Below are 56,841 nucleotides of genomic sequence, written 5' to 3'. Positions count from 1 at the left end.
TCGGCGTCACCCTCGTCGCCGCTCTCCTCACCCCCACGGCGGCACACGGCGCGCCGCCGCCCACACCGCCGCCGACGAGACCCGCTCCGAGCGGCAACGCGGACCGCACACCCGTCACGGTCACCCTGATCACCGGCGACCGGGTGACGGTGACCCCGGGCGTCCAGGGGGCGACACCCTCGGTGGACGTCAAGCGCGCGCCGGGCGCCACCGGCTCCGTGCGCATCTCCACCGAGGGCCGGGACACCTATGTGTACCCGGACGAGGCGGTGCCCTACCTCGCGACCGGTCGACTCGACAAGCAGCTGTTCGACGTCACCCAGCTCATCGCTGAGGGTTACGACGACACGCGGACCGCCGAACTCCCCCTGATCGTCACCCGCACGACGGGTTCGGCGAAGCTCAGGACCGGCACCACCCTGCCGGGCGCTCGGACCACGATGGAGCTCCCCTCGGTACGTGGTGAGGCGATCCGTACCCGCCGATCGCAGGCCGCGGACTTCTGGTCGGCCCTCACCGACCGACAGTCGCCGACCGGCCGCAGCGCTGCCGCCCCGGCACCCTCCTTCACGGCGGGCGTCGACAAGGTGTGGCTCGACGGCAGGGCGAAGGCCACCCTGGCCGACACCACCGCCCAGATCGGGGCGCCCGCGGCGTGGGCCGCGGGTGGCACCGGCGACGGTGTCCGGGTCGCCGTCCTGGACAGCGGGGTGGACACCACCCACCCGGATCTCGCCGACCGGGTGGTGGCCTCCCGGAGCTTCATCCCCGGCCAGGACGTGATCGACCGGAACGGGCACGGCACCCACACCGCCTCCACCGTCGCCGGGACGGGCGCCGCCTCCGGCGGTAGGGAACGGGGCGTGGCCCCTGACGCCGACCTGGTGATCGGCAAGGTCCTCGACGAGTACGGCAGCGGGTCGATCTCCGGGATCATCGCGGGCATGGAGTGGGCGGCGCGGGCCGAGCATGCCAAAGTGATCAACATGAGCCTCGGCGTGAGCGCGTGGCACACCCAGGACGACCCGCTGAGCCAGGCCGTCAACCAACTGACCGCCGAGACGGGTGCGCTCTTCGTCGTCGCCGCCGGCAACAGCGGGCCAGATCCGTACACCCTTGGTGCGCCGGGCACCGCGGACGCCGCGCTGACCATCGGCGCGGTGGATGCCTCCGACCACCTGGCGGACTTCTCCAGCGTCGGACCCCGAATGAACGACGAGGCCCTCAAGCCCGACATGACCGCTCCCGGTGTGGACGTGCTGGCGGCACGCTCGCAGCACATCTCCTGGGGCGAGGGCTACTACTACGTCGACAGTGGCACCTCGATGGCGGCGCCGCACGTCGCCGGGGCTGCCGCACTGCTGGCGCAGAAACACCAGACCTGGAGTGCGCGGCAGATCAAGGACGCGCTGATGGGCACCAGCGTCCGCACGCCCGACTACAACGCCTACCAGGCCGGTAGCGGTCGGTTGAACGTCGCCGCCGCCTACCACCAGGACCAGATCGTCGCATCCGGGTCGGTGGACGCCGGACTCGTCGGCTGGGGCACCGCACCACAGCCGATCAAGCGGACGATCACCTACACCAACACCACGGACAGCCCGATCGCGTTGGCGCTCTCCGTCGACCACGGCAGCTCCCCCGCGCAGACGTTCACCGCAACCGCAGACCGCGTCACGGTGCCCGCTCACGGGAGCGCGACAGTCGATGTCGTGGTGGCCCCGGCCGGCCTTCCCGCCGGCAGGTACTCCGCCCAGGTCACGGCCCGCTTCGCCGCCGGCGAGGTGCACACGGCCGTCGGGGTCGCCGTCGAGTCCAAGAAGTACGACCTCACCATCCACCTGAAGGACCGCGACGGCCGGCCCATGAGCGGCGAGGTCGAGGTCGTCAACGCCGAGACCGGCTCCGCCTTCATGTGGGTGCCGGACGGCAAGCTCACCGCCCGCCTGGCGCCCGGCTCCTACACGGTCGTCGCGGCGGCCGACGTGGAGGGTCTGCACGGGCCCCGCTCCCTCGGGCTCGCGATGCTGACCGCTCCCGAGGTCGATCTCACGGCCAACCGGGTCGTGGAACTCGACGCCGCGCGGGCCCGCCAGGTGAAGGTGGCGACACCCCAGCCGACCGCCGTCGTCAACAGCAGAATCGACGTCTACCGCTCCTTCACCTCGAGCGAGCCGACACCGACCGACTGGAGCGCCCTCCGCGAGACGTTCTGGCCGGGCGCCGCCTACGACAGCCTGTGGGCCCTGCCGACCGGGGACAAGGTGAAGAAGGGCAGCTTCGTCTTCACCACCCGGATTCGCGCCGAGCAGACGCCGCTGGCGATCAGCTACCACGGCCGGCACCTCAGCGACCCGCTCGCGCAGCCCGGCTCCCCGCCGCTGCCCGACGGCACCTCGCGCCTGGACGCCGTCTTCGCGGGCGTCGGCGGCACCGCCGACTACGCCGGCCTCTCCGCCCGCGGCAAGGCAGTGGTCGTCCGCGGCGACGACTCGGTGACCCCCACGGATCAGGCCGCGGCGGCGCACACCGCCGGTGCGGCGATGCTCGTCGTGGTCAACGACCGGCCGGGCCGCAAGAGCGACTGGTACGGCAACCCCGACGCCGTGACGACCGGGCCGATCCCGGTGGCCTCGGTGACCATGGACGAGGGCGAGGCGCTGATCCAGAAGATCACCGCCGCGGGCCGCAACACGGTACGACTGGTCGTCGTCGCCCACCCCACGGCGAAGTACCTGTACGACCTGGTGGACTACCACCGCGGCGGGGTGCCGAAGGACCCGTCCGCCAAGACCGACCCCCGCAACCTCGCCCGGATCGATCTCACCTTCTCCCCGCCCCCGGGGAAGCAGTCGAGCGAGACGCGGATGGACTTCCCGCCGTACGAGTACTTTGCGGCACGCCCGTTCCCGTTCGAGCCGGTCGCGCCGGGCCCGCGTACCGACTGGGTCTCCGCAGGCGGTGGCATCAAGTGGATGCAGTACGCCGACGTCGCCGACTGGGCGCGGTCCAACACGGAGGCCATCGCCTACCGGCCGGGCAGCGTCCAGAAGGACCGCTGGTTCGGGCCCATCACCCGACCACGGCTGCTCAGCACCGAAATCCCGTTCCGCGGTGAGACCGCCATGAGCGCGTACATCCAGGGGTTCGGCGACGCGGGCGCCGCACACAGCGGCGGGGCCAGCATGTCGCAGATCGCCACGTTCTATCAGGGCGACAAGCAGCTGACCCAGTTCGACGGCTGGCCGGAGGTCGGCGCCGGTGACCTGTCACCGGAGAAGCTGCCGTACCGACTGGTCGTCGAGACCACTGGCAAGCCCGAGTTCAGCCCGTACTCAACCGCCACGCACACCGAGTGGAGCTTCGTCTCCGGCGGCAGCGCGGAGGTGCAGGCCATCCCGCTGGTCCAACTGGACTACGGAACGGACGTGGACCTCGCGGGTCGGACGAAGCGCCGAACCGATTTCGCGATCACGCCCGTGGTGGTGGGCAGCACCGCGGCTCGGGACGCCGTGTCGTCGCTCCAGCTGGAGATCTCCTACGACGACGGGGCGACCTGGCAGCGGCAAGGCCTGAAGGAGAAGAAGGGCACCTGGCAGGCGTCTTTGACCGCGCCGCACCGGGCCGACTTCGTGTCGATCCGGGTCACCGCCAAGCAGCGCAACGGTGGCGGCGTCACCCAGACCGTCACCCGGGCCTTCGGCCTGCGGTAGAACCCGCCCGGGGGCCGGCGCCTGTGTGGTGCCGGCCCCTTTGCGGGCCCGCATGCACCAAACGAAGCCGGCCCCCACAGTGTGGGGGCCGGCTTCGTTTCACTTTCAGTGGTAGCGGGGACAGGATTTGAACCTGCGACCTCTGGGTTATGAGCCCAGCGAGCTACCGAGCTGCTCCACCCCGCGTCGACTGGTTAAGACTAACTCACCCGTTCCGGGCGATGATCAGTGGGGTCGCCATCCGCTGTGCCGACACCCCGGAATGTCGAAAGCCCGCCTCCGGTGAACCGGAAACGGGCTTTCGATGTTTCTCGTAGCGGGGACAGGATTTGAACCTGCGACCTCTGGGTTATGAGCCCAGCGAGCTACCGAGCTGCTCCACCCCGCGTCGGCTCGATAACCGTAGCGCACCGACCCGGGACACCGCAAAGCGACGCCGATACCGCTTCCACCGACACCCCTGACCTGGGCCTCCGTCAGTCGAGCCAGTTCTCGATCGCCGCCACCGCCCGCCGACTGTCGGCGTCGACCTGGGTCCGCTCGGCGGCCGTGTACTCCCAACCCTGCTCCCAGAGCACCGTGACCACGTCGTCGATCCGGACCGCCCGGACCAGCCGGACCTCGTCCGAACCGGGCTCGCCCATCCCGTCCGGCATCGGGGCCCGCATCTCGAACAACACCGACTCGTCCCCGTACACCCCGGAGGGCAGCAGTCGCTGCCGCCACGTCCTGCCGTCGTCGGGCAACTTCTGGTCGGGGCAGCCGCGCACGGCCTGCCGCAACTCCCGCAACGCGTCGTCGGCGCGGCCCGTCCGGTAGATGGTGATGGTGTGCCGGTAGCTGCCGTCCGGCACGTTTCCCGTCGGCGTCTCCGGCAACTTGTAGGCCAGATACCGACCACGGCGCTCAACCATCGCCGAGTCGCTGGGCAGCCGCCGCCCGCAGAGCGTCGGCAGAGCCGGCCCCTCCCCCCGCGACTCCACACCGGTCCGGTTCGGGGCCGCCAGCACGAAAAAGGCGCGGTCCGGGATCGACGTGGGCGGCTGCGGTGCTACCGGACCGCTGGGCGGGCGCGACGGCGTGCCGCTCGGGGCGGTGGACGACGGCGTCCGGGACGGCGCTGTCAACGCCGGCGTCGTCGGTGACGGCAGCACACTCGCCCCGGTCGGCACGGGACCAGGCAGGTCGGCGGGCGGCGGCAGCGTCGCGCCGCCGTCCGCCGGGTACGCCAGTCGGCCGCCGACGGCCACCCCGCCGACGAGCAGAGCCACCGCACACGCCGAGCCCGCGACCCGGACTCGGGCCCGCCGGTCGGCTAACCGCCGCACCGACTCGGGATGCGTCAGCTCGTGGCCGTCCGCGACGGTGCCGAGCGACCGGTACAGGTCAGACAGTTCACCTGACATCGTTCGCCTCCAACTCCACGGCGCTGAGGTCGGGCAACAGCGCGGCCAGCCGGGACCGGCCTCGGAACAGCCAGGACTTCACGGTGCCGACCGGGACGTCGGTCTCCCGGGCGATCTCCTCGACGGACATGTCGAAGAGGTAGTGCAGGGCCAGCGCCTGCCGGTGCGTGGCGGGCAACTGTCGGAGCGCTCCGACCAGGAGCACCCCGTCCTCGCTCGGCGGGGGTGCGACCGCCGGTGGCCCCGAACGGCTCAACACCACCCGCCAACGGTGCAGACGTCGCCACCGGTCGGTCGCCAGCCGGGCCACCACGAGCCGCAGCCACGCCTCCGGCGCCGGATGCGACGACAGTCGCCCCCACTGCCGCCAGGCCCGGGTGTACGCCTCCTGCACCAGATCCTGTGCCTCACCGTGGTCGCCAGCGACCGCGTAGCCGTACCGCACCATCCGCCGAGCGGTGCTGCGGTAGAAGTCATCGAAGCTCTGCGCGTCCCGCACGGCTGACCCCCTCGTTCCCACCCCGTCGCAATGAGGACGGCGGACCGGCGTCGCAGGTTGCGGGGCTGGACGGTGCTGTCGGTGACGTGACAGATACCCATAGACAGGACACGGCAGAGCCCCCGCCGTTCGGACCTGGAGTGGTCCGAACGGCGGGGGCTCGGCGAAGAGCTCCGTGCGGTGGCGGGTCAGCCGCCAGCGCTCGGGGTGGCACCCGGCGCACCAGCGGCCTGCTGCGCCTGCTGGAACGCGGTGAGCGCCTCGTCGAGGGCCTTCAGCGCACGCCCGTACCGCTCGAAGTCGCCGGACGTCTGCGCGGCCCGGACCTCGGTGATCGCGGTCTGCACCCGGTCCGCTGCGGCAGCCAGATCACCGGCCGGCGGTGGGGTGCCGGGGCTCGGGGTCCCCGTCGGCGTTGGCGTCGGTGCCGCCGATCCCGAAGGCGTCGGCGTCGGGTTCGTCGGGTTGCCTCCGGTCGTCGGAGGCGGCGACGTGCCCTGCCCGGCCTTCTTGCCCTGCTCGACCAACTGCTTGATGCCGTCGTTGATGTTGTCGGCGAGCACCACGAAGGAGCCACCGTCACCGTACGAGACCAGCACCTTCTGCAACAGCGGGTACGCGTCCTGCTGGTTGCTCTTCACGTAGACCGGCTCGACGTAGAGCATCCCGTCGGCGAAGGGCAACGAGAGCAGGTTGCCGTACTGCACCTGCGCCTGGTTGCTGGAGAGCAGGTTGAGCTGCTGACGGATGTTCGCGTTGTTGGTCATCTGCTGGTGCACCTGCACCGGGCCGGAGATCCGGGTCTGATCCGGCAACTCCAGCACCTCCAGCCGCGGCTGCCCGTCGACGTACGACCCGGAGATCAGCGCGGCGAGGTTCTGCCGGCCGTTCGGGGTGACCGCCGAGGTGAGCTGGAACCGAGGGCTCTCCTGCCCGGGGAACTGGGTGAACAGGTAGTACGGAGGCTGCTTCTGACCGCTGTCCGGAGCGTCCGGCACGTTGGGCACCTGCCAGAAGTCCTGCGCCGAGTAGAAGTCCCCCGGGTTCGTCACGTGGAACTTGGTCAGCAGGTTGCGCTGCACCTTGAACATGTCCGCCGGGTAGCGCAGGTGCTCGGTCAGCTCGACCGGGATCTCCGCCTTCGGCAGCACCAGGTCACCGCCGAACGCCTTGTTCCACGCCTTGAGCACCGGGTCGGTGTCGTCGTACTCGTACAGCTTCACAGTGCCGTCGTACGCGTCGACGGTGGCTTTCACCGAGTTGCGCATGTAGTTGACGTCCTCGCGGGCCAGCTGGAAGGTGCCCCGGTTCGTCAACTCGTCGGTGGTCTCGGTCTGCAGGTTGACCTTCTCGGCGTACGGGTACGAGGCCGCCGTGGTGTAGCCGTCCACGATCCACTGCACCCGACCGTCGACCACCGCCGGGTACGGGTCGCCGTCCAGGGTGAGGAACGGCGCGACCTTCTCCACCCGGTCGCGCGGGTTGCGCACGTACAGCAGCTTGGAGTCCTTGTTGACCGCCTCGGAGAGCAGGAAGTTCGACTCCTGCTCCTTGATGGCGTACAGGAGTCGCCGGGTGAAGGAGCCGATCTCCACACCGCCCTCACCGGTGTAGGTGTAGGACTCGCCGCCACCCTCACCGACCGGCCTGTCGAACTCGGCCTTCTTGTTCGGGTCGGCCTGCCCGACGATGGCGTAGTCGTCGGCCGCCATCCGCTCGCCGTAGTAGATGCGCGGCTGCTTGGCCGGGATCTGCTCGGTCTGCGAGGAACACGCCTCCTGGGTCTTCTCGCCGAGGAAGCCCGAGACGAAGAACGGCTGCCCGCCACAGACCACCTGGTTGGCCGGCGCGGCCACCAGCCCGTACCCGTGGGTGTAGACGGTGTGCCTGTTGATCCAGGTGTTCTGCTGGTCGGTCAACTCGCCGTAGTTGATCTCGCGGACGCCGACCACGTAGTCGGAGACCTTGCCGTTCACCCCGTACCTGTCGATGTCCAGCTTCGGACCGAAGTCGTAGAAGCCACGCACCTGCTGGAGCTGGGTGTACGTCTCGCTGACCAACTGCGGGTCCAGCAGCCGCACGTTCGACACCACCGACGTGTCGGTGGCCAGGTTCCCCGGTGGAGTGAGGTTGTTCGCCGCGTACGGGGTCGTTTCGGTGGCCCCCAACCCGAACGCCGCACGCGTCGCGTCGATGCTGCGCTGGATGTACGGCGCTTCCTTGTCCTTGGCGCTCGGCTTGACCTCGAAGGTCTGCACCGCCCAGGGGTAGATGCCACCGATGGCCACCGCGGACACGCCGAGCAGCGCCAGCGAGATCCCCGGCCAGACCAGGTTCCGCATCCAGGCGTTGGAGAACACGAGGATCGCTATCGCCACCACGATCGAGATGTAGGCGAGGATCTCCTTCGCCGGCAGCAACGCGTTCACGTCGGCGTAGCCGGCGCCGTACAACTTGGCGCCCTCGTTGTACTCCAGCAGCATCGCCCGCCGGTCCAACACGTACGCGATCGCCTTCAACAGCACGAAGACCGCGACCAGGGTGCTCAGGTGCGCGCGGGCCCCGTTGCTCATCCGATCGCCGACGCCCTGGAGGCGGACCCCACCGAAGAGGTAGTGCACCGCAAGCGCGCCGATCACGGCCAGCACCACAGCGGTGAAGGCGACCCCGAGCAGGTAACGCCAGAACGGCAGTTGGAAGACGTAGAAGCCGATGTCGACCCCGAACTCCGGGTCCTTGACGCCGAAGTCACCGCCGTTGCGGAAGAGCAGCCACTGGTTCCACCGGTTCTGCGCGGAGAGGCCGGCGAAGAGCCCGACCACCGCGGCGGCCAGCGAGATCCAGGTGCCGAGACGCGGGCTGAGCACCATCCGGTAGCGCTCCAGCGTCGCCTGCTCCACCGAGTGCGGGCGCAGTCGCGGCCGCAACCGGTAGGCCAGCCACAGGTTGCCACCGACGATCACCGCCATGCCGAGGCCGATGGCGAGGAAGAGCACCAGCCGGGTGAGCAGGACGCCGGTGAAGACCTCGGTGTAACGGACCTCGTCGAACCAGAGCCAGTCGGTCCACGCCTGGACACCCCAGCCGAGCAGGGTGAAGAGCACGAACACCCCGACCAGGACGGCGATGGTGACGCGCCCGCGCCGGCTCATCCTCGGGAGGGGGCTGCTGCTACGCATGACCACTGTTGGCTCCGCACGCTCGATATGATCGGCTCCGACCAGGCACCCAGAGTACGGGGTGTTCCTGAGCGTGTCGGGGCACGGTCACACCGGTCAGCAACGCGTCGGCTGTCCGCCCGCACGCAACGTCTCCAGAGCGGTCATCGCCTCGTCCAACGAGCCCACCCGCAACAGCGGTAGATCGGGCTGCGGATTGCGGACCGCCTCGGCGCAGTTGTCCGCCGGCACGAGGAAGACCTTGGCCCCGGCGCGCTTGGCGCCGACCAGCTTCTGGGCGATCCCGCCGATCGGGCCGACGGTGCCCTCGTCGTCGATGGTGCCGGTGCCGGCGATGACCTGGCCGCCGGTGAGGTCGGCCGGCGTCAACTTGTCGACGATCCCCAGGGCGAACATCAGACCGGCGCTCGGCCCGCCAATGTCCCCCAGGTCGATGCCGAGCGTGAACGGGTGCGGCTGCTGCTGATCGATCTCGACACCGATCCGCGGTCGGCCGTCCTGCTCCTGACTGGTCACCGTCGCGGTGGCCGGCACGCCGTCACGGGTGTAGCCGACGGACAACGCCGTCCCCGCCGGCTTGGCGCGGACCAGCTCGGTGACCTTCGAGGCCACCGGCACCGGCTGGCCGTCGACCGAGGTGATCAGATCACCGGCCTTCAGCGCCCCGGCCGCCGGGCCGTCCCCGGCCACCGTCTTGATCACCACCTGCACCGGAAAGCCCAACTCCCGCAGTGCGGCGGTCTCCGCGCTGGTCTGCGACGCCTTGAAATCCTCGGCGTTGCGCTGCTCGACCTGCTCCGTCGACTCCCCCGGTGGGTAGACCAGCTCGCGCGGCACCACCGCCTCGTCGTCGGAGAACCAACCCGCGATCGCCCCCCGCAACCGCACAGTGGGCTGCACCCCCACCGTGGTCAGCCGCAACTGGCCGGCCGAGGTCGAGGTCTCCCGACCGGAGACCTGGATGACCTCCTTACCGTCGGTCGTGCCGAGGGTGTTGACCGTCGGACCCGGGCCCAGCACCACGTACGGGATCGGCACCCGGAGCACCCCGATGCTCAGCAGGGCGGTGAACAGGGCACCGAGCAGGACCGTCAGGCCACGACGTCTCATGCCGCAGAGCGTACCGACCGGTCGCGGTCCACCGGCCGGATGCGCCACGCGACTTCGCCCTCAGCGCAACGCCAGCGGCGGCTACCTGGGGCGCGGTCCGCGTACCGTAGATGTCGTGCCTGATATTCCGTTCGGTTTCGCGCTCCCGGGTGGGCAACCACCAGACCCCAACGATCCCGCGCAGATGCAGCAGTTCATGTCGCAGTTGCAGCACCTGCTCTCCGCGCCGGGCAGCGGGCCGGTCAACTGGGACCTGGCCCGGCAGGTAGCAGCCAGCCAGCTCTCGGCCGCCGGCGACCCGGCCGTGTCGATGTACGAGCGCAACGCGGTCGAGGAGGCGCTGCGCCTGGCCGACCTGTGGTTGGAGCCCGCCTCGGCGTGGCCCTCCGGCATCCAGAACCCGGTTGCGTGGAACCGCAACGAGTGGATCTTCAAGACGCTGGACGTGTGGCGCAAGCTGTGCGACCCGGTCGCCAGCCGGATGGTCGGCGCGATGGGCGACCTGGTGCCACCGGAGGCGCGCGCCCAGCTCGGCCCGATGCAGTCGATGGTGGCCTCCCTCGGTGGCGCGCTCTTCGGCGGTCAGCTCGGCCAGGCCCTCGGTTCGCTCGCCGCGGAGGTGCTCTCCGCCGGCGACATCGGGCTGCCGCTCGGCCCGGCCGGCACGGCCGCGCTGATCCCGGCCAACATCCGGGCGTACGGCGAGGGCCTGGAACTGCCCGAGGACGAGGTACGCCTCTACGTGGCGCTGCGCGAAGCCGCCCACCAGCGGCTGTTCCAGCACGTCCCGTGGCTGCGTGGGCACGTGCTCAGCGCCGTCGAGATGTACGCCTCGGGCATCCGGGTCAACCGGGAGGCAATCGAGGAGGCGATGGGCCGGGTCGACCCGACCGACCCCGAGTCGATGCAGGCGATCGCCCTGGAAGGCATCTTCACCCCGGAGGACACCCCGGCGCAGAAGGCCTCACTGGCCCGCCTGGAAACCGCACTCGCCCTGGTCGAAGGCTGGGTGTGCCACGTCGTGGACAACGCCGCCAGCGACCGGCTGCCCAACGTCGTCCGGTTGGGCGAGGCGTTCCGCCGTCGCCGGGCCGCCGGCGGTCCCGCCGAGCAGACCTTCGCCGCACTGGTCGGTCTGGAACTGCGCCCCCGCCGCCTGCGCGAGGCTGCGGCACTCTGGGCCGCGCTCACCCAGCACCGTGGCATCGAAGGCCGCGACGCCGTCTGGGGCCACCCGGACCTGCTCCCGTCGGACGACGACTTCGCCGACCCGGTCGCCTTCGCGATGAACGACATGGACCTCAGCGAGCTGGACAGCTTCGACTTCACCGCCCCCAGCGGGGTGGAGGAGAAGGCCCCGGGTCAGGCCGGCCCGTCGGGTGAGTCGGGTCAGTCCGGTCCGTCGGGTCAGTCCGGTCCGTCGGACGAGACCGATGGCGAGGGCGACGCCAAGTCCTGACGTCCGCGCGTCGAAACCGCGCCCGGGTGCCCGCATGATCGACAGCGGGCACCCGGGCGCGTTCGGCAGGGTTGGCCGGTCAGCAGGTCGGACGGGCAGCGCGGGGCCGGTCGGGCGGCCCGGGGCCAGCGGCCAGCGCGGGCCGGGCAGGCGGCCAGCGCGGGGTAGCCGTGCCGGCGAGCAGTGACTCTGGTCCTGTCGGCCGGCTGACGGTTCAGGCGGGGCGGCCCGACCCAGAGAGAAGGGCGCGGGTCGCTTCCCAACCCTCGAAGGCCGGGTCCAGCGTGGCCAGGTCAGCCGGGCCGCGCAGTCGTCGCCAGCCTGCGGTGACTGCCACGTCGCCCGGGCGCGGGGCATTGGCGCGCGCATCAGCCGGCGTTGCCGTGTCCAGCTCCAGGGTCGGTAGCCAGTCCGGCGCGGGCAGTCGTACCGCGACCCCGAGCAGGCCAGGGCCGCCGCCCTCGACCGGAGCCACCGCGACCGGTCGGGTGGTGAGCGGGCGGAGCAGCTTGCCGACGGTCAGGGCGGGCAGGTCGGGCACGTCACTTACCAGCACGGCCGCCTGCTCGTACCCCTCCAGCGCGGCGAACACGCCGTTCGGCGTCGGCTCGGCCACCTCGTACACCGCCGTGCCGGGCCACACCAGCGCATCGGCCAGGGCCCGGTCGGCCGGGGTCACCGCGACCGCGACCTCCACCTCGTTGAGGGTGGCGAGCAGGTCGATGACGTCTTCAGCGAGTGCCGCTCGCCACTCCGCCAGGTCGACACCCGGCGGCGACCAGTGCGCCGGCCCGAGCAACGCCACCACCACTCGTCGCGCCATCCCCCGACCCTAGCGCCCCGCCCGGCACAGCGAACCCACCCGCCCGGCACAGCCATCCCACCCTGCCGGAGGCACCTGCCTGAGCCTATTCCGCCCAAAGCATCCGAACCCGGACCATTCGGACCCGACCCGGAGCACCCTGACGCGGGCCCGCTGACAGGATCGACTCGGCTTCAAGGAAGTCGCGGGGTCCCAGGGCCATCGACAGCACGGTTTTCAGGAAACCGAGTCGATCTAGGCCGATCGCGCTTCAGACGGCGTCCGGCGCGGGATCCAGGGGCTCGGCGCACGCGGGACCCAGGCGGGTCAGGAGGGGGTGTCGATCAGGTGGGGAGGGGTGCGCATGAGGCGGCGGCGACCCCTTCGAGGTAGCCGCGGGCGCGTTCAGCCTTGGGATAGCGACCGACCAACGCCCAGAACCGGGCGTTGTGGCTGGGCACGATGAGGTGCGCCAGCTCGTGCAGCAACACGTAGTCGATCACCCATTCGGGCATCTCCTGGACGCGGTGCGAGATTCGGATGCTGCGGTCGGCCGGCGTGCAGGAGCCCCATCGGCCGTTCTGGTTGGTGACCCATCGGACGCTGGCCGGCACCGCTTTCGTGGCGTACCCGGGGAGGTAGAGGTCGATGAGCCGGTTGGCGCGGGCCACCAGCTCGGCGTCCGAGCGGGCGAGGCGGCCCTCCCGGGCGGCGAGGCGGGCGAGCATCCGGTCGACCCATTCGCTCTCCTCGGCGCGGGAGAACTGGTCGGGGATGAGGACGACCACTCGCTCACCGTCACGGTACGCGGACACCGTGCGTCGTCGACGCTGGCTGCGCCGCACCTCGACGACCGGCTTGCGCGTCCCCGCCATCACTGGCCCGCGCAGCCTCGACTACGTGTCACGAAGGAAAGCTAATGCCCACTGACCAGGGGTCCGCAAGAGTCAACCGCACGACACGCGCCCAGAAAATGGTGATTGGTCGCCAGGCGTCCCGAAAATTTCTTGACCGCAGCGCCATCGCGCCATCTCGTCACCCTTGGTGAACGCCGATAGCGCCGGTACGCGACACGTCCCCACCGTAGGTGATCAGCGTCCCGAATGCCTCCGCAGGGGCACTCGCACGGGTGGCTGTCAGGGTTTGGTCGGCGTGTCCCCGCCAAACTGACTTATCCGACCTATTTCGCCATGCACACTCTCGACGTCGACTTGCTCACAGTGTCGATGCACAGCTGACATGGAACTGCCCAGACCTGGGTAGGGTCCGCGGACCAGCGGTCACGAAGGTGGCCGCGGAGTGAGACCCAGCGCCGGCGCCCCGTGTGGCCCGCCGCCGGGCACCCCGCCGGAACGGCATTGACCGGCGGACGAGACGAGGAGGGCACCGTGGCCGACCAGGCCCAGACGACCTACAACGGTTACTGCGTGAAGTGCAAGGAGAAGCGGGACTTCGAGGGGCACGTCGAGGTCTCGAAGACCGGAATGAACATGGCCAAGGGCAAGTGTCCGGTATGCGGAACAACAGTGAACCGCATCCTGGGCAAGGCCAAGGTCTGACCCGAACGGGTGAACGGGGGTGGGGCGGCCGGTGGCCATCCCACCCCCGTTGCCGATCGGGAGTGCGGTGCCACCGGCATCGGTAGCCCTGTCGGGTGACCGACAACGGCGATGGCAGGCTGTGGAAAACCCGCGAAAACCTGTGGATAGCGCTGGACAGCGGCCTGGCGACCTGTGGACAACGATCGACTGAACGCGAAGATGCGGTCACGATTCGTGACCATGAGCCGCACCGTACTACCGCGTCCCACCCTGCTGCCCGGCCTCAACCGGCTCTGGCGGGACCGGCACACCCTCCAGCTGGGCGTCGGCCATGCGCCGGCCGCTCTGCTGGAGTTGGCGAACCCACGCGCCGCCCACCTGCTCGACCTGCTCGACGGCACCCGCAGCGAGCGCGCCGTGCTGGCCCAGGCGGCGAGCGCCCAGGTCGACGCCGACGACGTGCGTACCCTGCTCGACACCCTGCGGGCCGCCGGCCTGTTGGTGCCCGCGCACAGCCTGCTTCCCCGCGACCTGACCGGCCCGGTCCGTGCCCGGCTCGCGGCGGAGGCCGGCGCGCTGGCCCTCACCGCAGCCCGACTGCCCGGCACGCCCGCGCAGGTCCTGCGTCGGCGGCGGGCGGCCCGCGTCCTGCTCACCGGCGGCGGGGCGCTCGGCGGGCCGCTGACGGTGGCATTGGCCCAGTCCGGTGTGGGGCAGGTGATTCCCCAGCTCACCGGCCTGGTACGCGCCGTCGACCTGATCGGCACGGGCATCCCCGCCGCCGAACTGGGTAGCCCACTGGCACCGGCGGTGCGGGCCGCTCTCAACCGCGTCGCACCGGGCACCGGCACCCATCCGAGCCGCGCCGGACGGATCGACCTGGTGATTCAGCTCGGCACCGACCGGCCTCCCGCGCTGCTCGCCGCCGGTCTCGCCCAGCGCCGGCAGCCGCACCTGCTGGTCACGCTGCGCGAGGGCGTACCGGTGATCGGGCCGTTGGTCCGCCCACCCGCCGGGCCCTGCCTGCACTGCGTCGAGCTGCACCGCGCCGACCGCGACCCGGACTGGCCGCGGCTCGCCGCACAGCTCGCCGCCGCCGACCCGCCGGCCGCCGGAACGACCGGCACGCTGCTCGTCGCCTGCGGGTACGCGCTGACCGAAGTGCTGACGCAGCTGGACGGAGGTCAGCCGGAGACGCTGGGCGGCGCCATGGAGATCACCGGTGCCGGCCGTTTCCGTCGTCGGGGTTGGCCGCCACACCCGGCGTGCGGGTGCTCGCAGGGCCGAGTGTCCGCACCAGCCCGGCCGCAGAGCAGCAGCGGGGCCCTCCGGTCGGTAACAATGACCGGGTGACCGACATCCCGCGCCGCGCCGTGTCCCGCACCGCCAAGCTCGCCGCCCTGCCGCTCGGCTTCGCCGGCCGGACCGTTCTCGGCATGGGAAAGCGCGTCACCGGGCTCGCCTCCGACGTGATCTCCGCGGAGATCCAGCAGCGCACCGCCGAGCAGCTGTTCAGCGTGCTGGGCCAGCTCAAGGGCGGGGCGATGAAGTTCGGCCAGGCGCTGTCGGTCTTCGAGGCGGCTTTGCCGGAGGAGATCGCCGCGCCCTACCGGCAGGCGCTGACGAAGTTGCAGGAGGCGGCGCCACCGCTGCCGGTCGCCAGCGTGCACAAGGTGCTGTCAGAGCAACTCGGCCCCGACTGGCGGGACCTGTTCGTCGAGTTCAACGACGTCCCGGCCGCCGCCGCGAGCATCGGCCAGGTGCACCGGGCTCGCTGGCGCGAGCCCGGGTTCGACGAGTCGGGCGCTCCGAACAGCCGCGACGTAGCGGTCAAGATCCAGTATCCGGGGGCCGGCGACGCCCTGCTCGCCGACCTCAAGCAGCTCTCCCGACTGGGCGGGATGTTCCGGGCCATCCAGCCCGGCCTGGACGTCAAGCCGCTCCTGGCCGAGCTGCGCGAACGGATCACCGAGGAGTTGGACTACGAGTTGGAGGCCGAGTCGCAGCGCACCTTCGCGGCCGCGTACGCCGACGACCCGGAGATCTTCATCCCGGAGGTGGTCAACGCCTCGCCCCGGGTGCTGGTCACCGAGTGGGTGACGGGCACCCCGCTGGCCGACATCATCCGCGAGGGCACCGAGGAGGATCGCGACGAGGCGGGCCGGCTGATGGCCACCCTGCACCTCTCCGCGCCACAGCGGGCTGGGCTGCTGCACGCCGACCCGCACCCGGGAAACTTCCGGCTGCTGCCCGACGGTCGGCTCGGGGTGATCGACTTCGGTGCGGTGGCCCGGATGCCGGAGGGCACTCCGGAGCCGATCGGTCGTATCGCGGCGATGGCCCTGCGCGGCGACGCCGACGAGGTCGTGGCGGGGCTGCGGTCGGAGGGGTTCATCGGCTCGGCCGAGGAGATCGACGCCGAGGGGGTGCTCGACTTCATCCGCCCCATGCTGGAACCCATCGCGGCGGACGGCTTCCGCTTCACCCGGGCCTGGTTGCGGGGCGAGGCGGGTCGACTGGCCAGCCCCCGCTCCCCCACGTACCAGCTGAGCAGGCAGCTCAACCTGCCACCGTCGTACCTGCTGATCCACCGGGTGACGCTCGGGTCGATCGGGGTGCTCTGCCAGTTGGAGGCGAAAGCCCCCTACCGGAGCATCCTGGAGCGCTGGCTGCCCGGCTTCGCCCCGGTCGCCTGAGGGCGTCAAGAGACGACATGGGGAAGGGCGGGTGCCGGTCGGCACCCGCCCTTCCGTGTGGGGTGGTACTAGAGAATGCCCAGGTCGCGAGCCGCCTGGTTGCGGCCGGTCATGGCGACGGTACGGGCGGATCGGGTTGCCTCAGTGCTCGTGGTGGTACGACCGGCCTGAGGCCGGCGCATTCGAGCCCGGGACAACGCTTCGTGGAGTAGTTGCATCTCGAAGGCTCCACTCGGAACGTTCAACATCGTTTTCTCACTCACTGCCGGTGTGGCACCGGCGTAGTTGGTACGGGTCGGGAACATGTCAGGCTGCCAGCCGGACCGCGCCACGCACCTCGGACAGCCCACTGGCTGCCAGGCGCGCCTCGGCCTCGACGCGAAGCTCGGCGTCACGGGCGACGTCCTCCTTACGCGGACGGCCACGGGGCCGCTTACGCGGGACAACCGCGCCACGCTCGAAGATCTCGCCGCCCCAGACGCCCCACGGCTCCGCTCGCTCAACGGCTCCGGCCAGGCATTCGACGCGCAGCGGGCAGTCCCCGCAGAGCGACTTGGCCAGCTCGAGCTCGGTGGGCGAGTCGGAGAACCACAGGTCGGGGTCGAACTTCCGGCAGGGCAGGTTCGCCTCCATCTCGACACTCATGTCGAGGGGGGCCAACGCCAGACTCATCTCCCGGTCACCTCTCTCTCACTTCGATCTCGTGGATCGCATTCCGACGTACTTACGGCGGGCAAAAAACTGAGGCCGCGGATCCCGGTAAGCGGGTTCCGCGGCCTCGAGGTGAGCCGGAGTCTGTTGGTCAGACCGGTCTACCTCGAGGTGGAACGCCGCGGACATCCATGCGCTTCTTGGCGACCTGGATGCCATTGCCCGTGAAGCCACTGGTCCCCTCGACTCCAGCGGGCGCGACGGTCAGGATCAGCTCGGCCTGAACCTGGTGCACCTGTGGAACCGACGGTCGTGCGGCCGTAAGGGCCACCCGGACAGCCGACAGCGGGGCGTGGACAGACGGCATCGCCGTCAGACGCTCATAGGTGAAGATCTTCACGGGTGCCACCTCCCTCACGTTCCTCGAATCGACTGGACCGGCCCCGTGAGCAGCCGGAATGGCGCCGCTCGCGTGGTGTGTCCTGAGGCTATTCCTCGCGCCGGGGCGAGGGCAAACGAATTTACGACGAGATTTCGAAAGTTTTCTCCGGGCAGACATCGTCCACCCCGGCACCGGCCACGAGGGCCAGCACCGACTCGCCGTAGAGGCCCAGCTTGCGAGGGCCGATACCGGCGATGGCGATCAACTCCTCCGACCGGCCGGGTCGCCGCTCGGCCAACGCGACAAGTGTCGCGTCGGTGAAGACCACGTACGCCGGGACCTTCTGCGCACCGGCCACCCGCTGCCGCCACTCGCGCAGCCGTTCGTGCAGCTCATCGTCGATGTCGGACGGGCAGGTCGGGCAGCGGCCGAGCTTGCGGTCGGGGCCGGCGAGCAGGGTGGCGCCGCAGATCCGGCAGGAGACGATCTGGGTTCGCCGCCGCTCGGGACGGCTGGCCGGACCGGCGCCGCCGGTGGCTCGTTCGGTGCCGCCGGAGCGGTCCAGCTGGGGAAGGAACCGCGACGGCCGCCGGGCTCGTCCGCCCGGCGAGCGTGCGGCGGCGTACGACAGCCAGAGCCACTCCCGGGCGCGGGTGATCCCGACGTAGAGCAGCCGCCGCTCCTCCTCGACCTGCTCAACGGTCTTGGCGTACGTGGTGGGCAGGGTGCCCTCGGCGAGGCCGACCAGGAAGACCGCGTCCCACTCCAAGCCCTTCGCCGAGTGCAGGGACGCCAGCGTCACGCCGTCCACCGTCGGCACGTGCTGCTGGGCGGCCCGGCGCGCCAACTCCTCGGTGAAGTCGGAGAGGGTGACCGGGCGCTCCACCGAGGCGGCCTCGCCGATCGGCACGACCTCGGGGGTGGCCGCGTACTCCTCGGAGAGCTGGACCAGCGCGGACAGCGCCTCCCAGCGCTCGCGGGCGGCCCCGCCGGCCGGAGGCGCGTCCGGGGCCCAGCCGACCGCGGTGAGCGCCTCGACGACGGCGGCCGGCAGCGGTGTCTCCCCCGGGATCGAGCGGGTGGCGGCGCGCAGCGCGACCATCGCCTGGCGCACCTCGGTCCGTTCGAAGAACCGCTCCGCGCCCTGCACGACGTACGGCACCGCGGCCTCGGTGAGCGCCTTCTCGTACGCCTCGGACTGCGCGTTGACGCGGAACAGCACAGCGATCTCCTTCGCCGGCGTGCCCGCGTCGATCAGCGACCGGCAGCGCGCGGCCACGGCGTTCGCCTCGGCCGGCTCGTCGGTGAAGATCCGCAGGTCCGGTTCGGGGCCGGGAGGGCGTTGCCCGCTCAACTCCAGCCGCAGCCGCGCCTCGGTGCCCCGGGCCTGGGCGATCACCGCGTTGGCCAGCCCGACCACCTGCGGGGTGGAGCGGTAGTCGCGGACCAGCCGAACCACTGTGGCGCCCCGGTGCCGGCGGGGGAAGTCGACCAGGTACGCCGAGGTGGCCCCGGTGAACGAGTAGATCGTCTGGCTGGCGTCCCCGACCACTGTCAGGTCGTTGCGGCCAGCCAGCCAGGCGTCGAGCAAGCGCTGCTGGAGGGGGTTGACGTCCTGGTACTCGTCGACCACGAAGTGCCGGTACTGGGTGCGGACCTGCTCGCCGACGTCCGAGTGCTCCTCGATCCCCCACACCGCGGCCCGCAGCATGTCCTCGAAGTCGATCACCCCGTTCGCGCGTTTGAGTTGCTCGTACGCGGTGAACACGTCGGCGACCTTCGTCGGCTCGTGCGGTGTGTCGCGCAGCGCCCGGGCCGCGGACACCACGTAGTCCGTCGGCTCGACAAGCGACGACTTGGCCCACTCGATCTCACCGGCCAGGTCCCGTGCGGCGGCCCGGTCGGTCCGTAGGCCGACCCGGGCGGCGGCGAGGGTGACCAGCCGTACCTTGCTGTCCAGCAGCTCGGGCATGGCGCGGCCGGACAGCAGCCGGGGCGCGAAGTACCGCACCTGCCGCAGCGCAGCGGCATGGAAGGTCCGCGCCTGGACACCGCCCACCCCGAGGACGGTGAGCCGGCTCCGCATCTCGGCGGCGGCGCGGGCGGTGAAGGTGACCGCGAGCACGTGCCGGGGGGAGATCTCGCCGGAAAGCACCCGGTGGGCGATCCGGGAGGTGATCGCCCGGGTCTTACCGGTGCCGGCGCCGGCCAGGATGCAGACCGGGCCGGCGGGCGCGGTCACCGCGGAGCGTTGCTCCGGGTCCAGCCCGGCGAGCACCTGTTCCGACGCTGAGTGAACCACCACAACCAGGAATCATCTCAGCTCCCCCTAACGTTGCAGCGAACAGCCTCGGCTTGATCCGCAAGCCGCGGCCGGAGCAGTTGGAGGATCCGACCATGCTGACGATGTATTCCACCCCCTGGTGCGGCTACTGCCACCGGCTGAAGTCGCAGCTCGACCGGGAGGGCATCGGGTACGAGGTGGTCGACATCGAGCAGGACCCGAAGGCCGCGGAGTTCGTGATGAGCGTCAACGGCGGTAACCAGACGGTGCCGACGCTGCGCTTCGCCGACGGAAGTGCCCTGACGAATCCCTCGATCACCCAGGTCAAGCAGCACCTGGAGACGCTCAACGCCTGATCTGCCGGTTCATTCTCGGTGCGCGGCCGCCCCAACCGGGGCGGCCGTTCGTCGTGTTCGGGTACGGGCCACGGTGGCGACGGTCGGTGGGTGCCGGGAGCCCGGGAAGGTCGGTGTCGTCGGCCGGCCGGCGGGGCGCCGGGAGCGTCGGGCGGGTGGGTGGTGTCGGCGGGCGGGCCCCGGTCGGCGCGCTCAGGTGCCGGCCCCGCCACAGGTAGGCCCCGGCGGCCAGGGTGGCGATCCCGACCAGCGCGAACAACAGCCGGTAGTCCAGGAACCCGACCAGCAGGGCACCCGCCCCGATGGAGAACGCCTGCGGCCCGCTGACCACCGCCTGGGTGGCGGCGGCTACCCGGCCGACCAGCGCGGGCGGGGTACGACGCTGGATGAGCGTGTGCAACCCCACCATCGTCAGCGGGAGCGAGACCCCGGCCAGCAGCACCGCCGCGAACCCGAGCCGCAGATCGGGGTACGCGAGCGCGAGCGCGGCCGGAGAGAAGAAGGCCACCCCGGCGGCGAGCGTGCCGACCTCTCCGAGCCGGCGGACCAGCGTCGGTGAGCAGAGCCCGCCGAGCAACCCACCCACGCCCTGCACGGTGACCAGCACGCCCACGAACGCGGCGTCCCGGTTCAGCCCCTGGTCGACGTAGGCGAAGATGAGCGACTCGCTGAAGCCCATCACCAGTGACCCGAGGCCGTAGCCGAGCAGGGCCCGCCGCAGCGCCGGCTCGCCGGCCAGGTGCCGCAGGCCGGCGCCCAGTTCGGCCGGCCACCGCAGCCGTACGGCCGGCGGCACCTGTTGCGGGGTGGGCAGCGCGGTCACCACCACCGCCGCGGTCAGAAATCCGACCATGCCGATGCCGGCCAGCGCCCATCCGCCGAGCGCCGCGTAAAGCGCCGCGCCCGCCAACGGGCCGACCAGTCGTATCCCCTGGCGTACGGTCTGGAGCACGCCGTTCGCCTCGGCCAGCAGCTCGACCGGCACCAGCTCGCGGATGAGCCCGCTGAGCGCCGCGCCGAGCGTGATGGACGAGAGTCCGTACAGGGCGGCCACCAGATAGACGACCCAGACGTCGCCCGCGTCGCGGACTGTGAACAGCGGGGCGAGCAGGGCCGCGGTCATCACGTTCGCGGCCAGGAAGAACGGCCGGCGCGGGTAGCGGTCGACGACCCAGCCGACCAGCGGCGCCAGCGTCATCGGCGCGATGACCGCGAAGATCGTGGCACCGGCCAATCCGTTCGAGCCGGTCAGATCCTTGACCCAGATGGCGAGTGCGAGCAGCAGGATCGACTCGGCGGTCATGCTGGCCAGCAGGCCGCCGAAGAGCAGGCGGAAGTCGGGTCGGCGCAGGATCGTGCGCATGGGGTCCCTCCGGCGGAATGGCCTGCCCAGATGGGCGAGGTCGACGGACCGCGACCGCGGGTCCGTCGTCGTCCGGCATTCCCGTGGTGCGATTTTCGCAAGACACGCCCTCGCCGGAACCTCCGACACCGGTCGCGCCGTCCATACTGACCGTGGGGGGCGAATTTCATACAGTTACCGTCGCGTCTGCGGCGGTCGACGGGAAAGAGGACACTGTGCCTCCTGCCGCACCCAGCCCGATCCTGCGTCGTCGCCGGTTGGGCATCGAGCTGCGCCGCCTGCGTGAGGCCGCGGGCCTCACTGGCGATCAGGTCATCGAGCGTATCGGTTGGGCCTCCGCGTCCAAACTGTCCCGCTTGGAGAACGGCCGCAGCCGACCGGACCCGCAGGACGTCGGCGACCTGCTCGACCTCTACGGCGCCGACCAGGCGCTGCACGACGACCTATTGGGCATCACCAACGAGGCCGGCGACATGCGCGGCTGGTTGAAGAACTTCCCGGTGATGACGCAGCAACAGCGCGGCTGGGCCGAGTTGGAGGCGGGCTGCGCGGAGATCTCCGAGTACAACCCGGTGCTGGTGCCGGGCCTGTTGCAGACCCCCGGGTACGCCCAGCTCCGGATCGTGTCGGCCGGACAGGTCAACGCGGGCGCGGGCGAGCCGGAGCCCGGCGACGAGCCGGAGATCGAGGTGCAGGCGCGGCTGGCCCGCCAGTCGCTGCTGACCCGCGAGCCGCACGCTCCGCAGTACACCGCAGTGTTGGAGGAGGCCGCTCTCGGCCGCCGGGCCGGGCCGCCGGAGGTGCTGCACGAGCAGCTGCTCCAACTCTGCGAGTTGGCTCTGCTGCCCAACGTGGCCCTGCACGTGCTGCCCAGGGACACCCAGATCGGCGATTGGTACCTTCCGCCGACCGCTTTCTCGGTCTATCGGTTCGCCGATCCCCTCGATCCGGAGACATTAACCATCGAAGGTGGCTTCACCGACGTCATGTCGACCGAGGCAATCACGCTAAATCGCTATAAAGTGGTGTTCGAGTGGCTATGCACGGCGGCACTTAACGCTTCGGACACCCTCTCCTGGCTGATCGAGGCGACGGGACGGCTGACCGAGGCGACGCCCCCATCCACAGTGGCGTTCGGGCCGGCAACGGCGCCGACCCAACGCCGCCGGGACTCGGGGCGACTGACGGACCGGTGATCCACGGGGGACCCTCCGTCGGGACGTGCGGCACCACTCGTCCCATCGGATCGCTGCACATCAGGAGCAGAGCCATGAACGACATCCGCAACACGCCGTCCGTCTCCGCCCACTCGTTGGCGGACGCCCCGTGGCGTACCAGCACACGCAGCCAGACCTCCAACTGCGTGGAGGTCGCACCGCTCGCCACCGGCCCGTCGGCGGTCGCCCTGCGCGACAGCAAGGACCGGGGCGGCCCGGTGCTGCTGTTCAACCGCACGGGGTGGCTCGGTTTCATCACCGGAGCGAAGAAGGGCCAGTTCGATCTGAACTGATTCGGTGACCGGGTACGGGGCCGTCGGCGCACAGCCGGCGGCCCCGTCGTGTCACACCCCCGCCGGCCCCGTCGCTCTGCGAGCCGGCGACCCTGCTGAGCAGCCATCCGCCGATCGGACGAGGCTCGAAACCGATAGGCGCGTTTCAGTTGCTGGGACGAACACGGGGCGTAACATGGCCTTCGAGAACGTGGAACTTCCACACTGGCTCATCCGTCGCGGTTCATCCGGAGACCCTCATGCGGTTCCTGATCGTTCGCACCGACATCCGCGCCGTCGCCGACGGGGACATCGCCGCCGCCTGGGCGGACGGCCACCGACTTCGCGACGAGACGACCGCGCCCGAGCCCCGACGGCAGATCGTGCACGCCGAGGACCGGGACGCCGCACTGCTGCTCGCCCGCGCCCTGGCCACTGTCGGCGCGGTCCGCGCCGGGAAGCAGCGGGTCAAGGTCCTCCCGCTGATCGAGCCTCGGCTCGCCTTCCGACACAGACCGGGCCGCATCGGCACCTGATTCCACAGGTCGTCCGTCGTGGTCGGACCGGCTCCCCCGCCGCGTTACTCGCACCCGCCGACCACGACGGCCCGTGTTCCCGGCCCGTGACCGCCGCGGCAACGGCGGCCACGGGTCGGGACCGTGCTCAGCGGTCGGCGTCCACCCAGCCGTCCAGCCAACGGTGAATGAGGAACAGCGCGATCGACGACGGCGGCGGCAGGATCAGCCGGGCCCCATCGCCCACATCCACCGTCTCCCCCGCCAACGCGGCCCCGACCTCCCGGCGGGAAAACCACCTGGCGTACGCGATCTCCGACGGGTCGACCCGCACCGGCTCGGTCGGGTTCGCGGTGGCCAGGAAGCCCAGCATCAGCGAGCCGGGAAACGGCCATGCCTGGCTGCCCACGTACCCGATGCGCTCGACCCCGATGCCCACCTCCTCGCGGACCTCACGCAGCACGGCCGCCTCCGCCGACTCGCCCGGCTCCACGTAGCCGGCCAGGCAGGAGTAGCGACGGCCACCCGGGGTGCCCAGCCAGCTGGCGTTGTTGCCGAGCAGGCAGCGGCCGTCCACGCCGTCCACACCATCGTGGACGAGCACGATCATCGCCGGGTCGGTACGCGGCCAGATCCGCCCACCATTGCGGTCCACCCGGGACCAACCGGCCTCGTCCATCGCGGTCGGCGCCCCGGTGCTCGTCGAGTAACCGTGTCGGGTGTGCCAGTTGACCAGTGCAAGCGCGGTGGTGAAGATGCCAGCCTCCCGGTCGGCGAGCAGATGACCCACCTCCCGGAGGTGAACCGGCCGGGTGCCCGGGATCGCCGGCAGCGGCGCGTCGACTGCGAAGACCGGCACCCCGTCCGGCTCGACACCCAGGAACATCGCCGTCGACTCGGACCCCGCGGGCACGTCGCCAGCCCCGAACAGCACCAACGTCGGAGGCGACGTCTCCGTGCGGGCCAGCGTCCGACCCTCGTCGGTCGAGTCGAGCAGCAGCACCCGGGCGCGCAACCACGCCTCGGTCAGCCACTGCGAATCACCCCGCCGGTGCGCCGCCCGATCCAACGTGGACCGCGCCAACGGCGGCGCCGCCTCCCCGCTCACGCCGGCGCTCCACTGCTGAACCCCATGGCTCGCTCGCTCCGCTCGCTCACGCCTCTTGCTCGGTCTGCACCGTGGTCAGCGCGGCCAGCCCCGGGGTGACCCGCTCCGCGTCGCCGAGCACCACGATCGCCGCCCGAGCCGGTGCCAGGTACCGGGCCGCGGCCCGCGCGACGTCGTCGACGCTCGCCTTCGCCAACCTCACCGCGTACTCGGCGAGGAAGTCCAGGCGCAGACCGTTGCCCACGTACGCGCTGGTCAACGCCGCCAACCCGGCCTGGGTGGACATGCCGAGCTGGAGGGTGCCCAGGGCGTACTGCCGGGCCTGCTCCAACTCCTCGGGCTTCGGTGGGAGCGACGCCAACCGACCCAGCTCGTACGTGGTCTCCAGCAGTGCCGGACCGGTGACCTCGGTGGCCACGTCGGCGGCGGCGACCAGCACCGACCCGGCGACGGAATGCTCGATCACCGAGTGCGGGCCGTACGTGTAGCCCTTGTCCTCGCGGATGTTCTCCACCCACCGGGAGGAGAAGTAGCCGCCGAAGATCAGATTGGCCAGTTGCAGCGGGGCATGGTCCGGGTCGGTGCGCGACACCGCCGGGAGCGCGATCCGCAGCGAGGACTGCACCGAGCCCGGCCGGTCGATCAGCAACAGCGGCCCCGGCTCCAGCGGCGGGGTCGCGGGCAGTTCGGCCGTACGCCCGGCACCCGACCAGCCACCGAGCGCCCGCTCGGCGGCGTCCAGGGCCTTCTCCGGCTGCACGTCACCGACCAGCACCAACTGCGCGCCGGCCGGATGGACCCGCTCCGAGTGCACCGCGCGCAGCGCGGCCGGTCGGACGGCACGGATCTGGCCGGGCTCCGGCGTCTGCGTCGCGTACGGGTGTCGGCCGTAGATTCGCTTCAGCAGCGCCTCCCGGGCCAGGTGCGCCGGTTGACTCTGCGCCACCTGGATCCGGTCGACCAGCCGGTCCCGTTCGGTGGCCACCTCGTCGCTGGGGTAGCTGGCGCCGGTCAGCACCTCGGCCAGCAACTCCAGCATCCGGTCCAGACCGGTGACCAGGCCGGCGCCGGAGAGCATCAGCCGGTCCGGGTCGACGCCCGCGGCGAGGCCGCCGCCCACCTTCTGCAACTCGGCGGCGATCTGCGCGCTGGTCATCGACTCGGTGCCGGAGAGCATGGTCTGCGACAGCATCGCGCCGCGGGCCAGGTGAACCCGGCCGAACGGCACCCAGAGCCGCAGTTCGACAAGGGGTACGGCGGGCCGGCGTACGGCGATCACGGTGAGACCGTTGCGCAAGGTGCGCTCGGCCTGCTTGGGCACCTTGAGCTTGCGGGTCGGACCGAGCGGCGGCAGCGTACGCGGCCCGACCGGAGCGGTGGTGGTAGTCGTCGTCATCATCATCGGGCGCCTCCGGCAATGACCTCGATGGCGGCCCGACGCTCCGGGCGCAGGGTGGCCGCGGCGGCCCGGACCTGCTCCTCGGTGACCTCGCCGACCAGCCGGGGCAACTCGTTGAGCAGGCCCGGCTCGCCGCGTTGCTGCTCCAGCACTGCCATCCGGAGCGCCCGACCGAGCACCGCGTCGGTGTCCCGCAGCAGGTGGGTCGCCATCCGGGCCTGGGTGCGGGCCAGCTCACCGTCGGTCAGCCCGTCGGCGGCCAGCCGGTCCAGTTCCTCGTCGATGGTGCGCAGCACCTTGTCCACGTCTCCCCCCGGCGGCAGGTGCGCCTGCAACAGCAGCGCTGTGGGATCACGGACGTCGAACGGGTCGCCCATGAAACCGAGGTATCCGCCGAGGCTGGTCACCGTGCGGTCGCGCTGCACCAGCCGCTCGACCAGCCGCGACGCGTCGCCGTCGGTGAGCACCTCGGCCAGCACCACGTACGGCAGGTAGCCGGCGAAGTCGGTGACCGGGTCGGGCACGCGCCAGGCGCCGGCCACCGCGGGCAGCGGCGCCAGGGCATCGGTGTACGAGGTGCGCCGCTCGGCGGTCAGGTCGGGCTCGGTGAAGTCGGGCCGTTGCAGTGCCGGTCGAGCCGGCACGTCGCCGAAGTGCCGGGTGACCAGCTCGGTCGCCTCGGCCACGTCGATGTCGCCGCTGACGGCCAGCACGGCGTTGCCGCTGGCGTAGTAGCGACGGAAGAAGTCCGCGGCGTCGGCGACGGTCGCCGACTCCAGGTCGTCGAAGGAGCCGTAGCCGTCGTGGGCGTTCGGGAAGGTGTCGAACATGACCGGCGGCAGGGTCAGCCAGGGGAAGCCGCCGTACGGCCGGTTGAGGACGTTGACCCGGATCTCCTCCTTGACCACGTCGACCTGGTTGCGCAGGTTCTCCTCGGTCAGCCGAGGGCCACGCATCCGGTCCGCCTCCAGGAACAGCGCGCGTTCCAGCGCGTTGCTCGGCAGCGTCTCGAAGTAGTCGGTGTAGTCCAGGTGGGTGGAGCCGTTGAAGGTGCCACCCGCCCCCTGCACGTGCCGGAAGTGGGCCAGCTTCTCCAGGTTCTCCGAGCCCTGGAACATCAGGTGCTCGAAGAGGTGGGCGAAGCCGGTGCGCCCCTCCGGCTCCGAGCGGATGCCGACGTCGTAGACCACCGCCACCCCGATCACCGGGGCACTGCGATCGGGGGTGAGCACCACCCGCAGGCCGTTGTCGAGGGTGAACCGCTCGACCGGATACTTCGTCGCTGGAATTCTGGATCTCCGCGCCGCCACGGAGTCGACCCTAGCGCGTCGACACCTCCGCCACCCGCGACCTTCCCGGAGCCGCCGCGACCGGGGCCGTCACCAGGGGCAGCACCTCTGCCAGGTAGGCCACCGTCGCGGCCCGGTCGTGCCTCGCGGCCCCCGCGGTGACGGTGGCGGCACCGACCTGGTCGCCGTCGCCGGAGGTGGGCAGGAACCAGTGGAAGGTCATCGCGAAGTCGCCTCTCTGCCGGTGACCGAATGCCGGTTACCCTAGCAAGCTGGTAGGAAATACCGACATAACTGAGACGCGCCATCCCGCCATGTGGATGGGTCTTGACGCTGACCGCAGCCTGACCCACTCTTCCTACCAACTAAGTAGGAATACTGCGGATTGGATGGACGATGAGACGGTTCCCCCTGCGCCGGTTGGTCACCCTGGCCACCCTCGCCGCCCTCGGCGCGGCGACCCTGGGCAGCACCGCCGCGTGCGGCGACGACAGCGAGGGCACGGGCGGCAGCTCCGGCCCGGTGACGCTGCGCCTCGGCTACTTCCCCAACATCACCCACGCGCCGGCGGTCGTCGGCGTGGAGAAGGGCATCTTCGCGGAGAAGCTCGGCACCGACGTCAAGCTGGACCCGAAAACCTTCAACGCCGGCCCGGCCGCCATCGAGGCTGTCTTCTCCGGTGCGCTGGACGCCACCTACATCGGCCCGAACCCGACAGTGAACGCCTTCTCGAAGTCCAAGGGTGCGGCCGTCCGGGTCATCTCCGGCGCGGCCTCCGGCGGCGTGGCGCTGGTGGTCAAGCCCGGCATCACCGGCGTGCAGGACCTGAAGGGCAAGAAGATCTCCACCCCGCAGCTGGGCAACACCCAGGACGTGGCGATCCGTTACTGGCTCAAGCAGCAGGGCCTCACCACCACCAAGGAGGGCGGTGGTGACGTCAAGATCGTGCCGCAGGAGAACGCCCAGACCGTCGAGACTTTCAACAGCGGCGCGATCGACGGCGCGTGGGTGCCCGAGCCGTTCGTCTCCCGCCTGGTCAACACCGGCGGCAAGGTGCTTGTCGACGAGCGCGATCTGTGGCCGGACAAGAAGTTCGTCATCACCAACCTGCTGGTGAGCACGAAGTTCCTCAAGGCACACCCGGACGTGGTGCAGAAGCTTGTCGACGGCCAGGTGGCCGCCAACGAGTTCGTCAACAGCAAGCCCGACGAGGCGCAGCAGGCGATCTCCGACGCGATCGGCAAGATCACCGGCAAACCACTGGACCTGAAGCTGATCAAGCAGGCGTGGCCGACGTTGGAGTTCACGAACGACCCGATCTCGTCCTCCCTCAAGGCCGGGCTCGACCACGCCGTCGACGTGGGACTGACCGAGCCGGTGGACCTCAAGGGCCTGTACGACCTGAAGTACCTCAACAACGCGCTCCAGGCGCAGGGCGAGCCCGAGGTCGTCCAGCCATGACGTCGACCACGACGACGCCGCAGAGCGCGACCACCGCGGTCGCGCTCTCCGGCGTGACCAAGGTGTACGGGCGCGGGGCGAACGCCGTCCTGGCCCTGGACGGCGTGTCGCTGGACGTCGCGCCCGGCGAGTTCGTCTGTCTGGTCGGCGCGTCCGGCTGCGGCAAGAGCACCCTGCTCAACCTTGTGGCCGGGCTGGACCGGGTCAGTGGTGGGCAGATCACCCTGGCCGGTGACGCCAACCCGGGCCTGATGTTCCAGGAGCCGGCGCTCTTTCCGTGGCTGACCGTCGACGCCAACGTGGAGGTGCCCCTCAAGCTGCGCCGGCTCCCCCGGGCCCAACGCCGCGAGCGGGTGGCCGAGCTGCTGCGGACGGTGCACCTGGCCGACTTCGGCCGCAAGCGCCCACACGAGCTCTCCGGCGGGATGCGGCAGCGCGTCGCGCTCGCCCGCACGCTGGCCCTGGACACTCCGGTGCTGCTGATGGACGAGCCGTTCGGCGCGCTGGACGCGATGACCCGGGACATCCTGCACGACGAGCTGGAACGGATCTGGTCCGAGCGCAAGCTCTCGGTGCTCTTCGTGACGCACAACGTCCGCGAGGCGGCCCGGCTGGCCGACCGGATCATCCTGCTCTCCAGCCGACCCGGTCGGATCATCTACTCCACCGAGGTGAACATCCCGCGCCCTCGCCGGATCGACTCCCCCGAGGTCGCCGCCATCGCCGCCGAGGTCACCGAGCGGCTCCGTACGGAGGTGGGCCGCCATGGCCAGTGACACCCTCACCAGTTCGGCGCGTACCGACGCGGAGATCACCGGCCTCGACGCGCTGGAGATCGCCGGTCGGGACAAGGAGGCATCCCGGGGCGCTCGGCTCTGGGCGGCCACCTGGCCCAAGCTCGCCGCCCTGGCCATCGCCATCGCCGCCTGGCAACTCGTGGTCCTCTCGGGTTGGAAGCCGCCGTACTCGCTGCCCGGTCCGCTGGAGGTCGGCCGCGAGCTGATGACCCAGGCCCAGGGCCCCCAGCTCTGGGAGGGCCTGGTCACCACGCTCCGCCGGGCCGCCCTCGGGTACGTCTTCTCGGTCGCCGTCGGCCTGCTGCTCGGCCTGGCGGTGGCCCGATCCACGGTGCTGCGCGCCGCCATCGGCTCGATGATCACCGCGTTGCAGACCATGCCGTCGATCGCCTGGTTCCCGCTGGCCATCCTGCTCTTCGAGCTGAGCGAGAAGGCGATCTTCTTCGTGGTGGTGCTCGGTGCGGCGCCGTCCATCGCCAACGGGGTGATCTCCGGAGTGGACTACGTGCCGCCACTGCTGAAACGCGCCGGCCGTAACCTGGGTGCCCGGGGGCTCAACCTCTACCGGTACGTCATCGCGCCGGCCGCCCTGCCGGCGATCGTCGCCGGGCTCAAGCAGGGCTGGGCCTTCTCCTGGCGCAGCCTGATGGCCGGTGAGCTGCTCGTGGTCGGCATCTCACAGACCTCGCTCGGCGCCCAGCTCACCTACTCCCGCGAGTTGTCCGACTCACCCTGGCTGCTCTCCACGATGATCGTCATCCTGGTCGTCGGCCTGGTCGTGGACGCCGCGTTCGGCGCGGCGGACAAGGCGATCCGGCGCCGCTGGGGCGTACTGGACCAGGCTGGTCAGTGACGTGTTCGTCTCCGCGCGCAGCGACTACGCGCTCCGGGCGATGCTCGCCGTCGCCGCCGCCGGTGGTGGTGGCGGCGACGGCGACCGGGTCGGCGAGTTGGTGAAGGCGGCCAGCCTGGCCGAGGTGCAGGACATCCCGCTCAGCTTCCTGCAGGGCATCCTGCTCGACCTGCGCCGGGCCGGTCTGCTGCACAGCCATCGCGGTGCCGACGGCGGGTACGCGCTGACCCGACCAGCCGACGAGATCACCGTCGGAGACGTGCTGCGCGCGGTCGGGGGCTCGCCCACGACGGTGCGCGGTCTGCCGGCCGAGCGGGCCGGCTATCACGGGGTGGCCGCGGGGCTCACCGACGTCTGGCTGGCGGTGCACGGGGCGATCGCCACGGTGGTCGACAGCACCACCCTGGCCGACCTGCTCACCCACGCCCCCACCACAAGGTGAGTCACACGCCCCCACGCCGCGATCTTGCACTTACTGTCCCAGCATAAGTGGCATACCGTGTTATATCGACAACTGAAAGTGCAAGATCGGCGCGCGAGAGGCGCGGCCGGGGACGAGGCGACGGTGATGTGGTCGGGCCGGTGCCCCGCCGACCCGACCACATCTCGTACCGATCCTGACCGGGCCTGCCCCTCCGCCGGCGCCGGTAGGCCGGTCGCTGCTCAGCCCACGTGTGCGGTCGCCGGGCCGGGGCCCAGGTCGCCGGGACTGTGCAGCTCCACCAGACCGGCGGGAGCGTTACCCGCCGGGGTGGCGTGCCAGGGTGCGAAGGCCGCAACCATGGCGAGCAACAATCCGGCGAGCGCGACCGCGACCACCAGGATCAGTTCACGCAGTGCGCCCGAGCCGGCTTCGCCCGCCATGGTCACCCCTCCCGTGCCGGGCCCCCCGCCCGACTTCCCCCGTCGGTCAGCTTTGACCACTGACGACCGGGGCGCAGTCGGCCAGCCGACCCAACAGAGGCTGATTACCGATTCAACCGAACGGTCAGGTGGCGGGGAGCACCGTACGCGGACAGGCGTCCCGCCGACCGGTGGACACGGTCGGCGGGACGCCGGACGACATCAGTCGATCAGTACCTGGCGGTGCACCACTGGACGGTCTTGATGTCGTTGACCTGATCCAACTCCGACTCGTACTGGTAGAAGCACGCCGAGGCCGTCAGGCCCTTGTCGTTGACCATCTTCGACCAGGAGCCGGCGGTGCCCAGATCGTCCTGCCAGCTACGCTGCCGGCCATCCGAGTACCAACTGAACACCAGCACCCCGCTCATGTAACCGAAGCTGTCGGTCTGCCGCGCCCACGCCGTCCGGCAGAAGGGGCTGTATCGCAGCTCCACGTTGGATGCGGTCTTCACCGTCCTCGCGTCCTGGGCGCAGGAGCCGCGGACACCCCCGACCAGGGCAGAATACGTCTGCGAGTCCTTGCCGTCACAGGGGCTGCCGCACCCGACAGTGGCCGCTGACCCGGCTGTGGGAACAGCCATCGACCCGACCACGATGGCGGCCGCCAATACGCCGGCAGTGCGCGCAAGGCGACGACGGGAGAATTCGGTGACGGCCGCGCGGGCACGCCGTAGAGAACCGATCACACGCATGTCCTCATCCAATCGCTCGGCACAGAGGTGTGCCCGGACATGCCATCAGCAGCCGCCACGACCCGGTCACAGCTCCGTCATCACCGTCCGGCTCGACGGCGGTGATTGACCTGCCGAACGAAACCGACCCGCCCCGCGGAAGCGGGGCGGGCCGGTCGACGTGCAGAAGATCAGACGGTACGGGGGCGACGCGGGCGGCGGGAGCGGCCCGACGCACGGTGCGCCGGCCGGGCGCCACCGTCGGTGGCCGAGCCACCGGAGGTGCGTACCCGAGAGACGGGCGCCGGCGGAGCCACGATGGTCACCGGCACGCCGGACGGCTCGCGGGCACCGGTCACCCGGGCCAACGCCCCGTCACCCGCGCGCACCTGGACCGACTCGGGCCGGATGCCGGCGGTGGCCATCAGCCGGGACACGTCCCGACGCTGCTCCGGCAGGACCAGGGTGACCACGGAGCCGGACTCGCCGGCCCGGGCGGTACGGCCACCCCGGTGCAGGTAGTCCTTCGCCTCGGTCGGCGGGTCCACGTTGACCACCATGTCCAGGCCGTCCACGTGGATGCCACGGGCCGCCACGTCGGTGGCGACCAGGGCGGTCACCTGACCATTGCGGAACTGCTCCAGGATCCGGGTGCGCTGCGGCTGGGACTTGCCGCCGTGCAGCGCGGCCGCGCGTACGCCCTTGGAGAGCAACTGGCGGGCCAGCCGGTCGGCGCGGTGCTTGGTGCCCATGAACAGGATGGTGCGGCCCTCACGGGCAGCGATCCGGGTCAGCGCGTCGGGCTTGTCCGCGGCGTCGACGTGCAGCACGTGGTGGGTCATCGCGGTGACCGTCGCGGTGCCCGGGTCCACCGAGTGGGTGACCGGGTTGCTCAGGAAGCGACGGACCAACCGGTCCACACCGCCGTCCAGGGTCGCGGAGAAGAGCATCCGCTGCCCCCGCGGCGCGACCTGCTCCAGCAGCTTGGTGACCTGGGGCAGGAACCCCATGTCGGCCATCTGGTCGGCCTCGTCGAGCACGGTGATCTCGACCTGGTCGAGCCGGGCGTCGCCACGGTTGATCAGGTCGTGCAGCCGGCCTGGGGTGGCGACGACCACCTCGGTGCCGGCGCGCAGGGCGTCCGCCTGCCGCTGCAACGACAGCCCGCCCACGACGGTGGCGCAGCGCAACCCGACGGCGCGGGCGTACGGGGCCAGGGCGGTGGTGACCTGCTGGGCCAGTTCGCGGGTCGGTACCAGCACCAGGGCCAGCGGGCGACCCGGCCGCGCCTTACGGCCGGCGGTGCGGGACAGCAGCGGAAGCCCGAAGGCGAGGGTCTTGCCGGAACCGGTACGACCCCGGCCCAGCACGTCCCGGCCGGCGAGCGAGTCGGGCAGCGTCGCCGACTGGATCGGGAACGGCTCGTTGATGCCCTGCGCGGTCAACGCGGTGAGCAGCGCCGGCGCCAGACCGGTATGAGCGAAAGACGGAATAACTGTGGTCATGCGGAAGCCTTCCTCGACGCGGCACGTGTCGAGGGAGGGCGCCGAAGTCGGCGCTGTCACCAGCGGAAAAAGGCCGCCAGGACTCACAAGCACGAACCGAAAGGGAGTACAGGCCGGCCCGCCGCCGGGCCGTCGCCTGCGGAGGCAGGCAACAGCGGGGCGGGCCGGTCCCGTCACCGTCACACCCGGAGGGCGCGACAGGTAGTGCTGACCGATCCGAAGATCAGAGCGGGCGGATGTTCTCCGCCTGCGGGCCCTTCTGGCCCTGGGTCACCTCGAACTCGACCCGCTGGTTCTCGTCCAGGCTCCGGTAGCCGGAGGACTGGATCGCCGAGAAGTGGGCGAAAACGTCGGCGCCGCCGCCGTCGGGGGTGATGAAGCCGAAGCCCTTGTCAGCGTTGAACCACTTCACGGTGCCAATAGCCATGTGTTTCGTCTCCTTGACGGAACGTCGGTCACGCACTTGTTGCGTGCCCGAAGAGGAGCGCTCCGCGCGGGGATGCGCGAATCGCCTGTCGCTTCTGGTCGCCCCGCCCGGAGAACTCCGGACACAACAAAGAGCGCCTGGGGCCACAATCCCGCCAGGCGCACACAGAGTCTCTGGTAACCAAAACTGCAACCCGTTCAACCTACCACGGTTTTCCCCGCAGTGGTCAACTTCGGGCAGAATCCTCGGGCAACTGGGCGATCATGGCCGTGAGGCCCGTCACATCCAGCAGATCGGCGGGCCGAACGGTCACCCCGTGTCGGACGTAGTGGAACGCCGCGCCCACCCGGTCGACCGGCACACCGGCCAGCTCCGCCCAGGCCAGCCGGTACACGGCAAGCTGCACGGCGGCCACCTCGGCCGCCGACCCGGTGGGCTGCGCGCCGGTCTTCCAGTCGACCACGTCGAACCGGCCACCCGGCCGCGCGAAGACCGCGTCCATCCGGCCCCGCACCACCACTCCGGCGATCACCGTGGCGAACGGCACCTCCACCTCCACCGGTGACCGGTCGGCCCACTCGCTGGCCAGGAACCGCTCCTGAAGCTCGACCAGAGCCTCGTCGGGTGCGGCATCGGCGTCGGCCGCGCCGGGCAGCTCGTCCAGGTCCAACAGACGGTCGGCGCCGAAGCGCTGCTCCAACCAGGCGTGGAAGGCGGTGCCTCGACGGGCGTACGGGTTGGGTTCGGCCGGCACCGGGCGACGCAGCGTACGGGCCAGCGCCGCCGGATCGCGCCGCAACGCCACCAGCTGGGTGACGCTCAGCGCCCCGGGCAGAGCCACCTCGACCGCACCGGAGAGCCGGGTCAGCTCGGCGCGCTCCGCCAACAGCAGGTCCGCCTCGCGCTGCCAGCGCGCCACCTCCGGATCCACCTCCGGCTCAACCGGCTCGGCCAGCTCGACCTCCGACCCGTGCGCCGTCACCGGCCCGGGAAGCACCGGCCCGACCGGCCCGGCAAGCACCGGCCCGACCGGCCCGGGGAGCGCCGCGGCCGGACCGTCGGCCATCAGGCGACGTACCAGCCCGGCCGCCTCGGCCAACGCCGGCCGGCGACCGCCCAGCGGGTCGGCCGGCCACTCCGCGCGAAGCACCACCTCGGCCGTGGGGTTCGTCGCGTCGGGGGTCGGCTCCGGCGCCCACGCGTCGATCAGGTGCCCCGGCCCGCCGTCGAGGCAGGCGTCGTACATCTCACGCAGGAAGACCGACGGACCCCGCGGTCGCTTCGTGCCCTCCCCCCACCAGTAGCCGGAGCAGAGCAGCAGCCGGCGCGGCCGGGTCACCGCCACGTACGTCAGCCGGCGTTCCTCCCGCTCGTCGTGGGCCCGCCACGCGTCGGTGAAGTCGGTCACCGCCCGCGCCACGGCCCGCTGGTCCTCCGCCTCGTCGAGCGCCAGCTCCGGCAGCCCGTCGGCGTCGCCGCGCAGCGGGAACGGCAGCACGCCCAGCCCACCCAGCCAGTGGTCGGAGTTGCGCACCGGCCCCGGCCACAGCCCACGACTCAGCCCGGCCACCGCCACCACGTCCCACTCCAGGCCCTTGGCCGCGTGCGCGGTCACCACCTGCACTGCGCCATCCACCACCTCGACCTCGCCCGGCGCGAGACCACGCTCCTCGTCCTCGGCGGCGGCCAGGTAGGACAGGAAGCCGGACAGGGTCGCGCCGGGCGTCTCCCCGCTGAACCGGGCCGCCACGTCGCCGAGCGCGTCCAGATGCCCCCGGGCCAGGCCCGCGTCGCCGGCGCCGTCCCGGCCGGCCCGCACCGCGACCTCCACGTCCAGGCCGATGGTCCGCTCGATGTCCGCGATCAGGTCCGGCAGCGCCTGGTCCAGTCGGTAGCGCAGCAGCGCCAACTCCCGGCCGTACGCGCGCAGCCGCGCGAAACCCTCCGCCGAGTACGCCTGCGCCGGCCCGAGGTCGGCCAACGCCTCCACCAGGGTCGCCTCGTCCAACAGGTCGGGGCTGATCTCGGCGGCGTCGTCGTCGGCGGCCACCTGTCGCCGGGCGTTCGCGATGGCCCGAGCCCGTCGGTGCAACGCCACCAGGTCACGCGGCCCGATCCGCCAACGGGCGCCGGTGAGCAACCGCAGCAGCGCCGCGCCATCGGTCGGGTCGGCCAGCACCCGCAGCGTGCACACCACGTCGCGTACCTCGGGGGTGTCCAGCAGACCACCCAGCCCGACCACCTCGACCGGAAGGCCCCGCGCACGCAGCGCCGACTCGATCGCCGGGATCTGGCTGCGGACCCGGACCAGCACGGCGGTCGTCGGGCGCTGCGCCACCGGGATGTGCTCCGGGGCCGCGCCCGGCATCCCAGCCGCCCCGCGCCAGGCGGCGAGCACGCTGTCGGCGATCCAGTCGGCCTCGTCGGCGTACGTGGGCAGCATCGCGCAGTGCACCGTGCCGCCGGCCGCACCGCTCGGGCTGCGGTGCGGGATCGGGTCCCGGACGGTCAGCGCGGAGCGCAGCTCCGGCACCCGGGCACCCGCCGCCCGCAGCGGGGTGGAGAGCGCGTTCGCCACCCGGAGGATCTCCGGTCGGTTGCGCCAACTCGTGGTGAGCCCCAGCGCCGGGGCCGGCTCACCGTTGGCGCGGGCGAACTCGGTGGGGAACCGGTCCAGGGTGCCCGCGCTGGCCCCCCTCCAGCCGTAGATCGACTGGCACGGGTCGCCCACCGCGGTCACCGGGTGCCCACCGCCGAACAGGGCGTTGAGCAACACCACCTGGGCGTGGCTGGTGTCCTGGTACTCGTCGAGCAGCACCACCCGGAAGCGGTCCCGCTCGATCACACCGACCCCCGGGTGGTCCCGGGCCACCCGGGCCGCCCGGGCGAGTTGGTCGGCGAAGTCCATCGCCTCGAAGTCCTCCTTGCGCCGGGCGTACGCCCGCACCAGCGGCAGCAGACGCAACCGGGTCTGCTGGAGGCCGAGTGCCTTGCGCACGTCGGCGTACACCCGACCCGGCCGGGACTGCACCTCGGCGAAGAACCGACCGGTCCAGGCCGCCAGGTCGTCCGGCGCGACCAGATGCTCGTCCAACTCCCCGGCGAGCGCCAGCACCGCGTCGGTGATGGTGCTCGGCATCCGGTCCACCTCGGACATGTCGCCGTCGTAGTTGCGCACCAGCAGGTCGACCAACTGCCATCGGGACGCCTCGGTGAGCAGCCGGGTGGACGGCTCGTAGCCGGCCCGCAGCCCGTGCTCGGTGACGATCCGTCCCGCGTACGAGTGGTACGTGGAGACGGTGGGCTCGCCCGCGAGCGGATCGTCCAGCGGGTCCCGTCCCTGCCGGCCGAGGCGGCGGATCAGCTGGTCGAGCCGGGCCCGTACGCGATGGGCCAGCTCGCCGGCCGCCTTGCGGGTGAAGGTCAACCCGAGGATCTGCTCCGGCCGCACGTACGAGTTGGCCACCAGCCAGACCACCCGCGCGGCCATCGTCTCGGTCTTGCCCGACCCGGCGCCCGCGACCACCAGCAGCGGCTCCACCGGGGCGGCGATGATCGCGGCCTGCTCCCGGGTGGGCGCCGGCAACCGCAGCAGCTTGGCCAGCTCCACAGGTGTGTACCGGGGGCCGGAGTCCGCGAGCCGGGGCGTCGGCGCGGGACCCGCGCCGAACAGGGTGGGCTGACTCACCGTGCCGTCTCGGTTCCCAACACCGGCGCACTCCTCGCCCTCACGGGTGCCGTCCCAGGTCGTGACCGGGCTAGCAAGATCACTCCTCACCCTCGCGGGTGCGCCGGACGGTGGGCGGCTCGACGACCTGGCGGCCCTGCCCGGAGACCGGGCAGCTGGTGCGCACCGGGCAGACCCGACACTTCGAGTTGGCCACCGCGGCGAACGTGGCGGCTGCCATCGTATCGGCGGTCCGCCGGACCAGCGCGGTCGCCCAGCCGGCTGCCGGCCCCTCGCTGGCCGCCGGCTGGTTCTGCTCTCTGGCGTCCTTGGCGGTGGTCCCGAGCTGCACCAGCGCGGCACCCCCGGACTCGTCACCGAACTCGGCGAACGCCCCCGCCTCCACCGCCGCCTGGTAGGCGCCGAGCTGTGGGTGCTCCGCCAGGTCGCTGCCGGTGACAGCTGTGGACTTGCCGGTCTTCAGGTCGATCACCACGAGCCGCCCGGCCTCGTCGACCTCCAGCCGGTCGACCCGACCGGTCAGGTCGACGGGCCGATTCGGGTCATCCAGGCGGACGGCGAACTCGTGTTCGATCGCGAGCAACCGACGCGGGTTGGTGGCCAGCCAGCGCAGCAACTTGTCGACCATCGCCTCGGCGCGTTCCCGCTCCGGCCCGGCCATCCACCGGGCCGCCAGCTCGATCGCGTCGAACCGGGCGGCCACGTAGTCGAGCAACGCGCCGCGGTCGGCACTGGCGTCCTCGGCGAGCATCGCGGCAGCGTGCACCAGGTTGCCGACTCCCTGCGCGGTGCTGGTCGGGCCGCTGCCGCCGTGCCGTTCCAGCAGCCAGCGGAGGCTGCACCGCAGGGCGCTCTCCATAGCCGACGGGGTGACCCGCACCGGGTCTCCGTCGTCGACGAGCGGCCGGTCGTCGGAGAGCACCCGCAACCCCCACCAGTCGTCGGGGTGCGCGCCGGGCACCCCGGCGGAGGCGAGCCGGGCGAGTTCGGCCGCCGCGGCGCGCCGCCGGGCCGCCGGGGCGGCCGGGTCGGTGATGGCGGTACGCAGTTCCGCGACCAACGCCGGCAGGGTGAGCGCCCGAGGTGGACGGGTCACCGGCAGTGCCCCGGGGCGGTCCGGCTCCTCATCGCCGGTCTCGCCCGCAGCACCGCCTCCGGTGCCGCCCGAGGACGGCTCGCTGCGTGGGCCGGGCGGCGGGCCGGGCGCTGTCGGCGGCGTGGGCGGGGGGCCGGGCGTGCTCGGCGGCGTGGGTGGGGTGCTCGGGCCCAGCTCGTGCAGGAACCGGCTCGGCTGCTCCTCGTGATCGTCACCGCCGACGGCGGCCGACGCCACGGCGCTGACCAGCAGTCGGTGCCGGGCCCGGCTGACGGCGACGTGGAAGAGCCGACGCTCCTCGTCCAGCAACGCCGAGGTCTGACCCACCACGTTCGCCGCGGTCGCGCCGTCGACCGACCGGCCGGCCAGCACGTCGACCAGTCGCTCGGAGCCGAGCAGGCTGCCGCGTAGTCGCAGGTCCGGCCAGATGCCCTCCTGTACGCCGGCCACCGCGACGAGGTCCCATTCCAGGCCCTTCGCGGCGTGCGCGGTGAGCAGGCGTACCGCCGCACCCCGATCGGCGGTCGGAGCGATGGTGTCGGCCGGCAGGTCCTGGGCGAGCACGTGGTCGAGGAAGACCTCGGCGCGCGCGCCGGGCAGCCGGTCGGTGAACCGGGCCGCCGCGTCGAAGAGGACCAGCACGGCGTCCAGGTCACGGTCGGCGGCCTCGGCCCGCCGCCGCCGGGCCAGGTCGCCCTCGCCGGCCTCCGGGCGCCCCTGGTTGATCGCGCCGGCCCACCGCTCGGCGAGACCACTGGCGTGCCAGACGGCCCAGAGCACGTCCTCGGCGGTCGAACCCGGCCGGGCGGCGGCTTCGCGTGCGATGGCCAGCAGCCCGGCCACCGCCTGCGCCGGCTCCGCCCAGCGCCGCTCGATGCCCGCCAACTCCTCCGGGTCCTGCAACGCCTCGACGATCAGCTCCCCGGAGGGGCGTCGGTCACCGCCGGCCAACGCGAGCGCGCGCAGGCCCTGCCGCAGCCGCCGCTCGGCCAGCGGGTCGGCCCCGCCCAGTGACGAGTGCAGCAGCGCGACGGCCGCCTCCTCGTCGAGTCGTTCCGGCTCCAACGCGCAGCGCAGCAGGAGCAGCAGCGGCGCGACCGCCGGTTGCAGGTGCAGGGGCAGATCCTCGCCGTGCACGACAGTGGGTACGCCGGCGGCGTGCAGGGCCCGTCGCAGGGTGGGCAGCTGCAACGCGGTCGACCGCACCAGCACCGCCATCCGTGACCAGGGCACGCCGTCGAGCAGGTGAGCCGAACGCAGCGCGTGGGCCAACCAGGCGGCCTCGCTGGTCGCCGAGCGGAACGTGTGCACCTCGACCACGCCGGCCGGCGCGTCCGGCAGGGGGTGCAGCCGACGGTGCGCGGCCGGACCCCGCAGCCGGCGACCCAGCCGGGCGATCGCCGCGAGCAGGTCCGGCCCGGCCCGGTACGACGTGGTCAGCAGCACCTGCGCGGCCGGCGCGCCGGAAGCCGTCCGGAAGCGGTGCGGGAACGTCGCCACCCCGGCCGGATCGGCGCCCCGGAAGGCGTACGTGGAGGAATCCGGGTCGGCGAACGCGACCAGGGACTTGCCCCCGCCCGCGATGACCGAGAGCAACTCCAGTTGGGCGGGGTCCGTGTCGGCCAACTCGTCGAGGTAGACGTGGGCGAGCCGGCGGCGCTCGGCGGCCAGCAACTCCTCGTCGTCGCGCAGCAGCCCGGTGGCCGCCCGGACCAGCTCCGCCGGGTCGTACGCGATGGAGCCCCGGTTGCTGACGTCGCGCAGCGCGAGCACGGCGACGTACTCCCGGAGGAAGCGGGCGGCGGCCGGCCAGTCGGCGCGGCCGAGCTTCTCACCCAGCCGGGCCAGGTCGATCGGGCCCACGCCGCGTTCGGCGGCGCGCATGAGCAGGTCGCGCAGCTGGCCGGCGAACGCCCGGGTCCGTAGGGCGGGGCGCAGGTCGGTCGGCCAGCCGATCGGGTCGTCCTCGGGCTCCTCGCCCACCACGTCCAGCAGCTCACGGATGATCAGATCCTGCTCGGGGCCGGTGAGCAGCCGGGGCGACGGTTCGCCCCGCTCGGCGGCGGCGCGGCGGAGCAACCCGAAGGCGTACGCCGGGAAGGTGCGCACCAGCGGCTCGCGCAGCACCCGGTGGCCGTCCTGCGCGATCCGGGCCTCGATGCGCTGCCGCAGCGCGGTGGCGCCTCGGCGGCCGAAGGTCAGCACGAGGATCCGTTCGGGGTCGACCCCCTCGGCCACCCGGGCGGCGACCGCCTCGACAAGCGTGCTGGTCTTGCCGGTGCCCGGGCCTCCGAGCACGAGCATCGGCCCGTCGGTGTGCCCGACCACCTCGGCCTGCACCCGATCGACCCGCCAGCCGCTGCCGCCGACCGCCGGCGCGGGCCCGGCCACGCCGTCGGGCCCGCCTGCCGCGCCGACAACGCCCTCAGACGTGCCGCCGCTGCCAGGCAGCGAAGCACGGTCAGGCGTCCCCCCGCCCTCCCGCGCCGGCCCTCCGGGCCGCCGCACCAACCGGTACGCCTGCATCAGCTCATCCCATCAGACCCATACGACACCCACCCCACCTCAACCCCAACCCCACCACCGCACCCCATCCACCCCTGTCGATCATGAAGTTAGCGGCGCGACACGCCGACAGCGATGTCGCCAACTTCTTGATCACCGCGGCCGGGCCGGGCCGGGGGTGGGCCGGGGTGGGGCAGTCAGGTTAGGTGGGATTCCAGGACGTTCAGGGCCTCTTGGACGGTGGTGGTGACCGTCAGGAGGTCGCGGCCGGCGGGCTTCAGGAAGGTCTGGTCGGCCAGCGTGTCCAGCCAGTCCAGCAGGGGGCGGTAGAACCCGTCGGTGTCGATCAGCACCATCGGCTTGGTGTGCAGGGCGAGGGTGGCGGTGGTCCAGACCTCGAACAACTCGTCCAGGGTGCCCAGCCCGCCGGGCAGGGTGAGGAAGGCATCCGACTTGTCGATCATCAGGGTCTTGCGGCTGGCCATCGAGTCGGTCACCAGCAGCTCGTCCGAGGCCAGGTCGGCGACCTCCAGATCGACGAGCGACTGCGGGATCACGCCGACGGTGCGCCCACCGGCGGATCGGGCGCCGTCCGCCAGCGCGCCCATCATGCCGACGCAGCCACCACCGCTGACCAGCGTGTGCCCACGCCGGGCAAGCTCCGCGCCGGTCTCGGCGGCGAGGTCCAACCAGCGCTGATCGAGGGTACGAGAGGAGGCGCAGAAGACGCAGATCGCCGCCATCAGTCGTGATCCCGGGGCTGCTCGGCGGCCTGAACGGCTGCGGCCTGCTGGGCTGCGCCGGTGCGGGCGACGGCTTCTTCCCGGACCGCCTCCTGCTCGGCAGAGAGCGCGGCCTCCGCCTCGACGATGTACTTGACCGCCTCGTTGACGTCGTCAGTGAGGCAGATGAGGTCCAGGTCGACCGGCCCGATCTTGCCGGTGGCGGCCATCGTGTCGCGCAGCCAGTCCAGCAGGCCCTGCCAGTAGGCGACCCCCATGAGCACCACCGGGAACCGGGTGACCTTGCCGGTCTGCACCAGGGTGAGCGCCTCGAACAGCTCGTCCATGGTGCCGAACCCACCGGGCAGCACGACGAACGCCTGGGCGTACTTGACGAACATCGTCTTGCGGGCGAAGAAGTAGCGGAAGTCGATGGCCAGGTCGACCCACTCGTTGATGCCCTGCTCGAACGGAAGCTCGATGCCGAGCCCCACGGAGAGCCCACCGGCCTCGCTGGCGCCGCGGTTGGCGGCCTCCATCACTCCGGGCCCGCCTCCGGTGATCACCGCGTAGCCGGCTCGGGCCAGCGCGCCGGCCAACCGCTCGGCCAACTGACACTCGACGCTGTCCGGCGCGCTGCGCGCGGAGCCGAAGACGCTGACCGCCGACGGCACGTCGGCGAGGGTGTCGAAACCCTCGACGAACTCGGCGAGGATGCGCAGCGCTCGCCAGGCGTCCTTGCTCTTCCAGTCGCCCCGCCCCCGCGAATCCAGCAACCGCTGGTCCGCGGTGCTGCTCGGGATCGACCCCCTGCGAAGGGTGACCGCACCGCGATGACGCTCCTGTCCCGGACCGCGACCGGCCTCCCGCCCGTTGCTCTGGCTCATGGGCCAACCGTAGTGGAGCAGCACCGGCCGGGTACGCGGGGCGCAGACGCCGAGAAATAGTTCGGGATCATGGGCAACTATTCGGCTCTCCCGTACGTCTTACTATTCACATACCGGGTATGCCCCGGCGCGCGCCTTCGGGGGAGGAGACAGCGTGATCAGCAACAGCGAGATGATCCGGATCCGTCGCCAGATGCAGCGACGGATCCAAGACGTGGTGGCCGAACGCCGCCGCACCCGCCAGCAGAACCCAACCCCCACCTCCCCCACACCTTCCGGAGCCGATCAAGAGGTTTGCGTCGCCGACAACGGGCCAGGCTGACGCAAACCTCTTGATCACCGACGGGCGCGGGAGGCGGAGCCGGGGTTAGGCCGGGGCCAGCCAGCGGTGCAGGGTTGCCGCACCGTCGCGGATCTTGCTGATCTCGACGTGCTCGTCGGGGTGGTGGGCGAGGTTCGGGTCGCCCGGCCCGAAGTTCAGCGCGGGGATGCCCATCGCCGCGAACCGGGCCACATCCGTCCAGCCCAGCTTGCCGATCGGCGCGGCGCCGACCGCCGCCAGGAACTCCTTCGCGGGAGCCGCGTCGAGCCCGGGCGCGGCACCGGCAGCCGTGTCGGTGACTGTCACCTCGAAGCCGGCGAACACCTCACGCAGGTGCGCCTCCGCCTCGGCCGGGGTGCGATCCGGGGCGAACCGGTAGTTGACCTCGACCTGACAGAGATCGGGGACCACGTTGCCGGCCACCCCGCCGTTGATCCGGACCGCGTTCATGCCCTCGCGGTAGTCGCAGCCGTCGATGGTGACCCGGCGCGCCTCGTACGTCTGGAGGCGTCGCAGCACCTCACCGGCGGCGTGGATGGCGTTCACCCCGTGCCAGGAGCGCGCCGAGTGGGCGCGTACGCCGGTCGTGGTGACCACCGAGCGCATGGTGCCCTGGCAGCCCGCCTCGACGATGCCGTACGTCGGCTCCAGCAGCACCGCGAAGTCCGCCTCCAGCCACTCCGGGAACGCCTGGGCGACGAGGTTGAGCCCGTTGTACCGGGACTCGATCTCCTCGGCCTCGTAGAAGAAGTACGTCACGTCGTAGCGCGGCTCGGGCAGCGTCACCGCCAGGTGCAGCGCGTACGCGGTGCCGGACTTCATGTCGGAGGTGCCGCAGCCGTACATCAGGTCGCCGCGCATGGTCGACGGGAAGTTGTTGTTCAGCGGCACCGTGTCGAGGTGTCCGGCCAACACGACGCGCTGCGACCGACCGAGGTCGGTGCGCGCCATCACCGTGTTGCCGTGCCGGTGGGTGGTCAGGTGCGGTACGCCCCGCAGCACCTCTTCGACACAGTCGGCGATGGCCTTCTCGTTGAGGGACACGGACTCTATGTCGACAAGTGCGCGGGTCAGCTGCACCGGATCGGCGAGGACCTCGGGGGTCAGCGGGTTCTCCATGGTTCGCACGGTACCTTCAGGTCTGTCAGCGCGAGGAGCGAGCCGAGGTCAGCCCGGCCGTGACCGAGAGGTGTAACAGTGACGTCCGCAGATTCCGCCTGGGGCATCGGCCTGGCTACGGTCACCGCCGACGAGCAGGTGCTCGATACCTGGTACCCGACCGGCAAGCTGGGCCTGGGCGAGCTGCCGCTGGTCACCGGCGAGGACAAGGCGGACGTGCTCGACCTGCCGCCGGCAGCGCTCGGTGACCGGCCCCTGCCCGGTCTGCGTACCGTGCAGGTGGTCACCGTGATCGGCTCGCTGGACGACCCGATCAAGGACGCGTCCGACGCGTACCTCCGGTTGCATCTGCTGTCGCACCGCCTGGTCCGACCCAACCAGCTCAACCTGGACGGCATCTTCGGCAAGCTGGCCAACGTGGCCTGGACGTCCGCCGGGCCGTGCCCCCCGGAGCGGGTGGACGAGCTGCGGGTGATCGAGCGGGCCGCCGGCCGGCACCTGGCGGTGTACGGGGTCGACAAGTTCCCCCGAATGACCGACTACGTGGTGCCCTCCGGTGTGCGGATCGCCGACGCCGACCGGGTGCGCCTGGGCGCTCACCTGGCCGGCGGCACCACAGTCATGCACGAGGGTTTCGTAAACTTCAACGCCGGCACCGTCGGCACCTCGATGGTCGAGGGGCGGATCGTGCAGGGCGTGCTGGTCGGCGACGGCTCCGACATCGGCGGCGGAGCCTCCATCATGGGCACCCTCTCCGGCGGCGGCACCGACAAGATCAGCATCGGCGAGCGGAGCCTGGTCGGCGCGAACGCCGGCGTCGGGATCTCGCTCGGCGACGACTGTGTGGTCGAGGCCGGCTGCTACATCACCGCCGCGTCGAAGATCACGCTCCCCGACGGTCGGGTGGTCAAGGCCCGGGAGCTGTCCGGTGTCGACGGCCTTTTGTTCTGGCGCAACTCGGTCACCGGCGGGCTGGAGGCGCGGCCGCGCACCGGTCGGGGCATCGAACTGAACGCCGCCCTGCACACCAACGACTGACGGACCCGCCGGGTCCGCGGCGTTCGGCCGCGGACCCGGACGGGGTACGCCTCAGCGCAACCGGTACGCCTGGATGATCCGTTGGGTCACCGTGTTGCCGGCGGTGTCCCGTGCACTGGCCCGCAGCGACACGTAGCCGGTGCCGGCCGGGTGCCGCAACAGGGCCGACCAGCCGTCGGCGGCGGTGCGGACCAGCTTGGCCTTGCTCCAGGTCTTCCCGCCGTCGTACGAGACGTCGACAGCGAGCTTCTCCACCCGGGTGGCCGCCGATTCGGGCTGCCGCTGCACCCGCACGGGGACGACGAAGCCCTGGCCGGCCGGGGCGCTGTTGTCCAACCGCAGGGGCGGCGCGAAGCGGATCGCCGACAGGGGCAGTCGGGCCGGCGTGTCACCGGCGACGTGCCTCGACCGGAAGGTCCAGCTGGACTCCACAGCGGTGCTCAGGTCGGTGAAGCTTCGCTTCGACGACGTGACGAGCCGGTAGTCAGCCCTACCCGGTGGCACTGTGAACTCTCCGTAGCCGGCGTACTCGCTCTCGCCGACCAGCTTGCCGTTGCGCCAGAGCTTGGTGTGCTCACTGTCGCTCAGCGAGAAGCCCGGGTGCCCGGCCGCGTCGCTGAACATCGGCACGTCGACCACGACGGTGTCGCCGATCCGGCTGACGCTCTGGTGCGGCCAGCGCGGCTTCGGGAAGGACGGTCCGTACGGCGCCTGGTTCCAGATCTCCTGCACCGTCCGCCCGGCCCGGTACGCGGTGGGGGTGGAGAAGAGCGCCGCCTGCGCGTTCAACCACCCTTCCTCGTCCACCGTTCCGAAATAGACCTCGGATTCCCACTTCACGCCCTTGGTGTTGTAGTACTCCACCCGCTGGCCGGGCACGACGGTGGGCAGTACCAGCGCGGAATAGCCGACGTTGTACTCCAGCTCGGGGATCACGATCCGCTCGGCCTGCATGCCCGGGTAGCCACCGCGGAACTGGTGCACGACGGTGGCCAGGTCCCGTCGGGCGTAGTCGCGGACGAAGCCGGTAGGCATCCGGCCGGAGATCGCTTCGGCAAGCGCGTACAGGTACGGGCTGTTGGCCGGGTCCGGCTTGGTCCAGTTGCTGCTGACGGTGGCGACGAACTTGTCGGCGGAGACCGGCTTGCCGAGCTGACCGCTGGTCAGGCCGGTGAACGTTTCCGCCCAGAGTCCGATGCCGTATCCGCTGCCGTCGTCGGCGGTGAAGTTGCCGCTGAGGTCGATCAGTAGCGGGACGGCGGTCCGGTCCGGCACGGTCGTCCGTACCGGCTTGGCCCGGCGAGCGTCCACGACGATCCGGGTGTCCCGATCGAGGGTCAGTTCGGGCTGTATCAGCATGGACATGCCGCGCTGCTCGTCCTCCGGTCCGGGCTCGAAGACGAGGCCGCTCAGGCCGTATTGCCCCTTGGGCACCCGCACGCTGGCCACCCCGTCGGAGCTGACGAGGTCCCAGGAGCCGTAGGTGTCCATCCCGACCAGGGAGCTCCAGTGGTCCGCGGTGCGCGCGCCGGCGCGGTTCAGGTGCTCCACGGTCAGCGTGTAGCTCTCCACCTCCCGGTGCACGGCAAGCGGGGTGACCGCGACCGCCGACCCGGATCGGGCCACGATCCGCCCGGTCCAGTAACCGTCGGCGTCGCCGAGCCGGGTGTCCGCGGTGACGGTCGTGGCGGCCGTGCCACCCGCCGGCACGGTGAGTTGGTTGGCGCCCAACTGGAACAGGCCGGCCGGGAGCGCGCGCCCGCCGGGGCCAGCGCCCTCGACGCTCAGGTCGACGGTGATCGGGGCCGGACCGTCGTTGCGCCAGGTCACCGTGCGGGTGATCGGGGCGTCCTCGGTGTGCGGCCAGAGCGTACGCCCGAACGAGACGCTCACCGGGTCGGTGCTGACCTGCTGGGTGATCGCGTGGGCGACGTCGACCCGCCCGGCTCCCTGCTGGTAGGCGGTCTGGTCCGGGTGCGGCTTGGCGGCGGCCATCAGGGTGGCCTTGAGCCGGTCGGCCCGCCATCCCGGGTGCTGCTGGGCCAGCAGCGCGGCCGACCCGGCCACGTGCGGGGTGGCCATCGAGGTGCCGGAGAGCGTGACGTAGCGGTCGTCCACCGGATCACCGATGTAGCCGTTGGCGGACCGGGCGGCGACGATGTCGACGCCGGGCGCGGTGATGTCCGGTTTCAGCGCGTCGTCGCCGACCCGCGGGCCCCGGCTGGAGAATTCGGCCAGTTCGTCGTCGCGGTCCACAGCGCCCACGGCTAGCCCGGCGTCGGCGGTGGCCGGGGAGCCGACCGAGCCGTCCATGCCGTCGTTGCCGGCCGCGAGGACGAAGAGGGTGCCGGTCTGGGCGGTCAGGCTCTGCACCGCCTCCTCCAGCGGGTCGACCTCCGGGGTGTCCCAGCCGCTGAGGCTCATGTTGACCACGGCGGCCTTCTTCTCCACCGCGGCCCACTGCATGCCGGCGAGGATCGCCGAATCGGAGCAGCCGGTGTCCTCACAGACCTTGCCGTCCAGCAGCGTCGCGTCCGGCGCCACACCCCGGTATTTGCCGCCTGCGGCGGCGCCGCTGCCCGCGATGGTCGAGGCCACGTGGGTGCCGTGGCCGACCATGTCCCGAGCGTCGGTGACCTCGGTGAAGTTGCGCGCCTCGGCCACCTTGCCGGCCAGGTCCGGGTGGGTCGCGTCGACGCCGGTGTCCAGCACCGCGACGGACACTCCCGCGCCGGTGAACCCGGCCGCCCAGGCGGCGGGCGCGCCGATCTGCGGCACGCTGTGGTCGAGCGTCACCCATCGACGGCCGTCCAGCCAGATCCGCTCGACGCCCCCCGCCGCGTCGAGCCGAGCCCCGGCGGGACCGGTGGTGGTGACCGTCTCCCAGACCCCGCCGAGGGAAGACTTGTCGCTGTTCAGTGCGGCACCACGAATCGCCGGCAGGTCGCGGGTCACCCGCGTGCCGGGCAGAGCGGCCGGGGCACGCCGGGCGGCACCCGTCGAGGCGTACGCCGCCAGCAGCGGCAGGGTGTTGCGGTGGGCGTCGTCGTAGCCCGCCTCGACCAGCCCGGTGACGTCGAAGAGTCGCCGGTCCACCCGGCCCGAGCGCAGCAACGGCAGCGCGTCCGCTGGCGTCACCGAGAGGCGACCGCGGTCACGCTGGACCAGGAACCGCACGTCCTCGCGGCCGGCGCCGGGCCGGACCGAGGCGCCGGAAGCGGTGACGGTGACCCGGTCACCGGTGATCAGCGTGACGGTGGTCGAGCGGTTGGCGATGGGTCCACCCGGAATTGTCTGGTGACCGGTGCCGCCGGGTGGGGCGGGCGCCGCGGCCGTGGCTGAGGCGGGAGCCGGCGTGGAGAGCGCCAGCGCGAACACGAGGCCGAGGGCGGCCAATCCTTTTCCCTGGTGCAACGGATCCTCCTCGTCAAGCGTCTTCATGGATCGGGGTCACATAGACAACCCAGAATTGCATACTCGGTATGCAAAATGAAGGCCGAAAGATGACGAACCCGCCACGAGCCGACGAACCGGGCCGGCATGATCGGGTCGTGACCTCCATGAAGGACAAGATGCTCGCCGGCGAGCCATACATCGCCGACGATCCTGCTATCGTCGCCGACCTGGAGCAGGCCGCCCGGCTGATGGAACGCTTCAACACCAGTCCCGCAGCCGACCCCCGGGCCCGGATCGCGGCACTGCGTGAACTCCTCGGCGAACTGGGCGAGGGCACCTGGATCCGCCCACCGTTCTACTGCGACTACGGCTGGCAGATCCGCATCGGCCCGCGCAGCTTCGTCAACTACAACGCGGTCTTCCTCGACGTTGGTCGGATCACCCTCGGCGCGGACGTCCAGGTCGGCCCGAACGTGCAGCTGCTCACCCCGACGCATCCGGTCGAGCCCGGCCCGCGACGGGACAAGTGGGAGGCGGCCAAGCCGATCACCATCGGCGACAACGTGTGGCTCGGCGGCGGCGCGATCGTGCTGGCCGGCGTGACGATCGGCGCGAACACCGTCGTCGGCGCGGGCGCGGTGGTCACCCGGGACCTGCCCGCCAACGTGGTCGCGGTCGGCAACCCGGCCCGACCAGTCCGTCAACTCGACTAGCAGTCCGCGGTCAGGCCGCCGGGGACTCCGACAGGCGGGCCACCAGGTCAGCTCGCCCGGCGGTGGGGGTGATCAGGGCCGCGTTGGACTCGTCGCTGCCCAGCGCCCACGCCCGCGCCTGCTCCGGAGACCTACCGAACGCCTCGTGTCGGGCGGTCAGCCGGCGGTGCCGCACCTCGGCGTCCAGGTCGAGGAACCACGCCTCGTGCAGCAGCGGTCGGATCTCCTGCCAGGGGAAATCCTCCAACAGCAGGTAGTTGCCCTCGGTCACCACCAGCCGGACCGACGGCAGCACCTCGATCGCGCCGGCCACCGGCTCCTCCAGCTCCCGCCGGAACTCCGGCGCGTAGACCGACGTCGGCTCCAACCGGCGCAACCGGCGCAGCAGCGAGACGTACCCGTTGGCGTCGAAGGTGTCCACCGCGCCCTTGCGGTCGGCGCGGCCCAGGCGGACCAGCTGCGACTGCGCCAGGTGGAAGCCGTCCATCGGCACCAGGCAGGCGGCCGACCCGACCTCGGCGACGATCCGCGCAGCAAGGGTGGACTTCCCCGCGCCCGGCGCACCGGCGATGCCGAGCAGCTGTCGCGAGCCGGCCTCGGCAAGCGCCAACGCCCGCTCCACCAACTCGTCGACGGTCAGCACCCGGGCCGGCGGCATCAGCCCAGAACCGGGTCGCTGATGGTGAACCGCGCCTGCACCGCCGCCTGCACGGTCTGCGGCTGTGGGTCCAGCTCAAGCTCCGGCGGACCACCGCCCGCTCCACCGCCACTGGCGAACGCCGCACGGGCGAACATCGGTCGGTCGGCGGGGCCCGCATCGGCCAGCTCGATCAACGAGGTGACCCGGGCGCCCAGCGCCTCCGCGTACTCCCGGGCCCGCAGCAGCGCGTCGCTGATCGCGGCGTGCCGGGCCGCACGATGGGCGGGGCTGTCCGGACGAAGCTCCCACCACGGGCCGGCCACCTCGACCTGGTCCTGGTCGGCGAGGCGGAGCATCAGCTCACCCAACGCGGTGAAGTCGGTGACGGTGACTGTGGTGGTGACACTGCCGTGCCAGGCGACCACCCGCTCACCCGAGCGCCGGGTCTCCGGTCGCACCCGCAGGTCGCCGGTCTCCCGCCGCGCCACCGCCGGCCCGGAGCCGTCCAGCAGGACCCGGACCGCCGCGGCCCGCTCGGCCAACCGGGTCAGCGTCGCCTCCCGGTCCCGGTCACGGGCCGTCGCGGTGACCGCGAACCGGGCCAGCTCGGGTGGCACCTCCCGGTACGCCTCGCCGCGCACCTGCACCACCGGACCGTCCACCACCATGCCCCTCAGCCTAGTCAGCGACGGGGCGCCGCGCCGTGTAGGAGACCGTGTCCGCGTCGACGCGCAGGCCGGTCAGGTGGCCGCCGGTCACCCCCAGCTGGCGCAGCCAGGACACCTCCGCGGCGTGGTCACCGCCGGCCGGGAACTGCCGGTCGTACGCATCGAACCGCCGGTCGCGCAGTGCCGCGCGGGCGGCCCGCGCCTCGTCGTACCGGGCGGTGAGCGCCGGAGCGTCGTCGGCGCGCAGCGCCGCCGCCAGGTCGTCCAGGAAGACAGTGACCTCGGCCAGCTCGCGGAGCACCAGGTCTCGATTGCCGAGCAGCATGTTGGCGGTCCGATCGGGCGGGGTTCCGGCCACCCGGGTGCCGTCGGAGAAGCTGCCGGCGGCGAGCGCGAGAATCGCGTCGCGCAGCGGCGCGCGCTGCACCGCGCCGGCCAGCGCGCCGGCGAGCAGGTGCGGCACGTGTGAGGCGAGCGCGGCGGCCGAGTCGTGCTCCGTGGCGGACATCGGCACCACCCGGGCCTCGAAGACCTCCACCAGCAGCTCGGCCAGCCAACGGAACGAGGTGGTGGACGGCCCAGGTGCTGGACAGAGCACCCAGGCCGCGCCGGTGAGCAGGTCCGGCCGTGCAGCCGTCAAGCCCGACCGGTCGGTGCCCGCCATCGGGTGGCCGGGCACGAACCGATGCGTCAGCCCCTGCGCGGCGGCGAACGCCGTCACCTGCTCCTTGGTGCTACCGACGTCGGTCAGCACACACCGCTCACCGGTCATCGCCGCCACCTCGACAAGCGTCGCCGGCAGGGTGGGCAACGGCCCGCACAGGAAGACCACGTCCCGGTCGGCCACCGCCTCGACCAGCCGATCCGGCGCGGGTACGCCCGCCCGTCGGGTCTCCCGCCGAGTGGCCTCGTCCGGGTCCCACCCGATCACGTCGATGCCGGCGTCGTACATCCGGAGCAGCACCGAGCCACCGATCAGGCCGGTGCCGACCACCGCCGCCCGCACCCGCGCGCCTGGCCTGTCCACCATCCGCACACCTCGATGTTCCTGCTGGGGTGCGGGGCCGCGACGGCCCCGCCAGGTCCGCGGCCGAGGATAGCGTTCGGGGGCCACAGGCTCCCGCCCGCTGCGCCGACCCGACCGCGTTCCGCCAGGTCAGCGGCGGATGCCGTCCGAGCGGTCGGTCGACGGGCTCGACCAGCAGACCGCGATCAGGCGAGGCGCGCGGCGACGGCGGCGATGTGCTCGTCGGACTCGGTCAGGGCGACCCGGACATGCTGCCCGGCCGTGGGGCCGTAGAAGACGCCGGCGGCGGCCAGGATGCCGCGTCGGGCCAGCCAGTCGACCGTCTGCCAGCAGTCCTCACCCCTGGTCAGCCAGAGGTAGAGGCCCGCCTCGGAGTGCTCGACGGTGAACCCGGCACCGGTGAACGCCGCCCGGAGCACCTCCCGCCGGGCGCGGTAACGCTCCCGCTGCTCCTCGGCGTGTCGCTCGTCCTCCAAGGCGGCCACCATGGCCGCCTGCACCGGCGCGGGCACGATCATGCCGGCGTGCTTGCGGACCTTGAGCAGCTCGGCGACCAGCGCCGGGTCGCCGGCGACGAAGCCGGCCCGGTAGCCGGCGAGGTTCGACCGCTTGGAGAGCGAGTGCACGGCGAGCACCCCGGCATAGCTGCCCCCACTGACCTGCGGAGACAGCACCGAAACCGGCTCGGCCGACCAGCCCAGTGGCAGGTAACACTCGTCGCTCGCGACCACCGCGCCACGTTCGCGGGCCCAGTCGACCACCTTGCGCAGGTGCGCCGCGGGCAGCACCCGGCCGGTCGGGTTGCCGGGCGAGTTGACCCAGACCAACCGGACCCGCGGGGTCGGCCCGAGCGAGGTGAGCGAGTCGGTACGGACGACTGTGGCGCCGGCCAGCCGGGCGCCGTCCTCGTAGGTGGGGTACGCGACCGACGGCACCACCACCACGTCACCCGGGCCGATGCCGAGCAGCGTGGGCAGCCAGGCCACCAGCTCCTTCGAGCCGATGGTCGGCAGCACACCGAGACCGTCGACGCCAGCGCCACAGGCTCGGGACACCCACGCCGCGATCGCGGCCCGCAGCGCCGGGGTGCCGGCGGTCAGCGGGTAACCGGGGGCATCGGACGCGTCAGCCAACGCCCGCCGGATCACCTCCGGCACCGGGTCGACAGGCGTACCCATGGAGAGGTTGATCAGGCCCTCCGGATGCGCCGCGGCCAGCGTGGCCGCGGCGTCCAGGGTGTCCCAGGTGAACTCGGGCAGCCGCGACGAGACCGGCGCGGGCCGGTTCAGTTGCCCTCGCTGCGCGGCGGCTGCGCGGCGACGAAGGTGGCGTCCTTCTCCACCTTGCCGACCTTCGAGGCGCCACCGGGCGAGCCCAGGTCCTCGAAGAACTCGTAGTTCGCGCCTGTGTAGTCCTTCCACTGCTCCGGAACGTCGTCCTCGTAGAAGATCGCCTCCACGGGGCAGACGGGCTCACAGGCACCACAGTCGACGCACTCGTCGGGGTGGATGTAGAGCATCCGATTGCCCTCGTAAATGCAGTCGACCGGGCACTCCTCGATGCATGCCTTGTCGAGCACATCTACGCACGGCTCGGCGATGATGTAGGTCACCGGTCTTCTCCTCCGCAAGACTCGCCGCGATCTCCCGCGACGGTAAGAGCCTAGTATCTCGCCGGGGAGGGGGTCGATCGTGCTCCGACAGCAGGATGTGGGACACCGAATCGTGGTCCGCCGGATTGTGGGGATTCGCGAGGGCCGCCCACTATTCTCCGATGCTCTGGGCGAGCTGGTGGAGCTGAGCGAGACTCATCTCACGCTGGCCACCGCGCAGGGACAGCTACGGGTCCCGGTGGCGCAGGTCCACCGCGCCAAGCGCGTACCGCCGACCCGTCGGCCGACCGCCGCCGCTGTCGTGGCGCTGGAGCGGGCCGCCGACGAGGCCTGGCCGGCACCAACCCGGGGCCGGCTCGGTGACTGGTTGCTCCGGTCGGCCGAGGGCTGGACCGGGCGCGCCAACTCGGCGCTGCCGATCGGCGACCCGGACCGACCACTGGCCGCCGCGGTCGACGCGGTGGAGCGCTGGTACGCCGAACTGGGCCAACCGGCGTTGATCAACACGCCGCTGCCCCTCGCCGCACCGGTCGGCGCCGAACTGGACGCCCGCGGCTGGAGCACCCGCCCACCGACGCTGGTGCAGATCGCGCCGCTACCCCTGCTGACGTCGACACCCGGCAGCGGTCCGGCCGGCGGGCAGGACAACGCGGTCGTCGAGCTGGCCACCGCGCCCAGCGACGAGTGGCTGGCCATCGCCGCCGGCCGCAAGGGTGGCCTGCCGGATGCCGCCCGGCACGTGCTCACCGCCGTGGACCAGGTCCGCTTCGCCCACGGGTACGCCGACAACGCTCTGGTGGCGGTCGGCCGCGGCACAGTGACCGGCCAGGGGCGCTGGCTGGGCCTGAGCCTTGTCGAAGTACTACCGACGGCCCGCCGACAGGGGCTGGCCCGCCGCGTGATCCACGAACTCGCCAGCTGGGGCGCGGCCGGCGGGGCGACGCACGCGTTCCTCCAGGTCGAGCAGCGCAACGCGGCGGCGGTCGCGCTCTACCAGCGGCTCGGCCTCGTCACCCACCACACCTACCTGACCCGGGTCGCCCCAAGCTGAGATCGTCAGCGGCGGACGACTCGGCGAGGCTTGGCGGCCTTGACCTCGGCGTACCGCTTCAGCTGCTGAGAGCGGTAGTCGCGGCCGAGCGCGGTGAGCACCAGGTAGCCGATCAGCAACCCGGCGCCGGTGGCGAGCAGGTAGAGCCAGATCTGCGCGAAGAACGTCCCCGCGCCGCCGGCGAACGGGTTGTAACCGACCAGCAGGGGCCCGACCAGCACGGTCAGCAGCATCGCCACCGGGACGACGAGTGCCATGTCGGCTGCCCAGCCCGCCAGCGGCCGACGACGCCCCCAGCGGAAGGCGACCACGGCGAGGATCAGCCCGATCACCGTGAACATCGCCAGTGACACCCGGTCGGCGGCGGTGTCGTCACCGTCGAAGCCGAGCCGGATGACCAGTCGGGCCACCACGTTGACCGCGAACAGCGCTGCTACCAGCACCCCGAGATCACGCCACCGCTTGTCCATCGCCGGACCCTCCTGCCGTACGCCCCGTCGTGGGGTTCGCATCCCTGGCAGGAATATTTACCACCCTTACCTGTGAAACGTCATCAGCCGACAGCGCCCCGCCGTCAGCCGGCGAGCATGGGCGGCTGCGGGGCGAGGATCTGCCGGAAGCCCATCACTGCGAACGTCATCGCGCCGGCCACGATCATGGCCAGCCCGACCCAGTTGTCGCCGGCCAACAGCAGGTCGCCCTCGTTGGTCCGGATGGCGGCGACCGCCATCAGCGCGAACCACGGCACCGCCGGCAGCGCCACCGCCCAGCGACGGCCGACCGCCTCGTACGCGAACCAGCTCAGCAGGATGTTGGCGCCGATGGCGAGGAGTACCGACACGCCGATCAGTTGCCCGCCGATGCGGACCGTGGCGAGCAGCAGCTCCAGTACGCCGGTCAGCACTCCGGCGAGGACCACGACGATCGCACCGACCAGCCGGACGCCCAGGTCCAGCAGTCGCGGCGGTGGCCCCGCCGGGGGCGGGGCTTCCTGGTTCTCCACGACGGTCATCGGTGCGGCCGGCACTGTCACCGGAGACCCGCCGCCGCGACCGGGGACCGGTCCGGGGCGGTCTCCGCGGGCAGGCCGGCGAAGAGGTCGTCCTCCCAGCCGTACGGCCCGGCGCCCGGGCCCTTCTCGCCGACCGCGAGGGTGAAGTACTCCACGCCCATGAACTCGGCGCCGAAATTGCCGGCGATCGAGTAGAGCCAGGAGTTGGCCGGGATCTGGGTGGCGTGCGCCCGCATCGCGGCCTCCTTGGCCGTGTGCTGGTCGGTGCCGTCGATCCGGGCGGCGATCTGGGCGTCCGGGGTGCCGAAGGGCAGGTCGGCGATGTCCTCGATGCCGCCGAACGGGTTGTCGGAGGACTCGGCGAAATGCGTCATGCCGGCCTCCAGGACGCTGAGCGGCATCGCCGTCCAGTAGACCTTGAGCGGGGCGCAGCCCTCGGCGGTGGCCAGCTCGACGGCGCGCATGGCCACCCGGTGGGCCTGGATGTGGTCGGGGTGGCCGTAGAAGCCGTTCGGGTCGTACGTGACGAGCACCTGCGGGCGTACCTCTCGCATGATCTCCACGAGATGCCCGGCGGCCTCGTCGAGGTCGGCCTGCCAGAAGGCCCGGGGGTGCTGGTTGGTCGCGAGCCCCATCATCCCGGAATCGCGGTAACGGCCGGCGCCGCCGAGGAAGCGGTGGTCGCCGACGCCGAGCGCGGCGCACGCGGCGGCCAGCTCGGCGACGCGGTACCCGCCGAGCTGGTCGGCCCCGGCGGCGGCGAGCTGGGCCAGCGCGGGCACGTGGATCTCGCCCTCCTCGCCGAGCGTGCAGGTCACCAGCGTGACGTGCGCGCCGTCGGCGGCGTAGTGGGCCATCGTCGAGCCGGTGCCGATCGACTCGTCGTCGGGGTGCGCGTGGACCAGCAGCAGGCGGCGGTCGGGCAGCATCGTCACGACGGTCACTCTAACCGGCGGTTCTCCCCCGGCTGACGCTGACGCGTCCGCCCAGGTCGGCCACATCACCTCCGCTCCGGCTCTACGATTTGGCGTGTGGACTTTCCGGAGCTGGCCGCCCGCACCCGCCGGTTCAGCCACGGCGCGCCACGCGCTGTCTCGGTGGCTGAGGACGGCTCCCGGGTGATCTTCCTGCGCTCCGCCGGCCCCGAGGATCCGGCGGACGCGCTCTGGCTGCTGGACGTGGCCACGGGCGAGGAGCGGCTGGTCGCCGATCCGGCGACCCTGCTGGGCGAGGGCGGGGACGTCCGGTCCCTCTCCTCCGGTGAACGCGCGCTGCGCGAGCGGCTGCGGCTCAGCGCCGCCGGCATCGGCTCGTACGCGTTGGACGCGGTCGGTCGGGTTGCGGTGTTCGCGCTGGCCGGGCGCTTGTTCCGGGCCGATCTGGTGCACGGCGACGTGGTGGAGGTGGCGGCCGTCGGCCCGGTGCTGGACCCACGTCCGGACCCGAGCGGGCAGCGGCTGGCGTACGTGACGGACGCGGCCGAT

50 protein-coding genes and 2 tRNA genes (2 of these 52 only partly in view) are annotated in these 56,841 nt (G+C 71.7%); 18 read left to right on the top strand and 34 right to left on the bottom strand.

The genetic code is table 11. The features are described from left to right. Positions 1–3,713, top strand: partial view of a S8 family serine peptidase gene (locus KBX71_RS17395; RefSeq protein WP_210819048.1) — the 3' portion only. Its footprint begins 61 nt before the window's first position; the window shows 3,713 of its 3,774 coding nt (coding positions 62–3,774); the start codon falls outside the window, past its left edge; its stop codon occupies positions 3,711–3,713. A 109-nt stretch (positions 3,714–3,822) separates the two neighbouring features. Here KBX71_RS17395 and KBX71_RS17390 read toward each other — a convergent pair. The 6 genes from KBX71_RS17390 to KBX71_RS17365 all read right to left on the bottom strand — a co-directional run bounded on the left by KBX71_RS17390 (position 3,823) and on the right by KBX71_RS17365 (position 9,907). Next, a tRNA-Met gene (locus KBX71_RS17390) sits at positions 3,823–3,899 on the bottom strand. Positions 3,900–4,027: 128 nt separating this feature from the next. After that, positions 4,028–4,101 (bottom strand) — tRNA-Met (locus KBX71_RS17385). Between the two features lie 88 nt (positions 4,102–4,189). Continuing rightward, positions 4,190–5,119, bottom strand: a complete 930-nt coding sequence (locus tag KBX71_RS17380) for a hypothetical protein (protein ID WP_210819047.1) — start codon at positions 5,117–5,119, stop codon at positions 4,190–4,192. Then, positions 5,109–5,618, bottom strand: a complete 510-nt coding sequence (locus KBX71_RS17375) for a SigE family RNA polymerase sigma factor (protein ID WP_210819046.1) — start codon at positions 5,616–5,618, stop codon at positions 5,109–5,111. The genes KBX71_RS17380 and KBX71_RS17375 overlap by 11 nt, the downstream gene beginning before the upstream one ends. 188 nt (positions 5,619–5,806) lie before the next feature. Beyond that, a complete protein-coding gene (locus KBX71_RS17370) occupies positions 5,807–8,803 on the bottom strand; it encodes a UPF0182 family protein (protein ID WP_210819045.1) in 2,997 nt (998 codons plus the stop codon). A gap of 90 nt (positions 8,804–8,893) precedes the next feature. Then, complete coding sequence (locus KBX71_RS17365) at positions 8,894–9,907, bottom strand: PDZ domain-containing protein (protein WP_205780254.1); 1,014 nt, start codon at positions 9,905–9,907, stop codon at positions 8,894–8,896. Positions 9,908–10,091: 184 nt separating this feature from the next. Here KBX71_RS17365 and KBX71_RS17360 point away from each other — a divergent pair, with 184 nt between their 5' ends. After that, entirely contained in the window at positions 10,092–11,366 is a 1,275-nt protein-coding gene (locus tag KBX71_RS17360; RefSeq protein ID WP_247683644.1) for a zinc-dependent metalloprotease, read from the top strand. Positions 11,367–11,580: 214 nt separating this feature from the next. On the opposite strand, the gene KBX71_RS17355 is transcribed toward KBX71_RS17360, so the two are convergent. Both KBX71_RS17355 and KBX71_RS17350 read right to left on the bottom strand, forming a co-directional pair. Continuing rightward, the gene (locus KBX71_RS17355) at positions 11,581–12,189 is read right to left on the bottom strand and encodes a hypothetical protein (RefSeq protein WP_210819044.1); all 609 of its coding nucleotides are present in this window, start codon (positions 12,187–12,189) and stop codon (positions 11,581–11,583) included. Positions 12,190–12,512: 323 nt separating this feature from the next. Further along, positions 12,513–13,043, bottom strand: a complete 531-nt coding sequence (locus KBX71_RS17350) for a M48 family metallopeptidase (protein WP_210819043.1) — start codon at positions 13,041–13,043, stop codon at positions 12,513–12,515. A 513-nt stretch (positions 13,044–13,556) separates the two neighbouring features. Here KBX71_RS17350 and KBX71_RS17345 point away from each other — a divergent pair. The 3 genes from KBX71_RS17345 to KBX71_RS17335 all read left to right on the top strand — a co-directional run bounded on the left by KBX71_RS17345 (position 13,557) and on the right by KBX71_RS17335 (position 16,405). Continuing rightward, positions 13,557–13,727 carry a DUF5679 domain-containing protein gene (locus KBX71_RS17345; RefSeq protein ID WP_167457767.1) on the top strand — a complete coding sequence of 57 codons (171 nt, stop codon included), beginning with the start codon at positions 13,557–13,559 and terminating at the stop codon, positions 13,725–13,727. Between the two features lie 222 nt (positions 13,728–13,949). Further along, the gene (locus KBX71_RS17340) at positions 13,950–15,062 is read left to right on the top strand and encodes a TOMM precursor leader peptide-binding protein (RefSeq protein ID WP_210819042.1); all 1,113 of its coding nucleotides are present in this window, start codon (positions 13,950–13,952) and stop codon (positions 15,060–15,062) included. Then, complete coding sequence (locus tag KBX71_RS17335; protein ID WP_210819041.1) at positions 15,059–16,405, top strand: AarF/ABC1/UbiB kinase family protein; 1,347 nt, start codon at positions 15,059–15,061, stop codon at positions 16,403–16,405. Before KBX71_RS17340 ends, KBX71_RS17335 begins: the two co-directional genes overlap by 4 nt. Before the next feature lie 306 nt (positions 16,406–16,711). Here the strand turns inward: KBX71_RS17335 and KBX71_RS17330 are convergent, their stop codons facing one another. From KBX71_RS17330 to KBX71_RS17320, 3 genes are all read right to left on the bottom strand, one after another. Further along, positions 16,712–17,077 (bottom strand): WhiB family transcriptional regulator, encoded by a 366-nt coding sequence (locus tag KBX71_RS17330; RefSeq protein WP_030490434.1) that lies wholly within the window; start codon positions 17,075–17,077, stop codon positions 16,712–16,714. A gap of 130 nt (positions 17,078–17,207) precedes the next feature. Further along, on the bottom strand, positions 17,208–17,423 hold the full coding sequence (locus tag KBX71_RS17325) for a hypothetical protein (protein ID WP_210819060.1): 216 nt from the start codon (positions 17,421–17,423) through the stop codon (positions 17,208–17,210). Positions 17,424–17,577: 154 nt separating this feature from the next. Then, positions 17,578–19,743: an ATP-dependent DNA helicase UvrD2 gene (locus tag KBX71_RS17320; RefSeq protein ID WP_210819040.1), complete on the bottom strand. Its 2,166-nt coding sequence runs from the start codon at positions 19,741–19,743 to the stop codon at positions 17,578–17,580. Positions 19,744–19,835: 92 nt separating this feature from the next. On the opposite strand from KBX71_RS17320, the gene KBX71_RS17315 reads away from it, so the two are divergent. Continuing rightward, the gene (locus KBX71_RS17315) at positions 19,836–20,078 is read left to right on the top strand and encodes a mycoredoxin (protein ID WP_030337579.1); all 243 of its coding nucleotides are present in this window, start codon (positions 19,836–19,838) and stop codon (positions 20,076–20,078) included. On the opposite strand, the gene KBX71_RS17310 is transcribed toward KBX71_RS17315, so the two are convergent. Then, positions 20,068–21,441, bottom strand: a complete 1,374-nt coding sequence (locus KBX71_RS17310; protein ID WP_210819039.1) for an MFS transporter — start codon at positions 21,439–21,441, stop codon at positions 20,068–20,070. The genes KBX71_RS17315 and KBX71_RS17310 overlap by 11 nt on opposite strands. 215 nt (positions 21,442–21,656) lie before the next feature. Between KBX71_RS17310 and KBX71_RS17305 the strand changes: the two genes are divergently transcribed. The 3 genes from KBX71_RS17305 to KBX71_RS17295 all read left to right on the top strand — a co-directional run bounded on the left by KBX71_RS17305 (position 21,657) and on the right by KBX71_RS17295 (position 23,466). Continuing rightward, positions 21,657–22,637, top strand: a complete 981-nt coding sequence (locus tag KBX71_RS17305) for a helix-turn-helix transcriptional regulator (protein ID WP_196929639.1) — start codon at positions 21,657–21,659, stop codon at positions 22,635–22,637. A gap of 74 nt (positions 22,638–22,711) precedes the next feature. Next, positions 22,712–22,951, top strand: coding sequence for a DUF397 domain-containing protein (locus KBX71_RS17300; RefSeq protein ID WP_124822952.1), 240 nt, complete (start codon positions 22,712–22,714; stop codon positions 22,949–22,951). A 239-nt stretch (positions 22,952–23,190) separates the two neighbouring features. Next, complete coding sequence (locus tag KBX71_RS17295) at positions 23,191–23,466, top strand: hypothetical protein (protein ID WP_210819038.1); 276 nt, start codon at positions 23,191–23,193, stop codon at positions 23,464–23,466. A gap of 127 nt (positions 23,467–23,593) precedes the next feature. On the opposite strand, the gene nudC is transcribed toward KBX71_RS17295, so the two are convergent. The 4 genes from nudC to KBX71_RS33770 are packed head-to-tail and all read right to left on the bottom strand — an operon-like array spanning position 23,594 to position 27,464. Further along, positions 23,594–24,553 (bottom strand): NAD(+) diphosphatase, encoded by a 960-nt coding sequence (gene nudC, locus KBX71_RS17290; protein WP_210819037.1) that lies wholly within the window; start codon positions 24,551–24,553, stop codon positions 23,594–23,596. 46 nt (positions 24,554–24,599) lie between these two features. Next, positions 24,600–25,949, bottom strand: coding sequence for a pitrilysin family protein (locus KBX71_RS17285; protein ID WP_210819059.1), 1,350 nt, complete (start codon positions 25,947–25,949; stop codon positions 24,600–24,602). 2 nt (positions 25,950–25,951) lie between these two features. Continuing rightward, the gene (locus KBX71_RS17280) at positions 25,952–27,262 is read right to left on the bottom strand and encodes a pitrilysin family protein (protein ID WP_210819036.1); all 1,311 of its coding nucleotides are present in this window, start codon (positions 27,260–27,262) and stop codon (positions 25,952–25,954) included. A 10-nt stretch (positions 27,263–27,272) separates the two neighbouring features. Beyond that, positions 27,273–27,464, bottom strand: coding sequence for a hypothetical protein (locus KBX71_RS33770; RefSeq protein ID WP_247683611.1), 192 nt, complete (start codon positions 27,462–27,464; stop codon positions 27,273–27,275). Positions 27,465–27,637: 173 nt separating this feature from the next. On the opposite strand from KBX71_RS33770, the gene KBX71_RS17270 reads away from it, so the two are divergent. Genes KBX71_RS17270 through KBX71_RS17255 form a run of 4 tightly spaced genes read left to right on the top strand, consistent with a single transcriptional unit; the run spans position 27,638 to position 30,794 of the window. Then, the gene (locus KBX71_RS17270) at positions 27,638–28,702 is read left to right on the top strand and encodes an ABC transporter substrate-binding protein (protein ID WP_210819035.1); all 1,065 of its coding nucleotides are present in this window, start codon (positions 27,638–27,640) and stop codon (positions 28,700–28,702) included. Further along, complete coding sequence (locus tag KBX71_RS17265) at positions 28,699–29,478, top strand: ABC transporter ATP-binding protein (RefSeq protein ID WP_030490447.1); 780 nt, start codon at positions 28,699–28,701, stop codon at positions 29,476–29,478. Before KBX71_RS17270 ends, KBX71_RS17265 begins: the two co-directional genes overlap by 4 nt. Then, positions 29,468–30,352, top strand: coding sequence for an ABC transporter permease (locus KBX71_RS17260; protein WP_210819034.1), 885 nt, complete (start codon positions 29,468–29,470; stop codon positions 30,350–30,352). Before KBX71_RS17265 ends, KBX71_RS17260 begins: the two co-directional genes overlap by 11 nt. A 1-nt stretch (position 30,353) precedes the next feature. Continuing rightward, entirely contained in the window at positions 30,354–30,794 is a 441-nt protein-coding gene (locus tag KBX71_RS17255) for an Rrf2 family transcriptional regulator (RefSeq protein ID WP_210819033.1), read from the top strand. A 221-nt stretch (positions 30,795–31,015) separates the two neighbouring features. Here KBX71_RS17255 and KBX71_RS17250 read toward each other — a convergent pair whose 3' ends face one another. The 8 genes from KBX71_RS17250 to KBX71_RS17215 all read right to left on the bottom strand — a co-directional run bounded on the left by KBX71_RS17250 (position 31,016) and on the right by KBX71_RS17215 (position 42,759). Next, positions 31,016–31,216, bottom strand: a complete 201-nt coding sequence (locus tag KBX71_RS17250) for a hypothetical protein (RefSeq protein WP_210819032.1) — start codon at positions 31,214–31,216, stop codon at positions 31,016–31,018. Between the two features lie 209 nt (positions 31,217–31,425). After that, on the bottom strand, positions 31,426–31,839 hold the full coding sequence (locus KBX71_RS17245; RefSeq protein WP_210819031.1) for a DUF2690 domain-containing protein: 414 nt from the start codon (positions 31,837–31,839) through the stop codon (positions 31,426–31,428). Positions 31,840–32,120: 281 nt separating this feature from the next. After that, positions 32,121–33,434, bottom strand: coding sequence for a DEAD/DEAH box helicase (locus KBX71_RS17240; RefSeq protein ID WP_124817971.1), 1,314 nt, complete (start codon positions 33,432–33,434; stop codon positions 32,121–32,123). A gap of 223 nt (positions 33,435–33,657) precedes the next feature. After that, positions 33,658–33,861, bottom strand: a complete 204-nt coding sequence (locus tag KBX71_RS17235; protein WP_007464836.1) for a cold-shock protein — start codon at positions 33,859–33,861, stop codon at positions 33,658–33,660. Between the two features lie 226 nt (positions 33,862–34,087). Then, a complete protein-coding gene (locus KBX71_RS17230) occupies positions 34,088–37,549 on the bottom strand; it encodes an ATP-dependent DNA helicase (RefSeq protein WP_210819030.1) in 3,462 nt (1,153 codons plus the stop codon). 79 nt (positions 37,550–37,628) lie between these two features. After that, positions 37,629–41,171 carry an ATP-dependent DNA helicase gene (locus KBX71_RS17225; protein WP_210819029.1) on the bottom strand — a complete coding sequence of 1,181 codons (3,543 nt, stop codon included), beginning with the start codon at positions 41,169–41,171 and terminating at the stop codon, positions 37,629–37,631. 176 nt (positions 41,172–41,347) lie between these two features. Then, entirely contained in the window at positions 41,348–41,893 is a 546-nt protein-coding gene (locus KBX71_RS17220) for a TIGR00730 family Rossman fold protein (protein WP_124817817.1), read from the bottom strand. Continuing rightward, on the bottom strand, positions 41,893–42,759 hold the full coding sequence (locus KBX71_RS17215) for a TIGR00730 family Rossman fold protein (RefSeq protein WP_210819028.1): 867 nt from the start codon (positions 42,757–42,759) through the stop codon (positions 41,893–41,895). The genes KBX71_RS17220 and KBX71_RS17215 overlap by 1 nt, the downstream gene beginning before the upstream one ends. Before the next feature lie 154 nt (positions 42,760–42,913). Here KBX71_RS17215 and KBX71_RS17210 point away from each other — a divergent pair, with 154 nt between their 5' ends. Then, on the top strand, positions 42,914–43,081 hold the full coding sequence (locus tag KBX71_RS17210) for a hypothetical protein (protein WP_196930473.1): 168 nt from the start codon (positions 42,914–42,916) through the stop codon (positions 43,079–43,081). Between the two features lie 45 nt (positions 43,082–43,126). Here KBX71_RS17210 and dapE read toward each other — a convergent pair whose 3' ends face one another. Then, positions 43,127–44,200 carry a succinyl-diaminopimelate desuccinylase gene (gene dapE / locus KBX71_RS17205; RefSeq protein WP_210819027.1) on the bottom strand — a complete coding sequence of 358 codons (1,074 nt, stop codon included), beginning with the start codon at positions 44,198–44,200 and terminating at the stop codon, positions 43,127–43,129. A 78-nt stretch (positions 44,201–44,278) separates the two neighbouring features. Here dapE and dapD point away from each other — a divergent pair, with 78 nt between their 5' ends. Continuing rightward, the gene (gene dapD / locus KBX71_RS17200; protein ID WP_210819026.1) at positions 44,279–45,238 is read left to right on the top strand and encodes a 2,3,4,5-tetrahydropyridine-2,6-dicarboxylate N-succinyltransferase; all 960 of its coding nucleotides are present in this window, start codon (positions 44,279–44,281) and stop codon (positions 45,236–45,238) included. Positions 45,239–45,289: 51 nt separating this feature from the next. Here dapD and KBX71_RS17195 read toward each other — a convergent pair whose 3' ends face one another. Continuing rightward, positions 45,290–48,679, bottom strand: a complete 3,390-nt coding sequence (locus tag KBX71_RS17195; RefSeq protein WP_210819025.1) for a S8 family serine peptidase — start codon at positions 48,677–48,679, stop codon at positions 45,290–45,292. A gap of 110 nt (positions 48,680–48,789) precedes the next feature. On the opposite strand from KBX71_RS17195, the gene KBX71_RS17190 reads away from it, so the two are divergent. Beyond that, on the top strand, positions 48,790–49,347 hold the full coding sequence (locus KBX71_RS17190) for a sugar O-acetyltransferase (RefSeq protein ID WP_124817825.1): 558 nt from the start codon (positions 48,790–48,792) through the stop codon (positions 49,345–49,347). A gap of 10 nt (positions 49,348–49,357) precedes the next feature. Here KBX71_RS17190 and KBX71_RS17185 read toward each other — a convergent pair whose 3' ends face one another. The 5 genes from KBX71_RS17185 to fdxA form a co-directional block, all read right to left on the bottom strand. Beyond that, the gene (locus KBX71_RS17185) at positions 49,358–50,005 is read right to left on the bottom strand and encodes a nucleoside/nucleotide kinase family protein (RefSeq protein WP_210819024.1); all 648 of its coding nucleotides are present in this window, start codon (positions 50,003–50,005) and stop codon (positions 49,358–49,360) included. Continuing rightward, positions 50,005–50,652, bottom strand: coding sequence for an SIMPL domain-containing protein (locus KBX71_RS17180; protein WP_124817875.1), 648 nt, complete (start codon positions 50,650–50,652; stop codon positions 50,005–50,007). Before KBX71_RS17180 ends, KBX71_RS17185 begins: the two co-directional genes overlap by 1 nt. 13 nt (positions 50,653–50,665) lie before the next feature. Continuing rightward, positions 50,666–51,685, bottom strand: a complete 1,020-nt coding sequence (locus KBX71_RS17175) for a prephenate dehydrogenase/arogenate dehydrogenase family protein (protein ID WP_210819023.1) — start codon at positions 51,683–51,685, stop codon at positions 50,666–50,668. Between the two features lie 182 nt (positions 51,686–51,867). After that, positions 51,868–52,971 (bottom strand): succinyldiaminopimelate transaminase, encoded by a 1,104-nt coding sequence (gene dapC, locus KBX71_RS17170; protein ID WP_167492963.1) that lies wholly within the window; start codon positions 52,969–52,971, stop codon positions 51,868–51,870. Beyond that, on the bottom strand, positions 52,968–53,294 hold the full coding sequence (gene fdxA / locus KBX71_RS17165) for a ferredoxin (RefSeq protein WP_210819022.1): 327 nt from the start codon (positions 53,292–53,294) through the stop codon (positions 52,968–52,970). Before fdxA ends, dapC begins: the two co-directional genes overlap by 4 nt. A gap of 79 nt (positions 53,295–53,373) precedes the next feature. Between fdxA and KBX71_RS17160 the strand changes: the two genes are divergently transcribed. Then, positions 53,374–54,345 carry a GNAT family N-acetyltransferase gene (locus KBX71_RS17160; RefSeq protein WP_210819021.1) on the top strand — a complete coding sequence of 324 codons (972 nt, stop codon included), beginning with the start codon at positions 53,374–53,376 and terminating at the stop codon, positions 54,343–54,345. 5 nt (positions 54,346–54,350) lie between these two features. On the opposite strand, the gene KBX71_RS17155 is transcribed toward KBX71_RS17160, so the two are convergent. The 3 genes from KBX71_RS17155 to mshB all read right to left on the bottom strand — a co-directional run bounded on the left by KBX71_RS17155 (position 54,351) and on the right by mshB (position 56,301). Then, on the bottom strand, positions 54,351–54,815 hold the full coding sequence (locus tag KBX71_RS17155; protein WP_210819058.1) for a hypothetical protein: 465 nt from the start codon (positions 54,813–54,815) through the stop codon (positions 54,351–54,353). 104 nt (positions 54,816–54,919) lie between these two features. Beyond that, positions 54,920–55,357 (bottom strand): hypothetical protein, encoded by a 438-nt coding sequence (locus KBX71_RS17150; protein ID WP_210819020.1) that lies wholly within the window; start codon positions 55,355–55,357, stop codon positions 54,920–54,922. 17 nt (positions 55,358–55,374) lie between these two features. Then, on the bottom strand, positions 55,375–56,301 hold the full coding sequence (mshB, locus tag KBX71_RS17145) for an N-acetyl-1-D-myo-inositol-2-amino-2-deoxy-alpha-D-glucopyranoside deacetylase (RefSeq protein WP_210819019.1): 927 nt from the start codon (positions 56,299–56,301) through the stop codon (positions 55,375–55,377). A gap of 87 nt (positions 56,302–56,388) precedes the next feature. Here mshB and KBX71_RS17140 point away from each other — a divergent pair, with 87 nt between their 5' ends. Beyond that, positions 56,389–56,841, top strand: the 5' portion of a protein-coding gene (locus KBX71_RS17140; protein WP_210819018.1) for a prolyl oligopeptidase family serine peptidase. 1,692 nt of this gene lie beyond the right edge of the window; the window shows 453 of its 2,145 coding nt (coding positions 1–453); its start codon is at positions 56,389–56,391; its stop codon lies beyond the right edge, outside the window.

This window comes from Micromonospora sp. D93, from assembly GCF_018070365.1.
Taxonomy (GTDB): Bacteria; Actinomycetota; Actinomycetes; order Mycobacteriales; family Micromonosporaceae; genus Micromonospora; species Micromonospora ureilytica.
Note: the sequence above shows the minus strand (reverse complement) of the source record. Positions and strands in the feature narration are given on the sequence as shown.

Excerpts from the sequence above, each read along its gene's own strand:
- KBX71_RS17380 (WP_210819047.1), bottom strand. The coding sequence starts at position 5,119 with ATGTCAGGTGAACTGTCTGACCTGTACCGGTCGCTCGGCACCGTCGCG.
- KBX71_RS17365 (WP_205780254.1), bottom strand. The coding sequence starts at position 9,907 with ATGAGACGTCGTGGCCTGACGGTCCTGCTCGGTGCCCTGTTCACCGCC.
- KBX71_RS17360 (WP_247683644.1), top strand. The coding sequence starts at position 10,092 with ATGCAGCAGTTCATGTCGCAGTTGCAGCACCTGCTCTCCGCGCCGGGC.
- KBX71_RS17355 (WP_210819044.1), bottom strand. The coding sequence starts at position 12,189 with ATGGCGCGACGAGTGGTGGTGGCGTTGCTCGGGCCGGCGCACTGGTCG.
- KBX71_RS17350 (WP_210819043.1), bottom strand. The coding sequence starts at position 13,043 with ATGGCGGGGACGCGCAAGCCGGTCGTCGAGGTGCGGCGCAGCCAGCGT.
- KBX71_RS17340 (WP_210819042.1), top strand. The coding sequence starts at position 13,950 with ATGAGCCGCACCGTACTACCGCGTCCCACCCTGCTGCCCGGCCTCAAC.
- KBX71_RS17330 (WP_030490434.1), bottom strand. The coding sequence starts at position 17,077 with ATGAGTCTGGCGTTGGCCCCCCTCGACATGAGTGTCGAGATGGAGGCG.
- KBX71_RS17325 (WP_210819060.1), bottom strand. The coding sequence starts at position 17,423 with ATGCCGTCTGTCCACGCCCCGCTGTCGGCTGTCCGGGTGGCCCTTACG.
- KBX71_RS17315 (WP_030337579.1), top strand. The coding sequence starts at position 19,836 with ATGCTGACGATGTATTCCACCCCCTGGTGCGGCTACTGCCACCGGCTG.
- KBX71_RS17310 (WP_210819039.1), bottom strand. The coding sequence starts at position 21,441 with ATGCGCACGATCCTGCGCCGACCCGACTTCCGCCTGCTCTTCGGCGGC.
- KBX71_RS17300 (WP_124822952.1), top strand. The coding sequence starts at position 22,712 with ATGAACGACATCCGCAACACGCCGTCCGTCTCCGCCCACTCGTTGGCG.
- KBX71_RS17295 (WP_210819038.1), top strand. The coding sequence starts at position 23,191 with ATGCGGTTCCTGATCGTTCGCACCGACATCCGCGCCGTCGCCGACGGG.
- KBX71_RS17285 (WP_210819059.1), bottom strand. The coding sequence starts at position 25,949 with ATGACGACGACTACCACCACCGCTCCGGTCGGGCCGCGTACGCTGCCG.
- KBX71_RS33770 (WP_247683611.1), bottom strand. The coding sequence starts at position 27,464 with ATGACCTTCCACTGGTTCCTGCCCACCTCCGGCGACGGCGACCAGGTC.
- KBX71_RS17270 (WP_210819035.1), top strand. The coding sequence starts at position 27,638 with ATGAGACGGTTCCCCCTGCGCCGGTTGGTCACCCTGGCCACCCTCGCC.
- KBX71_RS17265 (WP_030490447.1), top strand. The coding sequence starts at position 28,699 with ATGACGTCGACCACGACGACGCCGCAGAGCGCGACCACCGCGGTCGCG.
- KBX71_RS17260 (WP_210819034.1), top strand. The coding sequence starts at position 29,468 with ATGGCCAGTGACACCCTCACCAGTTCGGCGCGTACCGACGCGGAGATC.
- KBX71_RS17250 (WP_210819032.1), bottom strand. The coding sequence starts at position 31,216 with ATGGCGGGCGAAGCCGGCTCGGGCGCACTGCGTGAACTGATCCTGGTG.
- KBX71_RS17245 (WP_210819031.1), bottom strand. The coding sequence starts at position 31,839 with ATGGCTGTTCCCACAGCCGGGTCAGCGGCCACTGTCGGGTGCGGCAGC.
- KBX71_RS17240 (WP_124817971.1), bottom strand. The coding sequence starts at position 33,434 with ATGACCACAGTTATTCCGTCTTTCGCTCATACCGGTCTGGCGCCGGCG.
- KBX71_RS17235 (WP_007464836.1), bottom strand. The coding sequence starts at position 33,861 with ATGGCTATTGGCACCGTGAAGTGGTTCAACGCTGACAAGGGCTTCGGC.
- KBX71_RS17225 (WP_210819029.1), bottom strand. The coding sequence starts at position 41,171 with ATGCAGGCGTACCGGTTGGTGCGGCGGCCCGGAGGGCCGGCGCGGGAG.
- KBX71_RS17220 (WP_124817817.1), bottom strand. The coding sequence starts at position 41,893 with ATGGCGGCGATCTGCGTCTTCTGCGCCTCCTCTCGTACCCTCGATCAG.
- KBX71_RS17215 (WP_210819028.1), bottom strand. The coding sequence starts at position 42,759 with ATGAGCCAGAGCAACGGGCGGGAGGCCGGTCGCGGTCCGGGACAGGAG.
- dapE (WP_210819027.1), bottom strand. The coding sequence starts at position 44,200 with ATGGAGAACCCGCTGACCCCCGAGGTCCTCGCCGATCCGGTGCAGCTG.
- KBX71_RS17195 (WP_210819025.1), bottom strand. The coding sequence starts at position 48,679 with ATGAAGACGCTTGACGAGGAGGATCCGTTGCACCAGGGAAAAGGATTG.
- KBX71_RS17185 (WP_210819024.1), bottom strand. The coding sequence starts at position 50,005 with ATGCCGCCGGCCCGGGTGCTGACCGTCGACGAGTTGGTGGAGCGGGCG.
- KBX71_RS17175 (WP_210819023.1), bottom strand. The coding sequence starts at position 51,685 with ATGGTGGACAGGCCAGGCGCGCGGGTGCGGGCGGCGGTGGTCGGCACC.
- KBX71_RS17155 (WP_210819058.1), bottom strand. The coding sequence starts at position 54,815 with ATGGACAAGCGGTGGCGTGATCTCGGGGTGCTGGTAGCAGCGCTGTTC.
- KBX71_RS17150 (WP_210819020.1), bottom strand. The coding sequence starts at position 55,357 with ATGACCGTCGTGGAGAACCAGGAAGCCCCGCCCCCGGCGGGGCCACCG.